General features: G+C 73.6%; 43 protein-coding genes (1 of these 43 cut by a window edge). 16 read left to right on the forward strand and 27 right to left on the reverse strand.

Annotation, left to right across the window (positions count from 1 at the left end; genetic code table 11):
• The first annotated feature begins 153 nt into the window (after window positions 1–153).
• The 7 genes from AC07AW_RS08055 (at window position 154) to AC07AW_RS08085 (ending at window position 7,725) form a co-directional block, all read left to right on the forward strand.
• On the forward strand, window positions 154–2,037 hold the full coding sequence (locus AC07AW_RS08055; RefSeq protein ID WP_478815308.1) for a YfjP family GTPase: 1,884 nt from the start codon (window positions 154–156) through the stop codon (window positions 2,035–2,037).
• A 159-nt stretch (window positions 2,038–2,196) separates the two neighbouring features.
• Window positions 2,197–2,655: a single-stranded DNA-binding protein gene (locus AC07AW_RS08060; RefSeq protein WP_478814630.1), complete on the forward strand. Its 459-nt coding sequence runs from the start codon at window positions 2,197–2,199 to the stop codon at window positions 2,653–2,655.
• 226 nt (window positions 2,656–2,881) lie between these two features.
• Entirely contained in the window at window positions 2,882–4,306 is a 1,425-nt protein-coding gene (locus AC07AW_RS08065; protein WP_478814631.1) for an LAETG motif-containing sortase-dependent surface protein, read from the forward strand.
• A gap of 251 nt (window positions 4,307–4,557) precedes the next feature.
• Window positions 4,558–6,222 (forward strand): energy-dependent translational throttle protein EttA, encoded by a 1,665-nt coding sequence (gene ettA, locus AC07AW_RS08070; protein WP_093876055.1) that lies wholly within the window; start codon window positions 4,558–4,560, stop codon window positions 6,220–6,222.
• A 5-nt stretch (window positions 6,223–6,227) separates the two neighbouring features.
• Window positions 6,228–6,653, forward strand: coding sequence for an acyl-CoA thioesterase (locus AC07AW_RS08075; protein WP_189801763.1), 426 nt, complete (start codon window positions 6,228–6,230; stop codon window positions 6,651–6,653).
• Complete coding sequence (locus AC07AW_RS08080; RefSeq protein ID WP_478814632.1) at window positions 6,650–7,324, forward strand: DUF8010 domain-containing protein; 675 nt, start codon at window positions 6,650–6,652, stop codon at window positions 7,322–7,324. The genes AC07AW_RS08075 and AC07AW_RS08080 overlap by 4 nt, the downstream gene beginning before the upstream one ends.
• Complete coding sequence (locus AC07AW_RS08085; RefSeq protein ID WP_478814633.1) at window positions 7,321–7,725, forward strand: GNAT family N-acetyltransferase; 405 nt, start codon at window positions 7,321–7,323, stop codon at window positions 7,723–7,725. Before AC07AW_RS08080 ends, AC07AW_RS08085 begins: the two co-directional genes overlap by 4 nt.
• Here the strand turns inward: AC07AW_RS08085 and AC07AW_RS08090 are convergent.
• The 5 genes from AC07AW_RS08090 to AC07AW_RS08110 form a co-directional block, all read right to left on the reverse strand.
• A complete protein-coding gene (locus AC07AW_RS08090) occupies window positions 7,703–8,320 on the reverse strand; it encodes a hypothetical protein (RefSeq protein WP_478814634.1) in 618 nt (205 codons plus the stop codon). The two genes, AC07AW_RS08085 and AC07AW_RS08090, sit on opposite strands and share 23 nt — an antisense overlap.
• 16 nt (window positions 8,321–8,336) lie before the next feature.
• Window positions 8,337–9,296, reverse strand: a complete 960-nt coding sequence (locus tag AC07AW_RS08095) for an ABC transporter ATP-binding protein (protein WP_478814635.1) — start codon at window positions 9,294–9,296, stop codon at window positions 8,337–8,339.
• On the reverse strand, window positions 9,293–12,079 hold the full coding sequence (locus tag AC07AW_RS08100) for an FtsX-like permease family protein (RefSeq protein WP_478815309.1): 2,787 nt from the start codon (window positions 12,077–12,079) through the stop codon (window positions 9,293–9,295). Before AC07AW_RS08100 ends, AC07AW_RS08095 begins: the two co-directional genes overlap by 4 nt.
• Before the next feature lie 227 nt (window positions 12,080–12,306).
• Window positions 12,307–15,651: an FtsX-like permease family protein gene (locus AC07AW_RS08105; protein ID WP_478814636.1), complete on the reverse strand. Its 3,345-nt coding sequence runs from the start codon at window positions 15,649–15,651 to the stop codon at window positions 12,307–12,309.
• A 198-nt stretch (window positions 15,652–15,849) separates the two neighbouring features.
• Complete coding sequence (locus AC07AW_RS08110; RefSeq protein ID WP_478814637.1) at window positions 15,850–16,254, reverse strand: globin; 405 nt, start codon at window positions 16,252–16,254, stop codon at window positions 15,850–15,852.
• 96 nt (window positions 16,255–16,350) lie between these two features.
• On the opposite strand from AC07AW_RS08110, the gene AC07AW_RS08115 reads away from it, so the two are divergent.
• On the forward strand, window positions 16,351–17,313 hold the full coding sequence (locus AC07AW_RS08115) for a methyltransferase domain-containing protein (protein ID WP_478814638.1): 963 nt from the start codon (window positions 16,351–16,353) through the stop codon (window positions 17,311–17,313).
• A gap of 27 nt (window positions 17,314–17,340) precedes the next feature.
• On the opposite strand, the gene AC07AW_RS08120 is transcribed toward AC07AW_RS08115, so the two are convergent.
• From AC07AW_RS08120 to AC07AW_RS08185, 14 genes are all read right to left on the reverse strand, one after another.
• A complete protein-coding gene (locus AC07AW_RS08120; RefSeq protein ID WP_478814639.1) occupies window positions 17,341–18,681 on the reverse strand; it encodes an FHA domain-containing protein in 1,341 nt (446 codons plus the stop codon).
• Between the two features lie 41 nt (window positions 18,682–18,722).
• Window positions 18,723–20,048, reverse strand: a complete 1,326-nt coding sequence (locus AC07AW_RS08125) for a vWA domain-containing protein (RefSeq protein ID WP_478814640.1) — start codon at window positions 20,046–20,048, stop codon at window positions 18,723–18,725.
• Window positions 20,049–20,103: 55 nt separating this feature from the next.
• On the reverse strand, window positions 20,104–21,480 hold the full coding sequence (locus AC07AW_RS08130) for a PP2C family protein-serine/threonine phosphatase (RefSeq protein WP_478814641.1): 1,377 nt from the start codon (window positions 21,478–21,480) through the stop codon (window positions 20,104–20,106).
• 2 nt (window positions 21,481–21,482) lie between these two features.
• Window positions 21,483–24,023, reverse strand: coding sequence for a serine/threonine-protein kinase (locus AC07AW_RS08135; RefSeq protein ID WP_478815310.1), 2,541 nt, complete (start codon window positions 24,021–24,023; stop codon window positions 21,483–21,485).
• A 59-nt stretch (window positions 24,024–24,082) separates the two neighbouring features.
• On the reverse strand, window positions 24,083–25,369 hold the full coding sequence (locus tag AC07AW_RS08140) for a coiled-coil domain-containing protein (protein WP_478814642.1): 1,287 nt from the start codon (window positions 25,367–25,369) through the stop codon (window positions 24,083–24,085).
• Between the two features lie 55 nt (window positions 25,370–25,424).
• Complete coding sequence (locus tag AC07AW_RS08145; RefSeq protein WP_478814643.1) at window positions 25,425–26,510, reverse strand: glutamate ABC transporter substrate-binding protein; 1,086 nt, start codon at window positions 26,508–26,510, stop codon at window positions 25,425–25,427.
• Between the two features lie 11 nt (window positions 26,511–26,521).
• Window positions 26,522–27,949 carry a hypothetical protein gene (locus AC07AW_RS08150; RefSeq protein WP_478814644.1) on the reverse strand — a complete coding sequence of 476 codons (1,428 nt, stop codon included), beginning with the start codon at window positions 27,947–27,949 and terminating at the stop codon, window positions 26,522–26,524.
• A 293-nt stretch (window positions 27,950–28,242) separates the two neighbouring features.
• Entirely contained in the window at window positions 28,243–29,217 is a 975-nt protein-coding gene (locus AC07AW_RS08155) for an N-acetylglucosamine kinase (protein WP_478814645.1), read from the reverse strand.
• A complete protein-coding gene (locus tag AC07AW_RS08160) occupies window positions 29,214–30,521 on the reverse strand; it encodes a 6-phospho-beta-glucosidase (RefSeq protein ID WP_478814646.1) in 1,308 nt (435 codons plus the stop codon). The genes AC07AW_RS08155 and AC07AW_RS08160 overlap by 4 nt, the downstream gene beginning before the upstream one ends.
• Window positions 30,522–30,528: 7 nt before the next feature.
• Window positions 30,529–31,413, reverse strand: a complete 885-nt coding sequence (locus AC07AW_RS08165) for a carbohydrate ABC transporter permease (protein ID WP_478814647.1) — start codon at window positions 31,411–31,413, stop codon at window positions 30,529–30,531.
• Window positions 31,414–31,416: 3 nt separating this feature from the next.
• Window positions 31,417–32,415: a carbohydrate ABC transporter permease gene (locus AC07AW_RS08170; RefSeq protein ID WP_478814648.1), complete on the reverse strand. Its 999-nt coding sequence runs from the start codon at window positions 32,413–32,415 to the stop codon at window positions 31,417–31,419.
• A 16-nt stretch (window positions 32,416–32,431) separates the two neighbouring features.
• On the reverse strand, window positions 32,432–33,778 hold the full coding sequence (locus AC07AW_RS08175; protein WP_478814649.1) for an ABC transporter substrate-binding protein: 1,347 nt from the start codon (window positions 33,776–33,778) through the stop codon (window positions 32,432–32,434).
• Window positions 33,779–33,829: 51 nt separating this feature from the next.
• Window positions 33,830–35,044, reverse strand: coding sequence for an ROK family transcriptional regulator (locus AC07AW_RS08180; protein WP_478814650.1), 1,215 nt, complete (start codon window positions 35,042–35,044; stop codon window positions 33,830–33,832).
• 178 nt (window positions 35,045–35,222) lie between these two features.
• On the reverse strand, window positions 35,223–36,302 hold the full coding sequence (locus AC07AW_RS08185; protein WP_478814651.1) for a mechanosensitive ion channel family protein: 1,080 nt from the start codon (window positions 36,300–36,302) through the stop codon (window positions 35,223–35,225).
• A 238-nt stretch (window positions 36,303–36,540) separates the two neighbouring features.
• On the opposite strand from AC07AW_RS08185, the gene AC07AW_RS08190 reads away from it, so the two are divergent.
• Complete coding sequence (locus AC07AW_RS08190) at window positions 36,541–37,104, forward strand: HNH endonuclease (RefSeq protein ID WP_392153889.1); 564 nt, start codon at window positions 36,541–36,543, stop codon at window positions 37,102–37,104.
• Window positions 37,105–37,189: 85 nt separating this feature from the next.
• Here the strand turns inward: AC07AW_RS08190 and AC07AW_RS08195 are convergent, their stop codons facing one another.
• Window positions 37,190–40,285 carry a beta-N-acetylglucosaminidase domain-containing protein gene (locus AC07AW_RS08195; protein WP_478814652.1) on the reverse strand — a complete coding sequence of 1,032 codons (3,096 nt, stop codon included), beginning with the start codon at window positions 40,283–40,285 and terminating at the stop codon, window positions 37,190–37,192.
• A gap of 396 nt (window positions 40,286–40,681) precedes the next feature.
• Here AC07AW_RS08195 and AC07AW_RS08200 point away from each other — a divergent pair, with 396 nt between their 5' ends.
• The 3 genes from AC07AW_RS08200 to AC07AW_RS08210 are packed head-to-tail and all read left to right on the forward strand — an operon-like array spanning window position 40,682 to window position 43,231.
• Window positions 40,682–40,882 (forward strand): hypothetical protein, encoded by a 201-nt coding sequence (locus AC07AW_RS08200; RefSeq protein ID WP_478815345.1) that lies wholly within the window; start codon window positions 40,682–40,684, stop codon window positions 40,880–40,882.
• Between the two features lies 1 nt (window position 40,883).
• On the forward strand, window positions 40,884–42,983 hold the full coding sequence (malQ, locus tag AC07AW_RS08205) for a 4-alpha-glucanotransferase (protein WP_478814653.1): 2,100 nt from the start codon (window positions 40,884–40,886) through the stop codon (window positions 42,981–42,983).
• A 20-nt stretch (window positions 42,984–43,003) separates the two neighbouring features.
• On the forward strand, window positions 43,004–43,231 hold the full coding sequence (locus AC07AW_RS08210; RefSeq protein WP_225799889.1) for a hypothetical protein: 228 nt from the start codon (window positions 43,004–43,006) through the stop codon (window positions 43,229–43,231).
• A gap of 85 nt (window positions 43,232–43,316) precedes the next feature.
• On the opposite strand, the gene AC07AW_RS08215 is transcribed toward AC07AW_RS08210, so the two are convergent.
• Complete coding sequence (locus tag AC07AW_RS08215) at window positions 43,317–43,829, reverse strand: MarR family winged helix-turn-helix transcriptional regulator (RefSeq protein WP_478814654.1); 513 nt, start codon at window positions 43,827–43,829, stop codon at window positions 43,317–43,319.
• A gap of 139 nt (window positions 43,830–43,968) precedes the next feature.
• Between AC07AW_RS08215 and AC07AW_RS08220 the strand changes: the two genes are divergently transcribed.
• Together AC07AW_RS08220 and AC07AW_RS08225 are read left to right on the forward strand one after the other, a co-directional pair.
• On the forward strand, window positions 43,969–44,934 hold the full coding sequence (locus AC07AW_RS08220; RefSeq protein WP_478814655.1) for an EamA family transporter: 966 nt from the start codon (window positions 43,969–43,971) through the stop codon (window positions 44,932–44,934).
• A gap of 5 nt (window positions 44,935–44,939) precedes the next feature.
• Window positions 44,940–45,899, forward strand: coding sequence for a DMT family transporter (locus tag AC07AW_RS08225; RefSeq protein WP_478814656.1), 960 nt, complete (start codon window positions 44,940–44,942; stop codon window positions 45,897–45,899).
• Here AC07AW_RS08225 and AC07AW_RS08230 read toward each other — a convergent pair.
• A complete protein-coding gene (locus AC07AW_RS08230) occupies window positions 45,844–47,853 on the reverse strand; it encodes a caspase family protein (RefSeq protein ID WP_478814657.1) in 2,010 nt (669 codons plus the stop codon). The genes AC07AW_RS08225 and AC07AW_RS08230 overlap by 56 nt on opposite strands.
• Window positions 47,843–48,265: a hypothetical protein gene (locus AC07AW_RS08235; protein ID WP_478814658.1), complete on the reverse strand. Its 423-nt coding sequence runs from the start codon at window positions 48,263–48,265 to the stop codon at window positions 47,843–47,845. Before AC07AW_RS08235 ends, AC07AW_RS08230 begins: the two co-directional genes overlap by 11 nt.
• 49 nt (window positions 48,266–48,314) lie before the next feature.
• Between AC07AW_RS08235 and AC07AW_RS08240 the strand changes: the two genes are divergently transcribed.
• Together AC07AW_RS08240 and alc are read left to right on the forward strand one after the other, a co-directional pair.
• Window positions 48,315–49,241, forward strand: coding sequence for a LysR family transcriptional regulator (locus AC07AW_RS08240; protein ID WP_478814659.1), 927 nt, complete (start codon window positions 48,315–48,317; stop codon window positions 49,239–49,241).
• A gap of 84 nt (window positions 49,242–49,325) precedes the next feature.
• Window positions 49,326–50,450: an allantoicase gene (alc, locus tag AC07AW_RS08245; RefSeq protein ID WP_478814660.1), complete on the forward strand. Its 1,125-nt coding sequence runs from the start codon at window positions 49,326–49,328 to the stop codon at window positions 50,448–50,450.
• 119 nt (window positions 50,451–50,569) lie between these two features.
• On the opposite strand, the gene pepN is transcribed toward alc, so the two are convergent.
• The 4 genes from pepN to AC07AW_RS08265 form a co-directional block, all read right to left on the reverse strand.
• Window positions 50,570–53,149, reverse strand: a complete 2,580-nt coding sequence (gene pepN, locus AC07AW_RS08250) for an aminopeptidase N (RefSeq protein ID WP_478814661.1) — start codon at window positions 53,147–53,149, stop codon at window positions 50,570–50,572.
• A gap of 52 nt (window positions 53,150–53,201) precedes the next feature.
• Window positions 53,202–54,386, reverse strand: coding sequence for a TerD family protein (locus AC07AW_RS08255; protein WP_478814662.1), 1,185 nt, complete (start codon window positions 54,384–54,386; stop codon window positions 53,202–53,204).
• Between the two features lie 86 nt (window positions 54,387–54,472).
• Window positions 54,473–55,489, reverse strand: a complete 1,017-nt coding sequence (locus AC07AW_RS08260; RefSeq protein WP_478814663.1) for an aspartate-semialdehyde dehydrogenase — start codon at window positions 55,487–55,489, stop codon at window positions 54,473–54,475.
• A 156-nt stretch (window positions 55,490–55,645) separates the two neighbouring features.
• Window positions 55,646–57,671: the 3' portion of a S8 family serine peptidase gene (locus AC07AW_RS08265; RefSeq protein ID WP_478814664.1), read on the reverse strand. The gene runs 1,295 nt beyond the window's last position; only the last 2,026 of its 3,321 coding nucleotides appear in the window; the start codon falls outside the window, past its right edge — the gene reads right to left on this strand; the stop codon is at window positions 55,646–55,648.

The raw sequence follows: 57,671 nt of genomic DNA on the forward strand, positions 1-57,671 counted from the left end.
GAACGAGGCCGTGCGCCCGGCTTGGAGGGCGGCTCTGTGCTGGGCCCGGAGCGCGGCCGCGGGCTCGGCCCGGAGGGCAGCCGCGAGAGGGGCCGGGAGCGCGGCCGTGACCGCGCTGGGGAACCGGGCCGTGAGCGCGGCCCGGAGCGCGGCGTGGCGCTCGGCCCGGACCGTGGCCGCGCGCTCGGCCCGGGCCACGGCCCCGGACCCGACCGTGGCCTCGGCCCCGACCGCGAGCTCGGCCCCGACGGCGGGCGGCAGCGTTGGGATGACGGGCTGATCGCTCGGCGGGCGGCCGAGCGGGCCGCCGCCGCCGTTGCCGAGGAGAAGCCGCGGGAGCCGAAGGAGGAGGACTCCCTGCCGCCCCTCGGCGGCAGCTACGGTGGGCCGCTGCGCCACCGCCTCGACGCCCTCCACGAGCTGGTCGGGCTCTCCCGTACCCGCGTCGAGAGCGAGGCCCTCGCCGAGGCCGGACGCGTCCTCGACGAGGCCGCCGCCCGCCAGCGGCTCTCCTCGCGGCACACCGTGATCGCCCTCGCCGGAGCCACCGGAAGCGGCAAGTCCACGCTCTTCAACGCCCTCGCCGGCGTGCCCGTCTCCGAGACCGGACTGCGCCGCCCCACCACCTCCGCGCCCATCGCGCTCAGCTGGTCCGAGGGCGCCGCAGGGCTGCTCGACCGGCTCGCGGTCCCCAGCAGGCTGCGCCGCCGCCCCCTCGCGGGCGGCGCCGGCGACACCGAGCTCCAGGGCCTCGTCCTCGTCGACCTGCCCGACCACGACTCGGCGGTCACCGCGCACCGCGACCAGGTCGACCGGGTCCTCGGCCTCGTCGACGCGGTGATCTGGGTCGTCGACCCCGAGAAGTACGCGGACGCCGCCCTCCACGAGCGCTACCTGCAGCCGCTCGCCGGGCACGCCGAGGTCACCTTCGTCGTCCTCAACCAGATCGACCGGCTCGGCACCGAGGCCGCCGACCTCGTCCTCGACGACCTGCGCCGCCTCCTCGACGAGGACGGCGTGGCGCTCGGCGAACACGGCGAGCCCGGCGCGACCGTCCTCGCCGTCTCCGCGCTGACCGGCGAGGGAGTCCCCGAACTGCGCGAACTCGTCGCCCGGTTCGTGCAGGAGCGGACCGCCCCGGAACGCCGTCTCGCCGCCGACGTCGACGCCGCCGCGGCCCGGCTGCGTCAGGCGTACGTCGCCGACGGGCGGCCCGGCCTCGACGAACGTGCCCGGGACGCCTTCACGGACCGGCTCGCCGTCGCCGTAGGCGCCCATGCCGCGGGCGAGGCCGCCGAACGGGTCTGGCGCCGGGGCGCCATCCGCGCCTGCGGCACCCCCTGGCTGCGGCTCTACCGCTGGTACGAGCGGCTGCGCGCGCACGGCTCCACCGCACCGCACCTCGTGGCCCCCGTCGAGGACGAACTGACGGCACGCCAGCGCGTGGAGCAGGCCGTGCGGATCGTCGCCGACGAGGCCTCGCGTGGCCTCCCGGTGCCCTGGGCGCAGGCGGTGCGCGAGGCGGCGGCGCGCGGGGCCGAGGGGCTGCCGGAGGCCCTGGACGAGCTGACGGTCTCCATGGGGGACCCGGCGGCCCGGCCGCCCCGGCCCGCCTGGTGGCCGGCGGCGGTCCTGGCGCAGGCGGTCATGACGCTCCTGCAGATCTTCGGCGCGCTCTGGCTGGTGGCGCAGATCGTCGGTGTCGTCGAGCCGGGCCTGCTGCCGCCGGTCCTCGTGATGCTCGGCGGGATCATCGGCGGCCCGCTCGTCGAATGGGCCTGCGAGAGCGCGGTGAAGGGCCCGGCGCGCCGGTACGGGCAGGAGGCCGAGCGCCGTCTGCGGGAGGCGACCGCCGCCTGCGGCCGGGCCAGGGTCCTCGACCCGGTGGCGGCGGAGCTGATGCGCTACCGGGAGGTCCGCGAGCAGTACGCGACGGTGGTCGGCTCACGGCCGTCGGCGGCGGCCCGGGTGGTGGGCGGCGGCCGCGGAGGGGGGACGCGGCTGGGAGCGACGAGGACGGGGGTACGGGGAAGGTAGCGAGCTCTCGGCGTACCCGGCTTTCACCCTTCCGGGTGGGGGAGTTGTCCCCAGGCAAGGGCCCTTCCACAGGCCCGAGCGGGGTTGGCCCGTACCGCCCCAGCATGGTTCCCACGGGGTGTCCACGCAGCAGGACACCGGGAGACTGGGGGCGGAACCATGAACGACACGACCGTGACGCTCGTCGGCAACGTGGCGACGGCGGTGGAGTACCGGGAGACGGTGACCGGCGGGGTGGCCCGCTTCCGGTTCGCGGTGACCGCGCGTCGCTGGGACCGGGAGCGGGGTGTCTGGTCCGACGGGAGCACCAGCTTCTACACGGTGTCGGCCTGGCGCTCGCTCGGCGCCAATCTCGCGGCCTCGGTCTCCGTCGGGGAACCGCTCGTGGTGCACGGCCGGTTGAAGGTCCGTGAGGAGGAGCGCGACGGGCAGCGCAAGACCTTCGTGGACGTCGACGCGGTGGCCGTGGGGCACGACCTGAGCCGGGGCACGGCCGCCTTCCGGCGCGCCCCGAAGGCGGAGCGGGCGGAGGTCAAATCGCAGCCGGAGCAGGACCCGTGGGCGGTGGCGGCCGAGGAGGGGACGGCGGTGACTCCGCAGCTGGTAACCGCGTCCTGACCTTGCGTTGTGGCGATTTGTCGACCAACTCGCCTGGAGTGATAACGATTCCGAGTCGGAATGGTTATCTGACCGTACGACAGGGCATCGGGTGGCTTCACGTCCCTAGGATTCCCGGATACTCATGCGGCACGTGAGCCCATTGAGTCTGTGAGTTCTGCTGGCGTGCCCTCCCCCCACGCGAATCGACCAAGTTCGCGGAGCGGCTCGCCCGGAGGGGAATCCAATGTTTTCAGTTCGTGGGCGTGGCGTTGCCCGCCTGGCAGCCACGATCCTGGTCTCCGGCCTCGTCGCGACCGGCGCGATAGCGACCGCCGGTCCGGCGCTGGCCGATGACGGTGCCCCGGGCACCGGCGGTGTCACGGCGAAGTTCGGCGGCATGACCGACGACGCCGGCGCCGTCGAGATCACCGAGAAGGACGGCAAGAAGTGGCCCGTCAACGGTGGTCTGTTCAAGATGGAGGTCGAGGGCGGGGGCACCCTCTTCACCTACTGCATCGACCTCCGCACGGCGGCGCAGCGCGACTTCGACTACAAGGAAGTCGGCTGGGACCAGTCCTCCCTGCACAACAACACCAACGCGGGCAAGATCCTCTGGATCCTTGAGCACGCGTACCCGAAGCTCTCCGCCGAGACCCTCGGTGGCAACGTGGGCGTCGACCTCTCCAAGCAGGAGGCCGCGGCCGGCACCCAGGCCGCGATCTGGACGCTCTCCGACGGCGTCGTCGCGACGCCGAAGGACGAGGACGCCGAGAAGCTGAAGGAGTACCTGCTGGAGAAGGCGGTCGAGCTCGACGAGCCGACGGCCTCCCTGAGCCTCTCCCCGGCCACCGTGGCGGGCAAGGCCGGCGAGAAGCTCGGCCCCATCACCGTCACGACCAACGCCACCGCCAAGCTCGCGGCCGCCCCCGGCGCGCCCGCCGGCGTCCAGATCGTCGACAAGACCGGCAAGCCGGTCACCGAGGCCAAGAACGGCGACGAGGTCTACTTCGACGTCCCGGCCGGCACCGCCGACGGCACCGCCGAGCTGACCGCCGAGGCCACCACCAAGGTCTCCCTCGGCCGCGCCTTCGTCTCCATCGACGGCCCCTCGCAGACCCTGATCCTGGCCGGCTCCAGCGACTCCACGGTCACCGCCAAGGCCTCCGCCACGTGGGCCAAGAAGGGTGCCGTCCCGTCCGTCTCGGTCGCCAAGGACTGCGCCAAGGGCGGACTGGAGGTCATCGCCTCCAACAAGGGCGACGAGGCCTGGACCTTCGACCTGAAGGGCACCTCGTACACGATCGCCGCCGGTGAGACGAAGACCATCGCGGTCCCGCTCGCCGAGGACGAGGCGTACAAGTTCACGATCACCGGCCCGAACGGCTTCGAGGAGACCTTCGAGGGCGTCCTGGACTGCAAGACGGCCACCCCCGGCCCGAAGCCGTCGGACACCCCCTCCACGACCCCCTCCGCCACGCCTTCCACCCCGTCCACCACGGGCGGCACCACCGGTGACACCACGGGCGGCACCACGACCGGCGGCGGCGACCTCGCCGAGACCGGCGGCTCCAGCGCCACCCCGATGATCGCCGGCATCGCCGCGGCGCTCGTCGTGATCGGCGGCGGCGCGGTGTTCTTCCTCCGCAAGAAGAAGACCGCCGGCCAGTAAGCCCACATGGAGTGAGCCGCTGACCCCACGGAGTGATCCGCGTCACGCGCGCCTTACCCCATGACCCCCGCACGACCCCGGACCGCACCCGCGCCCGGGGTCGTCGCACGTCCACGCCCCGAAACGGCCCCATTCCGCCCCCGCCGCCCCCTCCGCGCCCCCGCCCGGCGTCTCACCGGTTTCCGCCTGGGGGTGGCGGTCAGGCAAGATGGGGTGTATCTGCCCACTCACTCCTTGCCGGACGGTTTCTCTTGGCTGAGTACATCTACACGATGCGCAAGACGCGCAAGGCGCACGGCGACAAGGTCATCCTCGATGACGTGACGCTGAGCTTCCTGCCCGGCGCGAAGATCGGTGTGGTCGGCCCGAACGGTGCCGGTAAGTCCACCGTTCTGAAGATCATGGCTGGCCTCGAGCAGCCGTCCAACGGTGACGCGTTCCTGTCGCCCGGCTTCACCGTCGGCATGCTCCTCCAGGAGCCCCCGCTCGACGAGACCAAGACCGTCCTGGAGAACGTCCAGGACGGCGCCGCCGAGGTCATGGCGAAGCTGAAGCGCTTCAACGAGGTCGCCGAGCTCATGGCGACCGACTACTCGGACGCGCTCATGGACGAGATGGGCAAGCTCCAGGAGGACCTGGACCACGCCAACGCCTGGGACCTCGACGCGCAGCTCGAGCAGGCCATGGACGCCCTCGGCTGCCCGCCCAGCGACTGGCCGGTCACCAACCTCTCCGGTGGCGAGAAGCGTCGCGTCGCGCTCTGCAAGCTCCTCATCGAGGCGCCCGACCTGCTCCTCCTCGACGAGCCCACCAACCACCTCGACGCCGAGTCGGTGAACTGGCTGGAGCAGCACCTCGCCAAGTACCCCGGCACCGTCGTCGCCGTCACCCACGACCGGTACTTCCTCGACAACGTCGCCGAGTGGATCCTGGAGCTCGACCGCGGTCGCGCCCACCCCTACGAGGGCAACTACTCCACCTACCTCGACACCAAGGCCACGCGCCTCAAGGTCGAGGGCCAGAAGGACGCCAAGCGCGCCAAGCGGCTCAAGGAAGAGCTCGAGTGGGTGCGGTCGAACGCCAAGGGGCGTCAGGCCAAGTCCAAGGCCCGTCTCGCCCGCTACGAGGAGATGGCGGCCGAGGCCGACAAGATGCGGAAGCTGGACTTCGAGGAGATCCAGATCCCGCCGGGCCCCCGTCTGGGCTCCATCGTCGTCGAGGTCGAGAACCTGTCGAAGGCCTTCGGTGACAAGGTCCTGATCGACGACCTCAGCTTCACGCTGCCGCGTAACGGCATCGTCGGCGTCATCGGCCCGAACGGTGCCGGCAAGACCACGCTCTTCAAGATGCTCCAGGGTCTGGAGACCCCGGACTCCGGCTCCGTCAAGGTCGGCGAGACCGTCAAGATCTCGTACGTCGACCAGAGCCGCGCCAACATCGACCCGAAGAAGACGCTGTGGGCCGTCGTCTCCGACGAGCTCGACTACATCAACGTCGGCCACGTCGAGATGCCCTCCCGCGCCTACGTCTCCGCGTTCGGCTTCAAGGGCCCGGACCAGCAGAAGCCGGCCGGTGTGCTCTCCGGCGGTGAGCGCAACCGTCTGAACCTCGCGCTCACCCTCAAGCAGGGCGGCAACCTGCTGCTCCTCGACGAGCCCACCAACGACCTGGACGTCGAGACGCTGTCCTCGCTGGAGAACGCGCTTCTGGAGTTCCCCGGCGCGGCCGTGGTCATCTCCCACGACCGCTGGTTCCTCGACCGAGTCGCCACGCACATCCTGGCCTACGAGGGCGACTCGAAGTGGTTCTGGTTCGAGGGCAACTTCGAGTCCTACGAGAAGAACAAGATCGAGCGCCTCGGCCCGGACGCCGCCCGTCCGCACCGCGCCACCTACAAGAAGCTGACCCGAGGCTGAGGTCAGTGACCAGGCACATCTACAGCTGTCCTCTGCGCTGGTCGGACATGGACGCCTTCGGGCACGTCAACAACGTCGTCTTCCTGCGGTACCTGGAAGAGGCGCGGATCGACTTCATGTTCCGGCTGGCGCCGGGGGACGGTTCCCCCTCGTTCTCCGGCGGGTCCGTCGTGGCCCGGCACGAGATCGACTACAAGCGACCGCTGGTCCACCGGCACGAGCCGGTGACCATCGAGTCGTGGGTCACGAAGATAGGCGCGGCGTCTCTGACGATCGCCTACGAGGTCAAGGACGCCGACGTCGTGTACGTCCGCGCGTCCACGGTCGTCGTGCCCTTCGACCTGGAGGCGCAGCGTCCGCGGCGGATCACCGCCGAGGAGCGCGAGTTCCTCCAGGAGTACGTCGACGACGGGATGTCGTCCGCCGCATGACCGTGCTCGCTCCGCTGCACTTCGCCGACCCGAGGGAGGCGGCGGCACTCGCCGCCTTCCTGGGCCGGCTGGTGCACTACGACCGCGCCGCCGCCGTCCGCCTCCAGGCCGCCGGCGGGGCGCTGGCCGTCTTCGGACGGCCGCCGTCGTTCGAGGTGCTCGCGATCCGCACGGCCCGCCTCGTCGACGCCGTCGCACTCGACGTCACCGTCTCCGCCGGTGAACTCCTCGACGGCATCGAGGAGTCGGCGGGCAAGGCGGTCGTCCCGGACTCCGTGACCGGCCCGCCGTGGGCCGGGGTCCTCCCGCCGCGCGGCGGCTGGGAGCCGGTCCCCGGCCTCCCCGACGTCGCCGGGATGCGGGGCGCCGTCGCGGCCGCCGTCCGTGAGTTCCGCGCGCGCGACGAGGAGCTGCCGGAGGAGCGGCGCACCCGGGCCGAGCGCGATGTCATCGGCCGCGAGATCTGGTCCCGGACCCTCGGCACCACCGGGCTCCCGCTGCGCGCCGTACATGCCGCCCAGTCCCTCGGCTTCCTCCCGCCGGAAGAGGCGCAGGGGCAGGCGCCGGTCGCACTGTTCGCCTCCGGGCCGTGGCTGCGACTGCGTACCCCGTACGGCTCGATCGCGCTGCGTACCGGATCCTCGATCTCGCTGGGCGTGGCCCCCCGATGAGCGGTGCCGACATCGACATCCAGGTCGACGCGCCGCTCTCCGGCGACGAGCTCAACACCCTCTTCCGCGCCGCCTGGCCCGGGCACCAGGACACCGACTTCGGGCCCGTCCTCGCCCGCAGTCTCCTCCGCGTCACCGCCCGCCGCGGCGGGCGCCTCCTCGGGTACGTGAACGTCGTCGGCGACGGCGGCGTCCACGCCTTCCTCCTCGACACCACCGTCCACCCCGACGAGCGCCGCGGGGGTCTCGGCGTCACTCTCGTACGGGCCGCCGCCGAGGCCGCCCGCGGGCGCGGCGCGCACTGGCTGCACGTGGACTACGAGCCGCACCTCACCGCCTTCCACGAGCGGTGCGGGTTCCGGCCCACGGCGGCCGGGCTCATGGACCTGACCGCTTCCTGAGCTCCTGGCGCCCCTGGCGCCCCTCCCTGGCGATCGCAGCCGTCGAGAGCGCCGCCGAGAGCGCGAGCAGGGACGTCGGGACCACGGGGGAGCCGTGGGCCCTGTTGTCGCGTTCGAGGACCGGATCCATGCGGTGGGCGGGGTCGTACGCGATCCGGACCGCCCCGCCCGGCTCGGCGATCCGCTCCTCGGCCGAGAACTCGGTGGGGTAGCCGCCGACGCAGTCCAGGGTGTGGTGGTACAGGGTCTTGGCGCGCGGCGCGCCCTCGCCGAAGGTCGGATGGTGGGTCACCCGGACCTTCCCCACCACGACGCAGTCGGCGACCGCGCCGCGGACCGCGGAGTCCCGCGCCTCCACCCAGACCGCCGTCAGGCCCGCCAGGATCAGGACGGCCGCGGCGATGCTGCCGCCCTCGCGGAAGAGCGCGTTGTGCGCCAGGAGCGCGGCCGCGGTCAGCGCGAGGCCGCCGCCCACCGCGAGCACGGTGGGGAGGCCGTACGGGCCCCGCAGGCTCCAGTCCGCCCACAGCCACAGGAGCGCTCCGGCGACGGCGGGCACGAGCAGCGCCCCGGCGTACGGCACGGCCTTCCCCATGAGAACCCCCCCGGCCTCAGCCCTCCGCGTCGTCCGGCCACACCCCGATGTGGTCCTGCTCCAGCTCCAGGGCCACCCGGTGCTCCATGCCCAGCGCCTGCGTGTACTCCGCCGGGAGCTGGAGTCGGCCCGCGCGGTCGAGCATCGCGTACTCCCGGGCCACCAGGGACTCCTGGCCCTGCTCGTCGACCTCCGTGCGGCGCAGCACCTCCGAGGAGGTGCGGCCGTCGCGGATGGCGACCGTGCGGCGCACCTCGGAGGCGACCGCCTGGTCGTGGGTGACGATCACGATCGTCGTGCCGAGCTCCTCGTTGGCCCGGCGGAAGGCCGCGAAGACCTGCTCGCCGGTGGCCGAGTCCAGCTCGCCGGTGGGCTCGTCGGCGAGGAGCACGGCCGGGTTGTTGGCGAGGGCGACCGCGATGGCCACCCGCTGCTGCTGGCCGCCGGAGAGCTGGTGCGGGCGCCGGTCCCGGATCTCCGGGATGCCCAGCATGGCGAGGAGCTCCTCGGCCCGCTCCGCCTTCTGCTTCGAGCGGCCCCGCAACTGCATGGGCAGCGCCACGTTCTGGGCGGCCGTCAGGTACGGCAGGAGGTTGCGGGCGGTCTGCTGCCAGACGAAGCCGACGACCTCGCGGCGGTAGCGCAGCCGCGCCTTGCCGTCCATGCCGAGCAGGTCGCAGCCGGCGACCCGGGCCGCGCCGGCGGTCGGCACGTCCAGGCCGGCCAGGATGTTCATCAGCGTCGACTTGCCGGAACCCGAGGCGCCGACCAGGGCCATCAACTCGCCCTCCTTCACGAGGAGATCGAGGCCCTGGAGCGCCTGCACCTCCACCCCGTCCGTGGTGAAGATGCGGACGAGGCGGTCGCAGGCGATGAGCGCGTCATGACCGTACGAGGGCCGGTCGCGGTGCGCCGTGGCCCGCCGCTCCAGCTCTTCCAGGGTCGTGTCGGACAAGGCCGTGTCGGTCTTCGTCATCGTGCGTCTCCTGCCCTGAGTTCCTTGATCGAGCCCCTGCGCCCCGCCCACCACGCCTGTCCGACCGCCGCGAGCCCCGTCAGGACGACGACGGCGAGCGCGGGCAGCACGAGCGACCACGGGTCCGCCCGCAGCGGGGCGCTGTCCAGCGGGGCGAAGCCCGGTGCCGCCGCGAGCGCCAGCCGGAACAGGTCGATGCCCGGGGCGAGCAGCGGCACCGTCGCCCAGCCGACCAGGATGCCGCCGAGCGCGGCGAGCACCGCCTGCGGCAGCGCCTCCAGGGCGAGGAGCCGGCGTCCCTGCCTCCGGGTGAGGCCCATGGTCCGCAGCCGTGCGAGGAGCGTGTTCCGCTCGGGCGCGCTCTGCATGAGGGAGAGCAGCACCGCCACCACGGCGAAGGCGGCGCCCGCGCCGATCGCGCCCAGGTAGATCCGCTCGGCACCGGACTGGAGCGGCGAGTCCACGTAGGTGGCCCGCTCTTCCGTCCGCAGTGCCACCAGGAGGGAGTCCGACTTCGCCTTCACGGCGGCGCGCAGCGCGGTGCCGTCCACGGCCCCCGTGACGAGCAGCGAGGTGTCCGTCCGGTGGGTGAGGTCGGCGCCGTTGACGAGGAGGAAGTCGGCGTCGTCGAGGGCCGGGGTGGTGGAGCGGACCGCGACCACCTTCACCCGGAAGACCCCGGCCGCCGAGATGATCTCCTGCGGGGCGCGGCCGAGCCGTTCGGCGACCTTCGGCGAGGCGATCGCGGGCAGTACCCGCTGGGTGTCCGCCACGGCGTCCTCGCCGCCCTTCCCCGTCGAGGCGAGCAGACCCGCGGGGAAGGGGCCGAAGCCGGTCCGGTCCGCGAGCCGGGTGTACGAGGCGGGCTCGACGCCCACGATCGGCGCGCTCATCGGCTGCGCGGAGGTCCCCTCGTGGGACGGCAGGTCGACCCCGTACTCGATCTGCACGGGCGCCACGTCCCGTACGCCCTTCACACCGCGCACCGACTCGGTGAGTCCGGCGGGCAGCGGGGCCCAGTCGGTCGGGCTGCCGATCCGGGCGTCCGCGCCGGTCGCCAGGAGCGCCGCGCGGTCGCGGGCGTCGGCGACGCCCGCGAGGACGGAGCCGCCGAAGGCCGCCGTGGTCAGCGCGAGGACGAGGGCGAGCAGCGGAAGGGTGCCGGAGGAGGAGGCGCGGCCGGCGCGGGCGAGGGCCAGCGGTCCGACGGCCCCGCGCAGCCGGCGGGCCGGGCGGCCCAGCCAGCGCAGCGGCAGCGGGTAGATCCGTACGAGGACGGAGGCGGCGATCAGGCCGACGAGCACGGGCGCGGCGCTGACCAGATGGTCGCCGGAGTCGCCGGTGCCGCGCAGTCGCAGCGAGGCGACGGCGCCCACGGCGAGGACGAGCAGGGTGAGTTCGAGGACCGTGCGGCGCCGGGAGGGGCGCGCGGTGAGCAGGTCGTCGCGGCCGCCGTGCAGGCGCGGGCGCCGGTGCAGGACGACCGCCCGCACGGGCAGGACGAGGATCGAGATCAGGGCGACGAGCGCGGTGGCGAGGACGGAGGGGCCGAGGGGGATCCCGTCGGACCCTCCGTCGGGCGGCCGGACGGTCGCCACGGCGAGGCCGAGGGCGAGCGCGGCGGCCGGTACGGCGACGGCCGAGGTCTCGCCGAGCAGCCGCAGGGCGATGCCGGTGAGGGAGGCGCCGCGGGAGCGGAGCAGCGAGAGTTCGCTGTCGCGGCGGGCGACGAAGAGGCCGCCGGTCATCGCGAGGACGACCGCGGCGACCGCGCCGATCCCGAAGACGGCGACGGCCACGACCGGGTCGATGGCCTCGCGCATCGAGCGGTACGAGTCGACGATCTCGTCGAGCTGGGTGGTGAGGGTGGCGTTGGCCTTGACGGTCCTGTGCATCTTGACCAGGTCGGGGCCGCCGGTCGCCGAGTTGAGGGCGGCGTCGAGCCGGTCCGTGTCCCGCCCGGTGAGGTGTCCGGCCGACGGCATGTACCGGAAGAAGACCTCCGGCTCGCTCGGGGTGGATAGCACGGCGGGCGCGGACGTGGGGGAGAGCAGCAGCGCCCCCTGCCAGTAGTACTTCACCTCGTCGCCGACCATCGCGGCGAGGGCCGGGGTGCGCAGCAGCTGTTCGACCGCCCAGTACGGGGACTCGGGGGCGCGGGGCTCGATGATCCCGGTGACCGTCACGGCGATCGGTTCCGGGCTGAGCTTGCTCGGCAGGTGCACGACGGAGCCGGGCTTCAGGTGCAGGGACTTGGCCGTCTCCGCGGTGACGACGGCTTCGGGGGCGTCGGCCGTCCCCGCGGCCGGCCGGCCCTTCCGCAGCGTCGCGTGCTCGGCGAGAGCGGACGGGGAGGCGAGCGCGAACTCGGGCGGAAGCCCGTCGGGCTGGGGCAGCCAGGGGTCGGTTCCGGTGACCCGCTTGACGGTGCGGATGCCGTGGACGGTCTGCTTCGGGTCGGTCAGGATCGGCGCGGGGAACAGGGCCCGCACCTCGTCGCGCTGTCTCTGGAGGACGCCGGAGGCCAGTCCGGGGCCGCGCTCGGACACGGGGATCGGGTAGGTCAGTTCGAGGACGGAGCTGCGGGGTGCGGCGTTCCGGATGTCGTGCCGCAGGCCCTCCGTCTCGTACCGGTCGACGGCACGCGGCAGCGCCGCCGCGAGGTACGCGGTGACCAGGACGAGCAGGGCGAGGGCGGCGGCGGCCCAGGGCGCGGTCCGCAGCCGGGTCCGCACCCAGGGCGCCACCGCGCGGGCGGGCTTGTCGGACCGGGACCGGGGCATGTCGGGGGCCTTCCTGCGTACGGCGGGCATGTCGGAGGCCTGGTCGGGGGCCTGGCCCTGGCCGGGCGTGTCGGTGCCCTCGTGGGGGGCTTGGCCTGTGCCGGGTGTGTCGGTGCTCTCGTGGGGGGCTTGGCCCGTGCCGGGCGTGTCGATGCCCTCGTGGGGGCCTTGGCCCGCGCCGGGCGTGGCGGTGCTCTCCCTGTCCTCGTCAGGGGCCGTCGGCGGCATCAGTTGTCCCCCTGGTGGCGCAGGGTCACGGCCGGGTCGGCGCGGCGCAGGGCGATCGCGGCGACGATGGCGAGCGGCAGGGCGGCCACGCCGGCGAGCAGCAGCGCCACCTGGCCGAGGGGCAGTTCGACGAGGACCGGCGGGACGGGCCGGGCGGCCTGGCCGGTGAGGACGACGAGCGGGACGACGGCCCGGGCCAGGACGGTGCCGAGGCCGATGCCGACGAGCAGGCCGATGCCGATGAGCAGCCCCTGTTCTGCGGCGACGAGCCGGGCGAGCTTGCGGCGCGGCGCGCCGAGCGCCCGCAGCACGCCGAACTCGGCGGACCGTTCCCGCATCGCGCCGGCCGAGCCGACCGCGAAGCCGACGGCGGCGAGCGCGGCGGCGGCCGCGGCGACCGCCATCAGGGCGGCGTTGGGCCCGGCGCCGAGCGGGTCGCCGAGGAGTTCGGCGGCGACCTCGTCCCGTACGAGGACCTGGGCCGGGTCGGTGTCGGCGCGGGCGCGCAGGGCCGCGGCGACCTCGTCCGCGTGCCCGGGGGCGGTGGTCAGCCACCACTCGCTGGGCGGCAGGGTCGCGAGCCCGTCGGAGTCGGCCGCCAGGAACCGGTTGACCGAGGCCAGGTCGAGGAGGATCGCGCCGCCGTCCTCGGGGGTGGCGACCGCGGAGGCGGTCGTCGCGCCGGGTCCGGTGGTCGGCAGCTCCTTGACCACCTGGTCGACGGTGACGTCGATCTGCCGGCCGGCGATGCCGAGCCGGATCAGGTCGCCGGCCTTGGCGCCGGCCGCCGTCATGAAGGTCTTGGTGGCCACGGCCGTGAGCCGCTCGGGGGCTTTCGGGGCGGGGGAGTTCATCCGCAGGGTGAACTCCGGAATCTCCGCGAAGGCGCCGATCTTCGCGCCGATGACGGGGAAGGAGAAGGAGTACGGGGCCGGGCGGCCGCCGGTCCCGGCGGCCCCGGCGCGGGCGGTCGCGTTGCCGTCGGTCGTGCCGCCCCCGGGCATGGTCTGCTCGAACGCGGAGGCCCAGCGGCCGAGGACCTCCGCGGGGGAGTGCGTCTTGGTGCCGCTCGTTCCGGCGGTCGTGAAGGCCTCGACGTGGAGGGTCTGCGTGCCCTTCGCGCCGTCGACGACCGAGCCGGTGAGCTCCAGGCCGGTGAGGGTGAGGAGACCGCCGGTGCCGGCGCCCTCGGCGCCGGGCACGGTGGCCTCGGCGCCCAGGTCGAGGCTCAGCCGGTGCGTGCGGCCGTCGGAGGGCAGCCGTCCCAGGTCCCGGCGGTACGGGACGCCGTCCGGGTCCTCCAGGACGGCGCCGACCCGGGTCTCGGGCGTGCCGGGGGGCGTGGAGGTCCGCAGGTCGACCGTGAGCGTGCGGGTCCCGGCGGGCAGCGGGAGACCCGGGCGGGCGAGGCCCTTGGGGGTCAGCGGGGCGAGCAGGGCCGGGGCCGGGACGTCGGCGAGGTCGGAGCGGAGGAACAGTCCGCCCGCGGTGCTGGTGTCCATCGCGAGGACGGTGGCGTTCTTCCCGGCCACGTCCAGGGAGGTGCGGTGCACCGGGGTCACGGTCCTGACGCCCGGCACGGCGGCGAGGCGCTGGGTCTGCGTCGGCTCGCCGGGGCCCGCGCCGAGGACACGGACGTCCGTGCCGACCCGGAAGTCGGCCTGGTCGCGCTGCGAGCGCTCCCACGAGCCGCTCTGCCCGATGGCCAGCATGCCCATCGCCACGGCGAGGACGAGGAGGAGGACGGGGCCCGCGCCGCGCAGCGGCCGGCGGCTGAACTGCCAGCCCGCGAGGGCGGCGGAGAGCCCGCGTCCGCCGGCCGCGCGCCGCTCGGCCAGCTTGGCGGCGGGCGGCAGCAGACGCAGCGTCAGGACGGTGCCGGCGAGCAGGGCGAGGGCCGGCGCGGCGACGAGCACCGGGTCGACGGAGCCGCCGCCGGCCTCGTCCGTGCCGAGGGTGCCGCCCGCGGCGGCCGGCCGCTGCAGCTGCCAGTACGCGACGGCCGCGATGGCGAGGAGGCCGAGGTCGGCCCCGGCCCGTACCGGAGCGGGCAGCGCCGCCGAGCGGGCCTTGCGCAGCGAGACGACGGAGCCGTCCCCGGCGGCGAGCGCGGGGGCCACGACGGCCGCCGCGCAGCACAGCGCGACCAGGGCGGCGACCAGCCACACCTGTGGCGAGGGCGAGGTGTCGAGGTGCACCCCGAGCTCGGAGAGCGCGGACCGCTCGGCGAAGAGCCGGGTCAGCGGGCCGGAGAGCAGCGGGGCGGCGAGCGCGGCGGGCAGGGCGAGCAGCAGGGCCTCGGCGGCGGCGAGCCCCGCGATCCGGCGCCGCGAACCGCCGCGGGCCCGCAGCAGGGCCGTCTCGCCGGACCGCTCGGTGCTGAGCAGCCGGGCGACGAGCAGCAGGGCGTACGCGGCGAGCAGCACCAGCTGGACGGCGACGATCAGCAGGGTGGAGCGGGAGACGAGCAGGGCCCGCTCGGTCTGCTCCAGGACGGTGGGGAGCGCGGTGGCCACGGAGATCGTCGTCCCGAAGGCGTCCGTGGACGCGGCCAGCTTCTTCGGGCCCTCGGTCGCCGTGGTGTGCAGGGCGTCCATCCGGTCCGTGGTGAAGCCGGTGAAGTCGGCGGAGCCGAGCCAGGAGACGTCGCCGGTGCTCAGCGCCCCGGAGGTGAGGACGGCCTGGTCGACGAGCAGCGGCCCGTACGTCGTGAACGCGACGGTCCGCACGCCGCGCCCGCCCGCCGGGTCCAGCTGCCAGTACAGGTCGGCGGTGTCGACGGGCTTGTACACGCCGGTGATCCGGGCTTTCACCTTGCGGTTCTCGAGCCGGTCGGTGAGGTCGAGCAGGGTGCCGGGGCCGACCTTGAGCCGCCGGGCGGCCTCCTCGGGCAGCGCCGTCTCGACCACGCCCCCGGCCCGGGCGGGCGAGGGCCAGGAGCCCTTGACGAGCATGAGCCGCGAGCGGTCGAGCGCGGCGAACTGTGTCAGGTCGGGGTCGCCCTTGCGGGCGGCGGGCGGCTGGAGGCTCCGGGGCAGCGCGTACGGCCCCGAGCGTTCGAGTCGTCGTACGGTCACCGGCAGCCCGTCGAAGGTCCTCCGCATGCCGTCCGCGACGGCGGCCTCGGCACTGGCCCGCTTGTCGACCGGTACCTGGCCGCTCACGAGCAGCGAGGCGGCGGCCGCGGACCGGCCCCTCAGCCCTGCCTGGAGCGCGGCGTCGCCGATCGCGCTCGAGAAGGCGGAGAGGGTGGCGAGCACCGAGGTCGTCAGGAGCACGGCGAGGAGCGCCGCGGCGAGCAGCAGCCGGTGTGCCCTGACGCGCAGGAATACGAACCCCGTCACCCATCCCCCTGGATCCGCTGAAGTTTCCTCGGATGCTTTCAGAGGGCACGCGTCGCTGGTAACCGCTTCCACACGGACCTTGATGCGATCGTGACCGTTATTCGGCGTTCCGTGTCCGGAACGTTTCAGTCCGTGGAACTGGGCGGCGGCCTGCCGGTGTGCGCGGTTCTGGTGCGGGCTGTTCTGACTGCCGCTGCTCTAACCGGCGCTGTTCACCATCGACGCCGCCGCGTACGTCAGATAGCGCCACAGCTCCTTCTCGTGCTCCTGGGCGAGGCCGAGGGAGTCGAGGGCGTCGCGCATGTGACGGAGCCAGGCGTCGTGGGCCGCCTGGTCCACGGTGAACGGGGCGTGGCGCATCCGGAGGCGGGGGTGGCCGCGGTGGTCGCTGTAGGTGCGGGGGCCGCCCCAGTACTGCATCAGGAAGAGGGCGAGGCGCTCCTCGGCCGGGCCGAGGTCCTCCTCGGGGTACATCGGGCGCAGCAGCGGGTCCGCCGCGACGCCCTCGTAGAAGCGGTGGACCAGGCGGCGGAACGTCTCCTCGCCGCCGACCTGCTCGTAGAAGGTCTGCTCCTGCACTGTTTCCCCGGGAATCTCGTTCACCGTTCCATCGTCTCAGATGCCCGGCGGAGGACCGGAGGCTTAGGACCACCTGTACGGGCGGTCGCCCGGGGCCCGGCGGGGCGGGAGAGTGGGGGCATGGGTGCGCTGCGGGACGAGTTCGCCGAGGCCGGGGCGTGGGAGCGGCACGCGCTCGTGCGCGAGCTGGAGGCGGACGGTCTGCTGACCGACCCCGCCTGGCGGGCCGCCTTCGCCGAGGTGCCGCGCCATCTCTTCGTCCCGTACTACTACGTCTCCGCGCCCGGCGGCTACGAGCGGCTCTGGGCCGGCGACCCCGAGCCGGAGCGGCGGGACCGCTGGCTGCACGGGGCGTACGCCGACACGGCGATCGCCACCCGGGTACGGGACGGGGACCTGGTCTCCTCCGCCAGCCAGCCCTCCCTGATGGCGCTGATGCTCGACGCCCTGGACGTACGCGACGGGGACGACGTCCTGGAGATCGGCGCCGGGAGCGGCTACCACGCGGCCCTGCTCTGCCACCGGCTCGGCGAGGAGCACGTCACCACCGTCGACCTGGACGAGGAGATCGCCGAGTCCGCCCGCACCCATCTCGCCACCGCCGGGTACCGGCCCGCGGTGCTCGCCGCCGACGGCGCCCGGGGCTGCCCCGACCACGCCCCGTACGACCGGATCGTGGCGACCTGCGAGGTGCCCGCCGTCCCCTATCCCTGGCTCGCCCAGTGCCGGCCCGGCGCGCTCGTCCTCGCCCCGCTCTCCACCGGGCTGATCCTGCTGCGGGTGCGCGACGCCACGCACGCCGAGGGACGCTTCCTCACGACCTCCGCCTACTTCGTGGCGCTGCGGGGCGTCGCCGCCGAGGCCGCGGCGCCGACCGTCCCGCGCCACGGACCCGCCGGGGACGAGCGCTTCCTCTTCCTCTGGGGTCTGGTCGGCGGGATGCTCGACAGACGCGAAGCGCTCTCGCTCTGGCTGCGCGAGCGGCGGCCGGAGCGGGAGCGCTTCGGGGTGACGGTCAGCGGCGACCGGCAGTGGGCCTGGCTGGACGACCCGGCGGGGCCGTACGCCTGGCCCCTGCGCTGAGGCCTCCGGTCGGACGCGGGGCGGAGGTCAGACGCAGCGGATGGTGATCGTGGTCCAGGCGCCGACGTGCACCCGGTCGCCGTCCTGGAGCTGGACGGGGACGTAGGGCTGGATCGGCTCCTCGCCGCCGTTGACCGTGGTGCCGTTGGTGGAGTTCTGGTCCACCACCGCCCACGAGCCGTCCGGCTGCTGCACCAGCACGGCGTGCTGGTGCGAGACGCCCGGGTCCTCCGGCGGCACCGACAGGTCGATGTCGGGGGACTCCCCGGTGGAGTGCCGGCGGCGGCCGATGGACACCTGGTTGCCCTGGAGCGGCAGGTGCTTGTCCGGCGAGTACGCGGGCAGGTTCAGGCCCGTGGCCTCCGGGCCGCTGCGCTGCATCATCGCCATGAAGTACTCGCGGTCGGGACCGATGACCGCGGTCCAGACGAGCGGCTGCTGAGGCTGCCGCGGCGGCTGGAACTGCTGCGGAGGCTGCGGCGCCTGATGCGGCGGCGGGGCCTGGTGCTGCTGCGGGGGCGCGTGGTGGGGCGGTCCCTGCGGTGCCTGGTGCTGCGGCGGGGCCGGCGGTCCCTGCGGCGGCTGGTGCTGCGGCGGGGCCTGCGGCGGCTGGTGCTGCGACGGCGGCGACAGGACCCAGTCGTCGTCCGCGCGCGGCTGCGGCGGCGCCGGCGGGGCCGGAGCCTGGGCCGGGGCCTGGAGGTACGCGGGCGGCGCCGGCTGCTGCTGCACCGGCGGGCGCTGCGGCGGGGCCTGGTGGTGCGTGGGCTCGGCGCCCAGCGGTTCGGCGGGCCGGTTCACCTGCGAGGGCCGCGAGCCCTGGTAGCCGAACGGGTCCGGCTGCTGCGGGGGCTGCTGCTGCGGCGGCGCGGGCGGCGGGGACTGGAAGCCCGGCGGCAGGTTGAGGCCGGGCGGCGGCCCGGGCTGCTGCGGCGGGGCGCTCGGCGGGGCGTTGTGCGGGGCCAGCGGCGTGTACGAGGTCGCCGTGTTCGTGAGGAAGTTCCAGCGGCACTCCTCGCAGAACGGCGCCATGTGCTCGCGCGGCGTCCGGCACTGCGGGCACAGCTCCGCCTGGGCCGTCGCGTTCGGGTCGCCGCCGGGGCCGAAGCCGCCGGGAGCGGCGGGGGCACCGGGCCCGCCCGGGCCGAAGCCGCCCGGAGCACCGTGCGGAGCACCCGGGCCGCCGGGGGCGCCCGGCGGCGGGCCCATCGGGGCCTGGCCGGGGCCGGGGTATCCGTACGCGGGGGGCGGCGGCGGGGGAGGCGGCGGTACGGCACCCGTCGGCGCACCCGCCCCGGCCATGCGATGGCCGCAGACCTCGCACCAGTCGTCGGAGACCGACTGGTGTCCGTTCGGGCAGGTCGGCATGTCGGTGCTTCCCCCTCTCGTCGTCCGGCCCGGTGGCCGGGCTACCTCTTGACGCGAACGGTCTTGGTGGAGCGGGTCTCGAGTGTCATCTCGTCCGCTTCCGCGACCTTCGCCTTCAAACGCACAGTACCCGTCGCCGCGTCGACGACGTCGACCACCTTCGAAAGCAGTTTCGCGGTATCCGCGTTGCCGGAGGCCGCCGCGAGCTGCACGGCACGGCCCAGTTTGGCCGTCGCGCCGTCGTGATCGCCCGATTTGCGGGCATCGAGACCCTGCTGGATGGCGTCCGCGAGCTCTGCCTGGCCCGTGTAGTGCGCGACCTGGGGGTTGATCGACGTCGACATCGCGAGGTCGTCCGTCCACACCGCCCGTACCAGTCCTTGAGACAGCGGGCGCGGATCGCCGCCCGCCGGGTCCGGGGCGAGCAGGGAGACCCGGGCGGCGAGCATCTCCTGGCCGACCGCCGCCCGGGGGACCCGCACGCTCACGTGGTAGTCGCGGGACTCGTCGCCCCACGAGCCCGTCGGGTAGTCGCCGGCGCGCGGCCCGGCCTCGGTGCGCCGCCCGGTCAGGTCCTCGACCGCGGGCGCCACCTGCTTCACGAACATGATCTCGACCCCGACCGGCGTCCACAGGCGCAGGGCGACGTCCGCGACGCCCTTGCCCATCGCGTGCTCCATCATCGCCGTGAAGTCGGCGGCGAGCCCGGCCGGGTCGGCGACGATGTCGGCGGTGCCGAGGAGCGCCGAGGCGATCCCGGTGACCTCCTTGACCTCCCAGTCCGTGCCGACGCCGCGCGCGTCGCAGGTGAACCGGCCCGCGCAGGCGTCGAGCGCGGCCCGCAGCTCCTCCGGCGACTCGTGCTCGTTGCGGCCGTCGGTGAGCAGGATGCCGTGCCGGATGGTGAGCTCGGCGGAGGAGAGCAGCCGGTCCGCGAGGCGCAGCCAGGTGCCGATCGCCGTGCCGCCGCCCGCGGAGAGCCGGCGCAGCGCCTCCTTGGCCTCGGCGCGGGTCCGGGCGTCGGCGACGGCGAGGCCGCCGTTCGCCGGGTAGACCTCCTTGGCCACGTGCGTCCCGGCGACGAGCGCGAAGTGCGTGCCGTCGCGCAGGGTGTCGACGGCGGCGGCGGTCGCCTCGCGGGCGCCGCGCATCTTGGTGGCGGGGTAGTCCATCGAGCCGGAGCAGTCGACCATGATCACGACACCGGCCGCGGCCGGGTCGCCGCCGCTCGCGAACCCGCTGGTGCCGCCGCCGGTCGAGGTGACGGTGACGATCGCGCTGACGTCCCGGCCGCCCTCCGGCAGGAACTCGTTCTGGTAGACGTCCACCGAGAACTGGGGCGCGGTCGGCTTGGAGAAGTTCGCCATCTGTTTCGGCTCCTCGGGCAACAACGGTGAAGGGGACGGGAATCGGCGACCGCTCTCAGGCGGAACCTGCCCCTTGTGGCGTGACGGTGAACGGGACGAGCGCGACCGTGATGTTGTCGTGGCCTCCGCCGTCCAGGGCGTGGCCGACCAGGACCTGGGCGCCGTGCAGCAGCCGGTCCGCCGCGTCCGCGGGGACGACCCGGGCCATGTCCTCCGCGGCCTCCGCGTAGTTCCACAGGCCGTCCGTGCAGACCACCACCACGCCGGAACGATCCGGCTTGAACGCGGCCGTGTGCGGGTCGAGTTCGTACGAGTCGGCGCCGAGCCAGCCGGTGATCGCGTGGGCGCGCTCGTCCGCGTACGCCTCGGCCTCGTTCATCAGGCCCGCCGCGACCATCTGCGCGGCCCACGAGTCGTCCTCGGTGAGCCGGGCGGGCGGGGCGCTGCGGTCGTCCGGCACCCAGTAGGCACGGCTGTCGCCGACCCAGCCCACGACGAGCAGGCCCGCGGCGACGACCGAGCCGACGATGGTGCAGGCCGGGGCGTTGCGATGGCGGTGCGGATCGTGCTCCGAGCCGCCCTGACCGGGCTCCTCCGCAAGGGAGTTGACGGCCTCGGCGGCGGCCACGATCGCCTCGTGCATCGCCTGCTGCGGGTGCGTGCCCCGGGGGAGCGCGGCGAGCAGCGAGGCGCCGGCCGCCTCCGCGGCGGCGGCGGAGGCCTCGTCGGGGCGGGTCGCGGAGGAGACGCCGTCGCAGACGATCGCGAGGGTGGCGGGGGAGCCGTCGGGCAGAGTGGTCGCCGAGACGGCGAACGCGTCCTCGTTGCGGTGGTGGCGCAGCCCGCGGTCGCTGACGGCGGCGACGCCGGCGAGCTCCCGCTCCATGTGGTCGCGCTCGCGCGGCTGGGCGTGCCCGCAGTTCTCGCAGTACCCGTCGGTGTCCACCCGCCCGGCCCGGCAGGCCACGCAGAGCGCGGCGGCGGGGGCGGCCGCGGTCGCCGGGTCCAGTTGTACGGCCGTACGGGGATCGGGCGCGGCCAGCTCGAAGTCACCGTCGGACGTGGGGGATCCGACGGTGCGGGACGCGGACTCCGAGGTCCCGCCGTGCGCCACCGCGCCGCTCTCCGCCGGCACCGGCCCGTCCGTGCGGACCTCCATCGTCGGGAGGTCGCGGCCGCCGGAGTCGGTGCCCGGGAGGTCGCCCGGGTGCTGGGTCACGGTCGAGAGCGAACCGGGTTCGCGGGGCGGGGCGTCCGGCCAGGTCACGGGGGTGCCGATCGCCACGGTCGGGCGGTCCGGCTCGGCCTCGGCGGCCGGCGCGGCCGACAGGTCGTAGCCGCACGCCCCGCAGAACCGGTCACCCGAGTCCAGCGGCTCCGCGCAGCCCGGGCAGGCGGCGAGTCCGTGCGACGGCTTCGGCTTCTGGGACATCTTCACACCCACGTCCGGGGGCGGAAGCGGTTGGCCCGCTCCACCAGTTCGATCCTCTCCTCGCCCCGCTGGGCGAGCCGGGCCAGCACCCGGTACGAGCGTTCGAGGCCGAAGCGCAGTCCGCGCTCGTCCAGTTCACTGCCGAGCAGCAGCGCGCCGCCGCCCGGTGCCGCACCGGGACTCCCGGAGAGTACCCAGTCGAGGGCCGTCCCGAGGACCTCCGTCGACAGGCGCTCGCGGCGCACCGCGTCCAGACCGAAGCCCTGGAGCGCGGAGACCTGCGCCGCGGCCGCCGTCAGATCGGCGCCGAGCGGCTCGTGCGCCGGGCGCCGCCGCAGCCGCGCCCGCACGGCCGCGACCCGCGCCGCCGTGTAGTGGATGGACGCCTCCGGTACGGACTCCAGGGTCTGTACGGCTCCGGTGCGGTCGCCCGCCGCGAGCCGCACCCGGGCGAGCCCGAAGGCCGCGCTGACGAAGCTCGGGTCCGTGACCCACACCAGGCGGTAGTACTCGGCGGCGTTGTCCAGCTGGCCGAGGACCTCGGCGCAGATCCCCAGGGCCAGCTTCGGCGCGGGCTCGCCGGGGAAGGCGTCGTACACCGCGTCGAAGGCCAGCGTCGCGTGCTCGTGGTCACCGGTCACCAGGGAGGCCACGCCCCGGTACCAGACGACCCGCCAGTCGTCCGGGTCCCGCTCCTCCAGGCCGGCGAGGGTCCGCGCGGCGGCGGGCAGGTCGGCCAGCTCCAGCTGGGCCCGCAGGGTCCGCAGCCGCAGCTCGGCGGAGGGCGCGGGCGCGCCCTGGAGCGCCCCGAGGAGCTCGCCGGGGGCGGCGGCCGCGAGACCGGCGAGGAAACCGGCGTTGGGGTCGCTCGTGTCGACGCGCGGCACGGGCAGTGCGAGCGCGGTGGCGGGCGCGTCGAGCGGCGCGAGCAGCCCGGCGAGCCCGGGGCCGCCGAGCGCAGGCCCGCCGGCGGGCGGCGCCTGCCCCGGAACCGGAACCGGAGCCGCACCGGGGCCGGCGGGCGGTGTCTGACCCGGAACCGCCCCGGGCGGCACCGTGCCCGCGGCGGGCGTCCCTCGCTGCTTGCGGCCCCGGCGGGCCCCGAGCAGCGACACGTCCTCCGTGAGCTCGGCGAACAGCGCCGTGTCCGTGACCCGGACCTCCGTGCCGAACAGCGTCGAGAGCGCCGGCCGCGGCCGCCCCGACTGGAGCGCCACGACCTCGCGCAGCACGCCCGTCAGCTGCTCCGCCATCTCCTGCGCGGAGGCGAACCGGCGGGCCGGGTCCGGGTCCGTGGCGCGGACCAGGAGGCGGTAGTACGACTCGTACGTCCGGAAGACCTCGATGTGCTCCGGGTCGGGCAGCGAGTCCACGAAGACGTTCGTGTAGCCCTGGAAGTCGAAGGTCATCACGGCGAGCGTGCGCGCCACCGTGTACAGGTCGCTGGCCACCGAGGGGCCGACCTCGGCCACCTCCGGCGCCTGGTAGCCGACCGTGCCGTAGATCGCGGACTCGTCGTCGTCCATCCGCCGGACCGCGCCCATGTCGATGAGCTTCAGCTGGTCCTCGGTCTGTATGGCGTTGTCGACCTTGAAGTCGCAGTACAGCAGGTTGCGGCTGTGCAGGTGCCCGAGCGCCTCCAGCGCCTCGATGCCGTACGCGCAGGCCTGCTCCACCGGCAGCGGGTCGCGCCGGCCGTCGGGGGTGCGCCGGTCGTTGGCGATCTCCTTGAGCGACTTGCCGCCGACGTACTCCATGACGATGTAGCCGTCCATGGAGCCGGTGCGCGGGTCGAGGTGCTCGACGAAGTTGTAGATGCGGACGATGTTGGAGTGCTCGATCTCGGCGAGGAAGCGGCGCTCGGAGATCGCTGCGGCCATGGCGTCCTGGTCGCCGGTGTCGAGGAGGCCCTTGAGGACCACCCACCGGTCGGAGACGGCCCGGTCGACGGCGAGGTAGATCCAGCCGAGCCCGCCGTGCGCGAGGCAGCCCGCGACCTCGTACTGGCCGTGGACGATGTCCCCGGCGCGCAGCTTCGGCACGAAGGAGTACGGGTGCCCGCACTTGGTGCAGAAGCCCTCGGTGCGGCCCGGCCGGTCGCCGCGCGCGCGGCCCACCGGAGCCCCGCAGTCCGAACGGGAGCAGAAACGCTTCCGCTCCGGAACCTCGGCGTTCTCCATCACCGCGGCCCGCGGGTCCGGGCGCGGCACCTCGGGGATCGTCACCAGCCCCGCGCCCAGCCGGTTCCGGGCGGACTGCCCGGCCGACGAGCCCGAGCTGCGCACCGACACCGAGCGGCCCGTCGAGGCGCCGGAGGCCCCGGAGAGCGAGCGGGAGAGGCGGCCGGAGACCGAGCGGCGCGAGGTCGAGGAGCGGGACGAGGCGCGCGAACTGCTCCGGGAGGAGCTCGAATCCCGCCCGCCGACCCCGCTCGTCCCCTTCCCCGGCACGGCCATACCGGTCGGCGTCGACCCGATCAGACCCCCGGGCGCGACGACCGGCGCGAGTCCGCAGGTGTCGCAGTACAGCTCGCCGCCCCCCATGTCCTCGTACGAACCCTCGCACGAAGGACGCTGACAGCTCCCCACGCCCGTCTCCCCGCTCACCACTGTCGTCCTCCCGCGTCCCTCGTGTCGCGCGGACCGGACAGCACGTCCGCCACCGCCTGCTGATAGCGCAGCACCGCCTGCTCCGCGACCCGGAGATCGCAGGGCGCGCTCCACAGCATCCGGCGCGCCGCGTCGTACCGCTCGATCAGCAGCGGATCCTCCGCCCCGCCGAGCCGCGCCACCTTCGCCTTGTACGCGTCGAGGCGGCCGCGCAGCTCGGCCCGGACCGCCAGCGGCGCCGTGACCGCCGTCAACGACTCGCGGGCCCGCAGCAGTTCGTCCTCCGCCTCCCGCTCCAGGGACTCCAGGAGCGGGGAGAGCCGGTGCCACTGGGCATGCCGGCGGTACTCGGCGGCCGCCGCGAGCCGCTCCTGCAGCACGATCGGCGGCCCGCTGACCGCCGGCACCTCGGAGGCGGCGATCTTCGCGAGGACCTCGCCGCGCGCCGACCGCGCCTCGGCGAGCGTCCGGTCCGCCCGCGAGAGCACGTCCCGCAGCCGCAGCAGCCGGTCCTCGGAGTCCTGCCGGACCGCGAGGACCGCCTCGATCTCCCGCCGGATGTCCTCCAGGGCCAGGGCCGCCCGGTCGTACCGCTCGGTGTCGGGACGTCCGCCGCCGGGCGCCGAACTCCCCGCCGCCGGCCGCCAGAACGCCAGCGGGTCCGTCACCACCTGGGAGCGCAGCGCGGTCAGCTCGGCCGTGATCGCCTCCAGCTCGTCCCCCGCCGGGTGCTCCCCGGGCCGCACGCCGACCGAGTGCGCCAGCGAACGCGTCCGGCCCAGCTCGGCCGCGAGCAGGTCTATCCGGGCGGGCAGCGCCGACCAGACCGCGTCGGCGGTGACCACCAGGTCCAGCGAGGAGGCGTACAGCTCGTTCATCCGCCGGACCAGGCCCTCCAGGCTGAACCGCTCGGTGAGCAGGGCGCCCTCGGCGGCCCCGCCCGGGACGAGCACGCTGTCGCCGCGCAGCCGGTCGGTCAGCTCCACGAGCTCCTCCCGGCCGGGCCAGCGGCGCCGCGCCCGCAGCTCACGGGCCTCCCGCAGGGCGCCCGTGTATACGTCGAAGCAGGTCCAGAGCAGGGTGATGGTCCGCTCGGCGGTGCCCCACCGCTCCCGGGTCGTGCCGGTCAGCTCGGCCCCTTCGAGCAGCCTGCGGCCCGCGTGGTCCTGGAGCGCGAGGAGCGAGTCCTCGACCGCCTTGTGCTCGGCGCCGAGCCGCGCCAGCGCACGGTCCACCTCGTCCCGGTCCATCACCGGCCCGGGGGGTCCCGTGACGCCCATCGGTCACCTCTTCCGCTTCGTGTACAGGGTTACTCCTTCGGGGGCGCGCACCGGGCTACTTGTACAAGGGGGCGGGCGGCCCCGATATCCCGGGCAGGTCCTTCGCCAGCCACTCCTGGTACGCCTTCTGCCAGGGGCCCTGCCGGTAGCCCACCAGGACCTGGTTGACCCGGCGCACCAGGTCGTCGTTGCCCAGCTTGGCCGCCACCCCGTAGTACTCCTCGGTGAACGGCCGGCCCTTGAGCTCGACCGCCGGGTCCTGCGCGGCCTGGCCGGCCGCCAGGGCGTTGTCCGTGACGACGGCGTCGACCTCGCCCATCTGGAGCCGGGCCAGGCAGTCCAGCTGGTTGGGGACGGTCAGCAGGTCCTTGTCGTCCTTGGTGCCGTCGGCCTCGTCCTTGAAGACCGCGCCGAAGGAGTTCTCCTCCAGGGCGTCGTAGGCCGTGGAGCCCTCGGCGGTGCAGACCCGCTTGCCGCGCAGCGAGGAGTCGTAGCCGGTGATGCCCTTGTCGAGCTTGGGCGCCAGGACCTGCTGTCCGGCCTGGAAGTAGGCGGTGGAGAAGGCGACCTGCCCGATCCGCTTGCAGTTGATCGTCATGGTGCGCACGACGAGGTCGACCTTGCCGCTGTTCAGCGCGGCGATCCGCTGGTTGGTCGGGATCGTCCGGAAGATGATCGCCTGCGGGTCGCCGAGGACGTCCTTGGCGATGGCCCGGGCCAGGTCGATGTCGAAGCCCTCCAGGACGCCCTTCTCCGGGTTCCGGTAGCCCCAGCGGTAGCTGGACTGGTCGACGCCGACGATCAGCTTCCCGCGCTCCTTGATCGCCCGGATCGACGGACCGTCCGCCGAGGAGGGCGTGAGGGAGGCCTCGGGGTGCTCGCAGGTGTCGGCCTTGACCTGGACGCCGGTGCCCACGCCGGGGCCCGTCGTCCGGGGCGCGGCCGCCGCGCCGCTCCCGTCCTGCGCCGCCGGCAGCAGGGTGAGGAGGGAGCCGGTGAGCCCGCAGGCCACGGCCATGGCGGCCACCCCGCCCCAGCCGCGCAGCCGCCCGGCCGCCCGCCGCACGAGCGGGTCCGCGCCGTTCCCCGTCCGCCGCACGAGCGGGTCCCGCCGCACCAGCGGGTCCGTGCCGTTCGGCATCCCGCCCCCTCTCACCGGTACTCCGACAGTCTGCGGTTGATGCCGAGCACGGCGCCCGCCGCACCCAGGATCCCGAGGGCCGCCGCGCCGAGGGGAAGCGCCGTCAGCGCGTCCCTGGCGTCCCCGGCGGAGCGGGTGAACTCGGTCTGCTCGTGGGCGAGGGCCCGCTCCAGGGCAGCGTCGACCTGGTCGAAGGACTGGCCCGTGGACCCCTTGGCGCCGACGACCCGGGAGAGTGCGCCCTCGTAGTCGCCGGCCTCGTCCTTGGCGCGGGCCTCCTTGTGGCGCTCGCGCCACTCGGCCGCGCGGTCGGCGGAATCGGCGACCGGGTCGCGCCCGGCGTCGTCGTCGGCGAGCTCCCGCGCCTCGGCGAGCGCCGTCGTCAGGGCGCTCATGCTCGCCGTGTAGTCCGCCTCGTACTTGTCGTTCTTGCCGTCCTCGGTGAGGACGGCGCCCCGGGCGACCAGGGTCAGGTTCTCGTTGGCGCGGGCCGTGAGCGAGCTGATCCGGGCCGAGTTGAGGACCTGGAGGGACTCCTGCCCGTGCGCCCGCGCGCTGTTCAGCTCGGTCCGGGTCACGGTGTGCGCGGCGAGCAGCCAGAGCAGGACGGCCACGGTGGCGGCGGTGGCGGCGAGCAGCCCGTGGTTGAAGACCCGGTTGGTGCGGGCGTAGTTGCGGCGCTGGGCCCAGAGGAGGACGCCGAGGGCGAGCAGGCCGAGCGCGAGCGACAGGTAGGGCCAGGCGCGGGCCGCGTCGTCGTCCCCGTGCAGCCGCTCGGTCTCCGCCGCGTACAGCCGCTCGGCGGCCGGGAGCAGCGCGCTGGACATCTGCTGGTTGGCGTACCGCAGATAGGCGCCGCCGAGCGGCAGGCCCTGCCGGTTGGCGGCCCGGGCGCGCTCTATGAGGCCCGTGTAGCGCGGGAGCTGTTCGTTGAGGGTGGCGATCTCGCGGGCCGAGGCCGACGAACCGTCCGTGTTCGCCGCGGCCTTGACGAGCAGTCGGGAGGCGGTGGTGATGTCCCGGGTGTACCGCGCGCGGGACTCCGCCGGCTCCAGGGTGCCCGCCAGGAATCCGCTGGCGGCGGTGGTGTCGGCGTCCGCGAGGGAGCGGTAGATGGCGGCCGCGTCGGCGCTCAGCGGCTGGCTGCGGCTGACGACGTCGTCGGCGGCGGAGGACCGGTCGGTGACCTCCAGGGCGGTGACGGCCCCGAACGCGACGACGAGCAGCGCCAGTACGGCCCCGAGGATCTGGAGCCGGCCGGGCTCGGTGGTCGCGGCCTCCCGCAGCCGCTCCCGGCCCACGGCCCAGGCGCCGCGCCCCGCGGGCGGACCGGCGGCGGGCACGGGCGACGGCTGCGCGGGTACGGTGCCCGGGCGTGCGGGCGCCTGAGCCGTGCCTCGCGCCGCCGAGGCGGCGGGCGCGTTCGGCGGGTGTGTCACTTGACCTCCCCCTCGGTCGCTGACGTCGGCCCGTCCGGCCGGGTTCCGGTGGGACCGGTTCCGGTGGAGGACCACCCGGCCAGCAGTATGGCCTCAGGGGGCCGTCCGCACACCGGGATTGACTGGATCTTGTGCCTATCGTGCCCCATGCCTCCCACGCATCAGCGGGCGAACCCCTCACTCTGAATACGTCGCCCGGCGGAAATCGGTTCCGTATCAGCCATCGCTCGAACAGGTGAACATGCGTGCGGGGCGTCTCGTCGTCACGACGAGACGCCCCACATCCCTCACCCTCAGGCCTCGTACCGCTCCCGCAGCCGGGCCGCGGCCTCCGGACCCGCGGCCACCGCGTCCAGCGCGAGCAGCCCCGCCCCGAGGACCGGCGGCGCGGTCACGAAGCCGATCGCGGCCTTCGGCGCCCGCGCCGCCAGGAGTTCACGGATCCGCGCCTCAAGCCGAGGATGGCGGGCGGCGAGCACGCTGCCGCCCAGCAGCACCGGGGCCTCCTCGCGGTGGAGGCCGAGGCGCCGGAGCGCGACCGCCGCCATGGCGACGACCTCGTCGGCGAGCCGGTCCACGATCGACTCCGCCATCGGATCGCCCTGGGCCGCGACGCGGAAGAGCACCGGTGTCAGTTCGAGCCGCCGCCCCATCGGGATCCGGCCCAGGTGCAGCGCCTCGATCAGCGCGGACATCGCGTCCAGGCCGAAGTGCGCGGGCAGGGCGTCGGCGAGGGCGGTGGGCAGGCCCCGCCCGTCCTCGGCGCGCGCCGCGAACCACAGCGCCTCGTCGGCGAGTCCGCCGCCCCCGCCCCAGTCCCCGGAGATCTTCCCGATCGCCGGGAAGCGCGCGGTCCGCCCGTCCGGGGTCATCCCGACGCAGTTGATCCCCGCCCCGCACACCACGGCCACGCCCCGCGGCTCGTCGACCCCGGCCCGCAGGATCGCGAAGGTGTCGTTGTGGACCCGTACGGACGTGCTCCAGCCCCGGCCGAGCAGCTCGGCCTGCAGAGCCTCCTCCTCCACCGGCAGGTCGGCATTGGCGAGACAGGCCGTGACATGCGCGAACTCCAACGGGACACCGGCCTCGGCGCACGCCCGCCCCGCGATCTCCGCGAGCCCGTCGACCGCCGTCTCCACCCCCACCACCGGCGGCTGGAACCCGCCGCCGCGCGCCGACCCCAGGACGGTTCCGTCCGGGGAGAGCACCGCGACGTCGGTCTTGCTGTTCCCCGCGTCGATCGCGAGAAGCCCCCCACTCAGCCTCATGCCCACGCGAGGTGCTCCCGGTTGTGCGCGATCAGCCGGTCGGTGAGCCCGTCGGCGTACGCGTACTGCCCGACCAGCGGGTGGGCGAGCAGCGCCTTGAACACCCGGTCGCGGCCGCCGCGCAGCGCCGCCTCCAGGGCCAGGTCCTCGTAGGCCGTGACGTTCGCGATCAGTCCGGCGTACAGCGGGTCCACCGGCGCGACCGGCAGCGGCGTGGCCCCGTGCGAGCCGACCGCCGCCTGCGTCTCGATGACGGCGTCGTCCGGCAGGAACGGCAGCGTGCCGTTGTTGTACGTGTTCACCACCTGGTACGGCGACCCGCCGCCGCCCAGCAGGGAGGCCGCCAGGTCCACGGCCGCCTCCGAGTAGAAGGCGCCGCCGCGCCTGGCGAGCAGGGCCGGCTTCTCGTCGAGCGCCGGGTCCCCGTACATCTGGAGGAGCTCCCGCTCCATCGCCGCGACCTCGGCGGCCCGCGAGGGCTTCGTGCCGAGCTCCCGCACCACCTCGTCGTGCGCGTAGAAGTACCGCAGGTAGTACGAGGGGACGACGCCGAGCCGGTCCAGGACCGGGCGCGGCAGGCGGAGGTCGCCGGCGATCGCGTCGCCGTGCTCGGCGAGCAGCCGGGGCAGCACGTCCTCGCCCTCGGGGCCCCCGACGCGTACGGCCCGCTCCCAGGTCAGGTGGTTGAGGCCGACGTGGTCGAGGTGGACCTCGGACGGGGTCACGTCGAGGAGCTTCGCGAACTTCCGCTGGAAGCCGATGGCGACGTTGCACAGGCCGACGGCCTTGTGCCCGGCCTGGAGCAGCGCGCGCGTGACGATGCCGACGGGGTTGGTGAAGTCGATGATCCAGGCGTCCGGGTTGGTGCGCCGGACCCGCTCGGCGATGTCCAGGACGACCGGGACCGTGCGCAGCGCCTTGGCGAGGCCGCCGGCGCCGGTGGTCTCCTGGCCGACGCAGCCGCACTCCAGCGGCCAGGTCTCGTCCTGCTCGCGGGCGGCCTGCCCGCCGACCCGCAGCTGGAGCAGGACGGCGTCGGCGCCCTCGACCCCGGCGTCGAGGTCGGTGGTGGTGACGACCTTCCCGTCGTGGTCCTGCTTGGCGAAGATCCGCCGGGCCAGACCGCCGACGAGCTCCAGGCGGTCGGCGGCCGGGTCGACGAGGACGAGTTCGGTGAGGGGCAGGGTGTCGCGCAGCCGCGCGAATCCGTCGATCAGTTCGGGGGTGTAGGTGGACCCGCCCCCCACGACAGCAATCTTTTTCGCCCGGGGGTTCGGGGGTTGTCCCCCGATGGATTGCAGCATTGGTGACTCAGCCCTTCACTCCGGTCAGTGTGACTCCCTCGACGAACGCCTTCTGCGCGAAGAAGAACACGAGGATCACGGGGGCCATGACCAGCACGGTCGCGGCCATGGTCAGATTCCAGTCGGTGTGGTGCGCGCCCTTGAAGGACTCCAGTCCGTAACTGAGCGTCCAGGCGGCCGGGTTCTCGGAGGCGTAGATCTGCGGCCCGAAGTAGTCGTTCCAGCAGTAGAAGAACTGGAAGAGGGCCACGGCGGCGATGCCCGGCTTCGCCATCGGGAGCACGACCCTTATCAGGGTGCGGAATTCGCCGCAGCCGTCGATCCGCGCGGCCTCGACGTACTCGTTGGGGATGGTCAGCAGGAACTGGCGCAGCAGGAAGACGGCGAAGGCGTCGCCGAACGCCATCGGGATGATCAGCGGCCACAGCGAGCCGGAGAGGTCCATCTGCTTCGCCCAGAACAGGTACATCGGGATGATCACGACCTGCGGCGGCAGCATCATCATCGAGATGACGAGCAGCAGCGACAGATGCCGGCCGCGGAAGCGGAACTTCGCGAGCGCGTACGCCACGGGGATCGAGGACACCACGACGAGGACGGTGCCGAGCCCCGCGTACAGCAGGGAGTTCTTCCACCAGGTGAGGAAGCCGTCCGTCTGCAGGACCTTGAGGTAGTTGTCCCAGTGCCAGGAGTTCGGCGTCAGGTCCCGGGTGAGCGCCTGCTCGTCGCTCATCAGGGAGGTGAGGAAGACGAAGGCGAACGGGAGGACGAAGAACAGGGCGGCGGCGACGCCGAGCGAGTGCACGGCGATCCAGTGCAGCAGCGCCTTGCGGCGGGCCCGCCTCGCGGCGGGGCTCGCCACGGTCCGGGCGGGGGCGGTTGCGGTCGTCATGTGTCAGTCACCCGAGCCGATCAGGCCGCCGCGCCTGCGCATGAGCAGGGCGGTGAAGGCCATGGAGAGTGCGAAGAGCACCAGCGCCACGACACAGGCGGCGCCGTAGTTGAACTGGCTGAAGCCGAGGCTGTAGACGAGCTGCGGCAGGGTGAGCGTGGAGTCGTCCGGGTAGCCGGGGACGAAGGTGACACCGGAGCCGCCCATCACGCCCGAGGCGACCTTGGAGGCCACGATCGGCTGCGTGTAGTACTGCATCGCGCCGATGATCCCGGTGACGACCGCGAAGAGCACGATCGGCGAGATGTTCGGCAGGGTGATGTAGCGGAAGCGCTGCCACGGGGACGCGCCGTCGAGTTCGGCGGCCTCGTACTGCTCCTTCGGTACGTCGAGCAGGGCGGCCATGAAGATGACCATGAGGTCGCCGACGCCCCACACGGCGAGGACCGTCAGGGCCGGCTTGGACCAGTCCGCGTCGTTGAACCAGGAGGGGCCGGGGATGCCGACCGCCTCCAGGAGCGAGTTGACCGGCCCGGTGCCGGGGTTGAGCAGGAAGACGAAGGCGAGCGTGGCCGCCACCGGCGGGGCCAGGTACGGCAGGTAGAAGAGGGTGCGGAAGATGCCGGCACCCGTCTTGATCCTGGTGATGAGCAGACCGATGCCGAGGCCGAAGAGTACCCGGCAGGAGACCATCACGACGGCCAGCCAGAGGGTGTTCTGCAGGGCCGGCCAGAACTGCGGGAACTCCGAGAAGACGTACGACCAGTTGTCCAGGCCCCGCCAGGTCGGCGGGTTGAGGCCGTCGTACCGCATGAAGGAGAAGTACAGGGTGGAGACCAGCGGGTAGGCGAAGAAGACGCCGAAGCCGATCAGCCAGGGCGACATGAAGGCCAGGGTGCGCAGCGCGTTGCGCCTGCGCTTGTGCCGCAGGGTGTTGCGTCCTCCGGGAGAGGAGGCGGCCGGGGCGGCCGCCTCCTTCGCGGGCAGGGTGTCCGTGCTCATGGGCGGGTGCCGGCCGTCACTTCGCCGCGGCGATGTCGCGGTCGATCTGGGCCGCGGTGTCCGCGAGGCCCTTCTTCAGGTCGGTGACCTGGCCCTTCTCGTACTGCTGCGCGAACTTCTGGAGGGTGTCCTGGTAGGCGGAGCCGTTGACCGCGCCGTCCGAGGTGGTGGAGGCGGGGTGGCGGGCGATGTCCAGGAAGGTCTTGAAGCGGTCGTCGAACTTCAGGTTCGGGGACTTCAGGGCCTCGAAGGTGGACGGGACGTTCCCGATGGCGTTCGCGAAGTTCACCACGGCCTCGGTGTCCGTGGTCATGTACTTGACCAGCTCCCAGGCCGCGTTCTGCTTCTTGCTCTGCGGGGCGATGCCCATGATCGTGCCGGAGAGGTAGCCCTTGCCGTACTCGGCGATCTCGTCGTCGGCGACGGGCAGCGGCGCGACGCCGACCTCGAAACCGACCTTGGCGTCCTTGATGAAGTTCAGCCGCCACTCGCCGTCCAGCTGCATGGCGACCTGACCGGTCTGGAAGGGGTGCTTGGCGCCCCACTCGTCACCGAAGGTGGTGCGGTACTTGTCGAGCTTCTCGAAGCCGCCGAGGGCGTCCACCAGGGACTTCTGGTACGTCATCATCTCGGCGAACGCCGGGTCCTTCGCGACCGTCGACTTCCCGTCCGCGCCGAAGTACCCGCCGTGCTTCCACTGCGACATGTAGTGGGAGACGACGGTCTCGTAGCCGAGGTAGTTCGGCATGAAGCCGACCCGCTCGTACGAGTCGCCCTTGGCCTTCGTCAGCTTCTTGGCGGCCTCGGTGAACTGGGACCAGGTCTTCGGCGGGGCCTCGGGGTCGAGGCCGGCCTTCTTGAACGCGTCCTTGTTGTAGTAGAGCCCGTACGCGTCGGAGAGCAGCGGCAGGGAGCAGCGCCTGCCCTCGAACTGGGTGTACTCCTGGAGGACCTTCGGGAAGATCTTGTCCAGGTCCAGCTTGTCCTTCTCGACGAAGGGCTTGAGGTCGGCGAGCGCGCCCGAGGCGCAGAACTTGCCGACGTTGGCCGTCGTGAACGAGGAGACGACGTCGGGGCCGTTCGACCCGCCCGCGCGCAGCGCCTGGCCCAGCTTGTCGTCGTTGATGTTGCCGACGACCTTCACCTTGATGTTCGGGTGGGCCTTCTCGAAGCGGGCGACGTTGTCCTCGATCGCCTTGACCTCGGCGGGCGCCGACCAGCCGTGCCAGAACGTGATGGTGGTCTCGGCCTTGGGGTCGTCGGTGGCCGTGTTGTTCGCGGAGCCGGTACAGGCGGAGGCGAAGAGGGCTATCGAGGCGGTGGCGGCGAGCGCGGCGGCGGTTCTGCGCGGACGTACGGGCATGGCGGGGTCTCCCTGGGGCGGGTTCGGGGGCTTGGCGACGGGTGGGGACGGTCAGCGCGAGGTGTCGAAGACCTCGTCGCGCGTGGTGGCGAGGGCGCTTTCGAGGGCCCCGCGCAGGACGGGGCTGCGGCGCACGGCGGAGAGGACGAGCCGCGGCCGGGAGGGGGCGAGGTCGGCGAGTTCGGACTGCACGCGCGCGCGGAGGGGTTCGCCGCCGGTGACGAGGGCGTCTCCGGAGAGCACGATCAGTTCGGGGTCGAGGACGGTCACGAGGGAGGCGAGTCCGACGGCGAGGCGCTCGGCGTAGCGGTCGAGCAGCTCCGCGTACCGGGGGTCCTCGGTGTGTGCCTCGGCGGCGTGCGCGAGGAGGCCGGTCACCACCGGGACGTACGGGTGGTCGGGGGTCTCGATCCCGGCCTCGCGGGCGATCCGGGGCACGGCCTGGATGCCCGCGAGCTCCTGGAAGCCGCCGGAGTTGGCCTTGGTGACCTGCCGGACGAGCGGGGTGCCGGGCACCGGCAGGAAGCCGAGCTCGCCGGCGCCGCCGGTGAAGCCGCGGTGCAGCCGCCCGCCGAGGACGAGGGCGGCGCCGAGGCCCCCCTCGTTCCACAGCACGGCGAAGTCGGAGTGGCCCCGCGCGGCGCCCAGGCGCTGTTCGGCGACGGCGACGAGGTTGACGTCGTTCTCGTACTCGAACGGCATGGGCAGGGCGGCGGCCAGCTCCTCCAGGAGGGTGGGGGAGTGCCAGCCGGGCAGGTGGGAGGCGTACCGCAGGCGCCCGGTGGCCGGGTCGAAGGCGCCGGGGGTGCCGATGACCAGGCGCCGTACGTCCTCACGGGTGATCCCGGCCGCCTTGACGGCCCCGTCGAGGGCGTCGGTGACCTGGCGGACGACGCCGGAGGCGGAGCGGCCGGGGGTGCGGAGCTCGAACTCCCCGATGATCTCGCCCGTGATGTCGGCGACGGCGGCGTGGATGCGGTGCTGGTCGACGTCGAGTCCGGCGGCGTACGCGGCCCGGGCGTTGACCGCGTACAGCTGGGCGTTGGGTCCGGGCAGGCCTTCGGTGGTGCCGGTGGCGACGACGAGCCCGGCCGCTTCGAGGCGGGCGAGCAGCTGGGAGGCGGTCGGCTTGGACAGGCCGGTGAGCTTGCCGATCCGGGTCCGCGAGAGCGGGCCGTGCTCCAGGAGCAGGTCCAGGGCGGCGCGGTCGTTCATGGCCCGCAGGACACGCGGGGTGCCGGGGGTTCCCGGAGTCGTACCGACCATGGGACTCGCACCTGCCCTCGTACGGTGGCTGCAGTACCGAGCGGCACTGTTAGGAAAGTTTCCTATTGGGTTGGGAGGAAGGTAAGGCGGCCGTCACGGGGGCGTCAATACCCGGGAACGCGACACGCCCCCGAAGGCAACCAAAGAGTTACCTGCGGGGGCGTGCGGACGGGCAGAGCTACTTGGAGAGGTCCGGCTTCGGCAGCGGGGTCGTCGCCGCCGACTGCGGCGAGGTCGTCGAGGCGAACGCCGACGGGGCCGCCATGCCGGCCGTCGGGTCGGCCGCCGACTCCTCCGCCTGCGGCGGAACCCCGCCCACGATCCGGATCCCGGCCTGGTCCAGACCCCGCTTGATGCGCCAGCGCAGCTCGCGCTCCACGCCCAGCTTCTTGCCCGGCATCGTCTTCACCGAGACCCGGACCGTCATCGAGTCCAGCAGCACCTCGCTCAGACCGAGCACCTCCACCGGCCCCCAGAGGCGCTCGTTCCAGGGCTCCTCCTTCGCCATGGCGTCGCCCGCCTCGGCGATCACGGCCCGCACCTTCTCCAGGTCCTCCGTCGGCCGGACGGTGACGTCCACCCCGGCCGTCGCCCAGCCCTGGCTGAGGTTCCCTATCCGCTTGATCTCGCCGTTGCGCACGTACCAGATCTCGCCGTCCACCCCGCGCAGCTTGGTCACCCGCAGGCCCACCTCGACGACCTCGCCGGAGGCCACGCCCGCGTCGACCGTGTCACCCACGCCGTACTGGTCCTCCAGGATCATGAAGACCCCGGAGAGGAAGTCCGTCACCAGGTTCCGCGCGCCGAAACCGATCGCCACACCGGCCACACCGGCGGAGGCGAGCAGCGGAGCCAGGTCGATCTTGAAGGCGCCGAGGATCATCAGCGCGGCCGTGCCCAGGATCAGGAAGGACGCCACCGAGCGGAGCACCGACCCGATCGCCTCCGAGCGCTGCCGCCGCCGCTCGGTGTTCACCAGGAGACCGCCGAGCGTCGTCCCCTCCACCGCCTGCGCCGAGCGGTTCATCCGCTCGATCAGCTTCGTCAGGGCCCGCCGCACGGCCATCCGGAGCAGCAGCGCGACGACCAGGATCAGCAGGATCCGCAGCCCGGTGTTGAGCCAGGTGGACCAGTTCTCCTCCACCCAGCTCGCCGCGTTCGTGGCCTTCTCCGCGGCCTCGTCCAGAGTCACCGGCATCGGTTCGGGTTCGGTGGCAGCCGCAAGGGCGGACCAGGACACGGGACAACCTCCAGGCATCGCGTACGCAGACCATCCACACTAACGGGGCGTCGGACATGCTCCCGCAGCCCTGTTCGAGGGAGAGACGGACCTCACCTGGGCACATACCGGGGAGAGATGCCGATGTGGTCGAGAACACCCCGGGGCCGTCACCCCGATCCCGATACGTGGTGGCGCCGCGACCAGGCATAAGGAGAGACTGAGAGCAGTTCGTCCCGGCGCGAGCCACGCGCCGCCGGCGTCATAGGAGGCATCCGTGCCGCATGTCCTGGTCCTCAACGCGTCGTACGAGCCGCTCGGCGTCGTACCGCTCCGCCGCGCACTCGTCCTCGTACTGGAGAACAAGGCTCTCTGCCTCGAGGAGTCCGGCGCCTTCCTGCACAGCGAGACCCAAGTCCTCCCCGCTCCCAGTGTGGTGCGACTGAAGCGCTTCGTGCGGGTCCCCTACCGGGGGCCCGTTCCCTTGACCCGCAGAGCGCTCTTCGCGCGCGACGGCGGGCGCTGCGCGTACTGCGGGGCCGTCGCGACCAGCGTCGACCACGTCATCCCGCGCAGCCGAGGGGGCACCCACGCCTGGGAGAACGTGGTGGCGGCCTGCCGCCGCTGCAACCACGTCAAGGCCGACCGGCACCTGCGCGAGCTGGGCTGGCGGCTGCGGCACCAACCCGCCCCGCCGACCGGCCTGGCCTGGCGGATCATCGGGACCGGACATCGGGACCCCCGCTGGCTGCCGTACTTGGAGCCGTACGGCGCCGAGGACGCCATGGCCCGGATCGACTCCGTCGCAGACACCCCCGTGAGGGCGCTGACGACGGGTTGAGCCGGGCCTTTCGCGTACGCGGAGGCTTCCGGCACGGAGCGGTTCAGCCCTGGGGCCTGTCTGACGATTCCCGTCGGATCAGGCCCTAGGGGGCGGGCCGCTCCGTCGGCGTGCCCTCGGGGGCCTCCACCGGATCCTGCGCCACCGCATAGGTCTCCACCGACCAGAGCGAGTAGCCGAAGCGGGTCGCCCGCGTCTCCCCCTGGACCCGCAGGAAACGGGTGTCCGCCGCGTCCATGCGGACCGACTCCCGGCCGCCCCTGCCGTCCGCGACGGTCGCCGCCGTCCGCCAGACCCGCCCGTCGGCGGAGACCTGCACCCGGTAACGGGAGGCGTACGCGTCCTGCCAGTGCAGCACCACCTGCCCTATCCGGGCCGGCTCGGACAGCTCCATCTGCCACCAGGCGCCGTCCTCCGCCGGGGAGGACCAGCGGGTCGCCGGATCGCCGTCCACCGCCGAGGCGGCCGGGAAGTCCGGCGTCTCGTCGCCCGAGGAGGAGGCCGTCGCCGCCCGCGCCAGGTCCGGGCCCGCCGTCCGGGGGAAGGCCCGCACCGTCAGGACCCGCTCCTCGCCCGCGAAGGACACCGGCACCCGGTACGAACCGGCCGGCACGCCCGCCGCCACCGACACCTCGAGGGGGACGCGGGTGCGCGCACCGCGCTCCACCACGGCCTGCTCCGGCAGCCGCACCGCGATGCCCTTCGGGGCCTTCGCCGTCAGCGTCCCGCGCACCTCGCCCGCGCGCCGGCCCGTCAACTCCACGTCCATCCGCTGCGCCGGGCCGCCGATCTCCGCGTCCGTCTCGGTCCGGGCGAGGGCGAGACCGGCGCGCGGCCCGTCCGCGAACCACGGCACGAGCGAACGCACCTCGGGCGCCGGACCGTCGCCGCTCCACACGACCCGCAGCGCCTCGGCCCGCAGCCCCTTCAGCTCGGTCTGCGTCCACCCGGACGCCGACAGCGGGCCGAGCGGCCGCCAGCCCTCGCCGGGGACGTACGCCTCCACGCGCGCGCGGGGGTCCTGCGCGCCCGGCTCGGCGAGCACCGTCAGCGCCTCCACGGACCGCGCCCGGTCGAGCCGCACGGTGTACGAGCCGGGGGCACGGTCCGCCCGCGCCGCGGGGGTCCGGTCGGCGCCCGTCCAGGCCGCCGACTCCGTCACCGCGCGCGTGAGGAACGGATCGAGGACCCCCGAGCCGACCGTCACCCGGCTCGCCTTCAGGGTCTGCCGCTGCCGTTCCAGGTCCAGCTGCGCCCGCCAGGCCGCCGCGCCGTCGCCGCGCGCCTGGGCGAGCAGCATGTCGACCGCCGTCTCGCCCGCCCGCCCGTACCGGGAGAGCTGGTCGAGCCAGGGCCCCGTCTCGTCGTCGAAGGCGCCGTCGGCGGTGGCCGTGAGCCGCTCGGGGGCGTGGCGCATCACGGTGAACGCGGCCCGCAGCTCGCGCGCCGCCTTCTCCCGCGCCGCCGTTCCCGCCGTGCCGGTGCGCGTGCGGGACGACCAGAACGCCGTCAGGAGCGGCTTCAGATAGGCCGATTCGGCCGCCGGGTCCAGGATCGACGAGGAGCCGTTCCCGGCGAGCGCGCGCAGCGCCTCGCGGGCGGCGGGGTCCGGGCCCGCGAGGTCGTCCACGGCCGCCCGCCAGGACTCGCGGGGCCGGTAGCCCCTCGGGTTCCAGGCGTAGTCGGCGGTGGTGAAGAGCGGGACGCGGGAGGCCGCGGGCTGCTCCATGGCGTGCGCGAGGAAGGCGGCGGAACCGGCGGCCACGGCCGGCTCCCGGCCGGTGGCGGGGCCGAGGAACAGCCGGTCCTGCGCGTAGTCGTTGACCGGGTAGTTGTCCATGGTGACCAGCGGGTGGCCGCCCAGCGCCCTGCGCGTCCCCGCCAGTTCGCCGCCGGTGATCGTGCGCGGCACGACGCCGACGCCCGTCCACGCCACCCGCACGTCCGTGTCGAGCTCCGCGGCGAGCTTCGTGCGGTACGCGGTCGCGCCGTCCTGGTAGTACTCCGTCGGCATCACCGTCAGCGGCTCGGCGTCCGGGTGCCGCTCGGCGAGGTGCTCGGCGACGGCGTTCGCCACGCGCGCGTGGGCGGTGGCCGCGGCCTCCGGTCCGCGCCCGAAGGTGTCGGCGTCCTTCTCGCAGTGCCACTCGTCGTAGGACGAGTCCTGGAACTGCAGCTGGAAGGAGCGCACCCCCAGCTCCCACATCGCGTCCAGCTTCCGCGTCAGCGCCGTCACGTCGCCGGCCGAGGCCAGGCACATGGACTGGGCGGGCGCCACGGCCCAGCCGAGCGTCACATGGTTGGCGCGGGCCCGCGCGGCGAGCGCCCGGAACTCGCCCTGCTGCGCGGCCGGGTAGGGCTCGCGCCACTGCGCCTGGCGGTACGGGTCGTCCCCGGGCGCGTACAGATAGCGGTTCTGCTTGGTCCGGCCCAGGAAGTCCAGCTGGGCGAGCCGCTGCTCCAGAGTCCAGGGGCGGCCGTAGAACCCCTCGGTGATGCCGCGCTCGGCCGTGCCGGGCCAGTCACGGACGACGACGCCGGGGATCTCCCGGCCGGCGCCGAGGAGCTGACGCAGCGTCTGGACCGCGTGGAACAGGCCGTCCTCGCCGACCCCGTCCAGGACGACGGTGTCCCGCCCCTGGAAGCGGCCCGTCGCGAGCCGGTAGCCGCCGCGCGGCAGATCGAGGCGCTCGGGGACGCGCAGGGCGGTCAGCGCCGCCTCCGCGCCGGAGCCGTCGCCGCCGGAGGGCCCCGCGACCCGCAGGACCGGGCCCCGACCCGGCAGGCCGGTGCGGACCGTCCGTACCCCGGCGGCCCGCAGCAGCTCGCGCAGGGCGGCGAGGGCGTACGGATCGGCGTCGGCGTCCGCGAGCAGGGTCACCTCGTCCCCGAGGCGCACGGCGGACCCGGTGGCGGCCAGCGACTGGGGCCGGGGCCAGACGGCGGGCACGCGCGCGGTGGAGGCCTTCGCGGTGTCCGTCGAAGGCGTGGCGGGGGCCGTGGGGGAGGGGGAGAGCGGGGTCGCCGGTGTGGCGGGAGCCGTCGGGATCGCGGGGGCCGCCGGGGTCGCCGGAGCCTTCGGGGTCGCCTGTGCCGAGCCCGGCACCGCGCCGCCGAGGAGGCCGCCGATGACGGCGGCGGCGACGGCCGTCGCGGTGCGCTTCCTGCGCCCGAGGTGCACGCGGGTCTCCCTTCGGCGGGCTGAGGGCCTGTCTTTCGGATCATGCCGGGCTCGCGGGGCCTGGCACGCACGCTCGCCGCGTTGTCGTCGGTCGCCAACGCTCCGCGTTGACTCCCTCCTCCGCCTTGCGATCGCACGCACCAGGCCCCGCTCCCTGATCCGGCCTGATCCGAAAGACAGGCCCTCCGCGGCTCTGCCGGTTGGTCACGAGTGGGTCACGAGCCCACCACCCGTCGCACTGGGGTGTCAATGCGCGTGGCCGATGTGTCGGCTTTGCCCGGCGAGCCGTCGGCGAGGTGACGTCACTTCGCCACGATCCGCCGGTAAAACGAGGTGCGCTGGGTAGGGCTCTGTCGTTGCCCAGGTCCACCTGTCGAGACGAATCGGGAGACCCCCGTGACCACGACCGCCCGCCACCTCGGACGGATACGGATTCCACAGCAGTCGGCGCCGGCCGGCGAACCGCTGACCAGCGAGCCGCCCCTGCCCGACGCGTCACCCCTCACCAGCGAGCCGCCGCTGGCCGCGGCGGCCCCCCTGACCAGCGAACCCACCGCCCCCGGCAGCGCGGGCGGCCCGGAGTCCCCCGGAGTGTGAAGTGACCCTGGCCCGTCTCGCCGCCCGTCACGGCGTCGCCACCGCCCACAGCCCCTCGGAAGGCGTCACCGTGCCCGTGCCGGACGCCACCGTGGTGGCCGTCCTCGCCGCCCTGGGGGTCGACGCGGCCACCCCGGAGGCGGTCGCCGCCGCCCTCGACGCGGCCGAACGGGCCGACCGGGAGCGCCTGCTGCCCCCGACCCTGGTCCACCACCACGGCGACGAACCGGCCCGCCCGCCGGAGGGCCTCCCGCCCGGCACCCGCCTGCGGGTCACCACCGAGGACGGCGCCGTCGTCACCGGCCGGGACTGGTCCGGGCTTCCGCTCGGCGTCCACACGGTCGAGGCGCACGCCCCCGACGGGCGCGCGGCCACCGGCACCCTGATCGTGAGCCCCGCGCGCGTGCCCGGCCCCGGGCGGCGCGCCCACGGACTCCTCGTCCAGCTGTACTCGCTGCTCTCCACCCGCTCCTGGGGCATGGGCGACCTCGGCGACCTGCGGGAACTCGCCGCCTGGGCCGGCCGCACGCACGGCGCCGGGTTCGTCCAGGTCAACCCGCTCCACGCGGGCGTGCCCGGGGCGCCCAGCGACCCCTCCCCGTACCGCCCGTCCTCACGCCGCTTCCCGGACCCCGTCCATCTGCGGATCGAGGAGATCCCCGAGTACGCCCTGGTGGGCCCCGAGCGCCGCGAGGAGCTCGACCGGATCCTCGCCGACGCCGCCGAACTGCGCGAACGGGTCCTCGGCAAGGGCGCCCTGATCGACCGGGACGCCGTCTGGGAGCTCAAGCGGCGGGCCCTGGAGCTGGTGCTCGGCTCGGTGGAGCCCGGACCGGGCCGCCGCGCCGACTTCCACGACTTCCTCGCCGAGCGGGGCCGGGCCCTGGAGGACCACGCCACCTACCAGGCCCTCGCCGAGCGCCACGGCCACCACTGGCGGAGCTGGCCCGAGGAGCTGCGCACCCCGCGCGCGGCGGAGACCGCCGTGCGCGCAGATCCCGCCCTGGCCGCCCGGGTCGACTTCCACTGCCGGCTCGCCTGGCTGACGGACCGGCAGCTCGCCGGCGCCGCCGCGGCCGCCCGCGAGGCCGGCATGGAGATCGGGATCGTCCACGACCTGGCGGTGGGCGTCCACCCCGAGGGCTCGGACACCTGGGCCCAGCAGGAGGCCTTCGCGGCCGGCATGTCGGTCGGCGCCCCGCCCGACGCCTTCAACTCCCGGGGCCAGGACTGGGGTCTGCCGCCCTGGCGGCCCGACGCCCTCGCCGCCGCCGGCTACGCCCCGTACCGCGGACTCCTGCGCGAACTCCTCCGCCACGCGGGCGCGCTGCGCATCGACCATGTGATGGGCCTGTTCCGGCTGTGGTGGGTGCCGGAGGGCCGCGAGCCCACCGAGGGCACGTACGTCCGGTACGACGCCGAGGCGATGCTCGCGGTCCTCGTCCTGGAGGCCCACCGCGCGGGTGCTCTCGTCATCGGCGAGGACCTCGGCACGGTCGAGCCGGGCGTACGGGAGGAGCTGGCCCGGCGCGGGGTGTTCGGCACCTCCGTGCTCTGGTTCGAGCGGGACTGGTCGGGCACCGGCCGCCCGCTGCCGGCGGGGGAGTGGCGCGCGGAGTGCGTCGCCACCGCCACCACCCACGACCTGCCCTCCACCGCCGCCCGGCTCTCCGGCGAGCACGTCGGCCTGCGGCACCGGCTCGGGCTGCTCGCCGGCGACCTGGAGCGCGAGCGGGCGGCGGACGCGGCGGCGACCGCCGAATGGCTGGACGTGTTCGAGCGGACGGGGCTGCTCCCGGAGGGGCCCGGCGACGAGGAGGCCGAGATCAGGGCCGTCCACCGGTTCCTGCTCGCCACCCCGGCCCGGATGGTGGGCGTGTGGCTGCCGGACACGGTGGGGGACCGCAGACCGCAGAACCTGCCGGGCACCTGGGACGAGTACCCGAACTGGCGGCTGCCGCTCGCGGGTCCTGACGGCCGGCCGCTCACCCTGGAGGAGCTCGCCACCTCGCCCCGGGCGCACGCCCTGCTGCGCGAGCTGCACGCCCGTACGGAAGGGGGGAACGCCCGTACGGCACCCCCGGGCGCGCGGCCCGTTTAGGTGTTCGCTACTTTGGGGCTGTGGACAAGAAGAACGCTCTGCGCGCCGGCTCGCTCGCGGCCGGTACGACGCTGATGATGCTGCTCATGTCGTCACCCGCGCTCGCGAACACCCGCGACGACGGCGACGACCCGGCCCCCAAGCTGAGTGTCGTCGAGACCCTCGGCCTGTACGTGGCGGCGCCGCTGGTGCTGTTCCTGGTGATCGCCGGCCTGGTGATGGTGCTCGACAAGTCCAAGAAGGCGTAACCGCCTCAGAGGTCTTCACCGAGGGCGCCGCACGGTACGAGGTACCGCGCGGCGCCCTCGCGTGCGTCGAGGGCCCGGCCGCCCCCTAGACCGTGGTCGCGAGCAGCTTCCTGAGCAGCCCGGCCAGCTGGTCCGCCTCCTCCGCGGTGAGCGCGGAGTGCAGGGCGGCCCGCTGCTCCCCGAGACCGGCCCCGACGGCCTGGTCCACCAGTTCCTTGCCGCGCTCGCTGAGGGTGACCCGCAGGCCGCGCCGGTCGTGCGGGTCGGGGCTGCGGGTGAGCAGCCCGGCCTTCTCCAGCTTGTCCAGCCGGCCGGTCATGCCGCCGGTGGTGATCATCAGCGTGGCGGTCAGCTCGCGCGGCGAGAGCGTGTACGGCGCTCCGGACCTGCGCAGCGTCGCGAGCACGTCGAACTCCCCGAGCGCCATGCCGTAGGGCGCGTACGCCTTGTCCACCTTGCCCCGCATGGCGTTGGCCAGCCGGTAGATGCGGCCGAAGACGGCCATCGGCACCGTGTCCAGGTCGGGGCGGACGGCCGCCCACTGGTCGGTGATGGCGTCGACGGCGTCGTGGGCGGGGCCGGGGTTCTTCGTCTCCATGGCGCCAGTCTCCTCTTCCTCATGACTCGATCGCAAGAAAGCCTCTTGCGAGTAAGTAACTTAGTGGTAAGTTAATTACCGCCAAGCCAATCCGGGGCTCTCCAAGGGAGTCCGGGAACTCACCGCAGGGGGAACCGTCATGTCCCGCAAGGCCGCCGTCGTCGCACTGACCGCCCTCGCCCCGATCTCCTGGGGCTCCACCTACTTCGTCACCACCGAGTTCCTGCCGCCCGACCGGCCGCTCCTCACCGGCCTCCTGCGGGCCCTGCCCGCCGGCCTCCTGCTCCTCGCGATCACCCGCAAGCTCCCGCAGGGCGCCTGGTGGTGGAAGTCCGCGGTCCTCGGAGCGCTCAACATCGGCGCCTTCTTCCCGCTGCTCTTCCTCGCCGCCTACCGGCTGCCCGGCGGAGTCGCCGCGGTCGTCGGCTCCGTCGGCCCGCTCTTCGTTGTTGGCCTCGCCGCCCTCTTCCTCGGCGAGAAGCCCACGGTGAAGACCCTGCTCACCGCCGTCGCCGCCGCCTTCGGCGTCAGCCTCGTGGTCCTCAAGGCCGGAGCCGCGTTCGACCTGATCGGCGTGGGCGCCGGACTGCTCTCCTCGCTCTCGATGTCCGCCGGCATCGTCTTCACCAAGCGCTGGGGCCGCCCCGAGGGTGTCGGCGCCCTCGCGCTCACCGGCTGGCAGCTCACCGCGGGCGGTCTGGTCATCGCGCCCATCGCCTTCCTGGTCGAGGGCGCCCCGCCGGCCCTGACCGGCGCCAACCTGGCCGGCTACGCCTACCTCGCCTTCGGCAACACCGCCGTCTCGTACTTCCTCTGGTTCCGCGGCATCGAGCGGCTGAGCGCCTCCTCGGCCACCCTCCTCGGCCCGCTCTCGCCGATCACCGCCGCCGTCATCGGCTGGGTGGCGCTCGGTCAGGCCCTCGGCCCGGTGCAGGTGCTCGGCATGCTGATCGCCTTCGGCGCCACCCTGGCCGGCCAGCTGAGCCCCCGTACCAAGAAGGCCGCGAAGACCCCCGAGGTCGCTGAGGTCGAATCATTCAGTGCAACTGAAAAGAACGGTCAGGAAGTTTCGATGGACCTGGAGGTTTCGGGGGTGCGACGGTAAGGCGCATGAGCCTGAGCCTGAGCACCGCACGCAACCCGACCGCCACCACCGACACCGCCACCACCGAGAGGCCGACGCCCGCCAAGGGCGCCGGCCTCGGCGTGCTTCTCGCCCTCCTCGCCACCGTCGTCTGGTCCGGCAGCTTCGTCGTCGCCCGCGCCCTCCACGACACCGTCCCCCCGGTGCAGGCCGCCTTCTGGCGCTGGATCGTCGCCCTCGTCGCCGTCGCCCCGCTCGCCGCCCGCGAGACCTGGCGGCAGCGGCACCTGATCCGCCGCCACCTCCGCTTCCTCGCCCTCGCCTCACTGCTCGGCATCACCGTCTACAACACCCTGGTCAACCAGGCCGGCACCGCCACCTCCGCCGGCAACATGGGCATGATCATGGCCGCCTCCCCGGTCCTCATGGCCGTCTTCGCCCGGCTCGGCGGCAACCGCCTCGGCCCGCGCCGCACCACCGGCATGCTCATCGCCTGCGCCGGCGTCCTCCTCCTCGTCAGCAAGGGCTCGCTCACCCCGGACTTCGCCACCGGCGACCTCTGGGTCATGGCCGCCGCCGTCTGCTTCGCCTCCTACAGCGCCCTGCTCAAGCGCCGCCCCGCCGAACTCGGCGGCCTCGCCTTCCTCTTCACCACCTTCGCCCTCGGCGCCCTCATGCTCCTCCCGGCGTACGGGATCAGCCTCGCCGTCCAGGGCGGCTTCGAGCCCGGCACCGGCACCGTCGGCCCCCTCGTCTACGTCGGCGTGCTCTCCTCCGCCGTCGCCTTCTTCGCCTGGAACAAGGCCGTCACCCTGATCGGCGCCGCCCGCTCCGGGATCGTCTACTACCTCCAGCCCGTCTGCGTCGCCCTCCTCTCGTACGCCCTCCTCGGCGAGGAGCCCGGCGTGCTCGGGGTCGCGTGCATGGTGCTCATCCTGGGAGGGGTGGCGCTGGCGTCGCGGACCGCCTCCGGCGCCAGAGAGTGACGCAGCACCAGAGTTCGACGACCCCGGCGAGAGTGAGCGCCACCGTGCCGACGCCGAGCGAGACCGTGATGTCCACGGCCAGCGCGGTCTCACCGGTACTGAGGATGACGACGCCCGAGTCCTCGTGGTAGACGCCGAGCACGCTGTAGACGTACCCCGTCGCCGCCATGGTCGCCGCCGTCACGCAGCCCAGCCAGACGAGGGCCGGCAGCCGGAACGGGAGCACGGAGCCGCGCTGGGCGAGCACCGCGAGCGTGCCGGTCGTGGCGAGGCCCGCCCAGAGCGCGATCACGACGAGCCAGGTGAGCCCCTTCACGTCGGTGTGCGCGAAGTACGTGGTGTACGGGCCGCCGTTCGCCGTCACCAATGGCGTGACGAGCGCGAGCAGGTTGAGGGCGAACGCGGACCACAGGAGAGCGACTCCCAGCCGTCCGGCCATCTGCCGCCGCCGGCCGGCCTCGGCCTTCGGCGGGGCCTGCGGCTCGGCCTTCCTCCGCTCCGGCCCCGTGGGCTCAGGTTTCCTCGGCTCCTTCGGCTCCTGCGGTTCCTTCGACTCCTCCGACTCCTTCGCCGCCGGTGCGGGCGGGGGCGCGGGCGTGGGTGCGGGCGGCGGTTCCGGAGCCGCCACCGAGGCCTCCCGCACCGGCGTTCGGGCCCACCGTTTCCGGCGGCGGTCCGGAACCGCGTCGACGCCCACGTGGACGGGGAGTTCGCCCGTCGCCGTGCGCAGGAGCACATCGCCCTCGTAGTGCCCCGGTTCGGCCACGTCCACGCTCACCTGGACCCCGTCCGGGAGGCACGTCGCCCGCAGCCAGGGCGCCCCCGCGTCCGCCTCCACGGTGGCGCGGACGATCGGCGGGCCGTCCAGGGTGAGCAGGGTCCGGGGGCCGGGCGTGCCGGCGGTGACCGTACCCAGGTCGAGGGAGTCCGGCGCGACGCTGGGGAGCGCCGTGCGCAGGGCGCGTTCGGCGCCCGCGGAGACCCGGCGGCTGTCGTCGCGGGCCAGTTCGGCGAGGGCCGCGCGGGCTGACAGGGCGAGCCCCACGTCGTCGCCGCACAACAGGGCGCCGAGGTCCTCCACCGCCCACAGCCGTTCCTCGCGGCCCTTCGCGTGCACCGCGCTGTCCAGCCGGGCGGGCAGCGCGACGGCGGCCGGGGCCCTGCGCCGGGTACGGGCGATGGTGACGTCGCCGCCGTGGGCGCCGAACAGCCACAGCTGCGGTGTCTGGTGCGGCGTCAGCTCGGACAGCCGGTCCGAGACGTAGTCGGCCAGCTCGGACATGCCGACCTCGCCGTCGCAGTCCCGGTCGGCGTCGCCCGAGCGCAGGCCCTCCACCAGCGAGCCGGTGAACAGGGACGGCCTGCGGCCCTCGGTCAGACCCGCTCCGGCCACCGGGCGGTCCTCCTCGAAGGCGTACTCGACGGCGCTCGACGCGGTGAACACGGCGCGGCCCCGCCGTCCGCCCGTGCGCTCCAGGTCCTGGAAGCTCTCCTGCACATGGGCGTCCGTGCCGGCGCGGGCGAACATGCCGCGCTCGAAGGCGCCCGCGTAACAGCAGTCGAGCAGGACGACCGCCCGCTGGGCGCGGCTCGTCAGCATCAGGCCGCTCACGTACTCGGCCGGCACCGCGGTGGAGGCGAGCCGGCTGCGCCGCGTGTCGGTGGTCGCGAGGAACAGCTTGCCGGCCGCGTTCTTCACCCCGTGGCACGAGAAGTGCAGCAGCAGCGTGTGGTGCGGCGAGCGGTCCGCGAAGAAGTCCTCGACCTTCAGGCGCAGCCGCTGGGAGTCCGGGTCGGTGAGCACCTCCACCTCGAAGCCGCCGATGTCCGGGTCGCCGAGGACCTCCGCCAGCGCCTCCGCGTCGTCGGTCGGCGCCCGCAGCGCGCCGAGCCCGGGATCGTCGTACGCGCTGGTCACCACGATGAGCGCCTGCCGCGCCCGGTCAGCCGCCATCGTCCGCCCCCCTCTGCCCGGCGGGGGTGAGGGAGTCGAGCCAGAGGGCCGCCATGCGGCGCTGGTCCTCGGGGGAGCCGCCGCGGAGCACGAGCTGCTCGCCGCCGAACCGCATCGTCACCTCGGGCGCCGGGCCGGGGACCGCCGCGTGCCCGCGCCACTTCTCGACGACGGTGACGATCTGGTGGAGCAACGTGGGGACGGCCGTGAGCGTCACGAGCAGGGCGTTGACCTGTTCCAGCGCGCTCGACCGGCTGCCCGGGGGAGCGGGTCCCGCGGCGGGCCGTCCGACGTCCTCCACGTCCAGCTGGAGGAGGTCCTCCCGCAGACCGTCCAGGTCCCGGAGCAGTGACTCGACGTCCCCGTCGGCCCGCTCCACGTCCCGGACTTCGATGCGCAGCTGATCGACCACGGCTCTTCGCCTCCCTCTCAGTCTGGCACCGCCCGGTAGGTTGCGCCCCATGACCGAGTGGGACATCAAGAAGCTGCAGATCCTCCGCACCCTCCGCGACCGCGGCACCGTCACCGCGACCGCGGAGGCGCTGCTCATGACCCCCTCGGCCGTGTCCCAGCAGCTCACCAACCTCGCGAAACAGCTCGGCGTGCGGCTTCTGGAGGCCCAGGGGCGCCGGGTCCGCCTCACCGACGCCGCCCATCTCGTCCTGCGCCACGCGGAGGCGGTCTTCGCCCAGCTGGAGCGTGCCGACGCCGAACTCGACGGGTATCTGCGGGGCGAGGCCGGCCAGGTGCGGGTCGCGGCCTTCTCGACGTCCGTGCCCGCGCTCCTCGTGCCCGCCGTACGGCAGTTGCGGGCCGCCCACCCCGGGCTCGACGTCCGGATCCGGGAGGCGGAGGCGGCGGAGGCGTACGAGCTGCTCACGGCCGGCGAGGTCGACCTCGCCCTCTCGCTCGCCGCCCACGCGCCGTCCGCGCGCGACCCCAAGTACAGCAGGGTGCCGCTGCTCGCCGACCCGCTCGACGTCGCCCTGCCCGCCGGCCACCGGCTCGCCGGGGCGCCCGGCCTGCGCCTCGCCGACCTCGCCGCCGAGCCCTGGATCTTCGGCGGCTCGGGACCCTGGTCCGAGATCACCACCGCCGCCTGCGAGGCCGCCGGCTTCGTGCCCGAGCAGGCCCACAGCGCCTCCGGCTGGACCGCGATCCTCGCCATGGTCGAGGCCGGTCTCGGGATCGCGCTGGTCCCCCGGATGGCCTCGGCGGACCGCCGGGGCGGCACCGGGGTCGTCATGCGGGTCCTCTCCGCCGACCCGCCGCGCCGCCATGTCGTCGCGGCGGTACGGAGCGGGGCGGAGGAGGGCCCGGCCGTGGCCCGGGTGCTCGCCGCGCTCCGGCAGGCGGCGGCGGCCCGCGAGACCGTTCAGCAGGGCTGACCACGCAATCGTTCAGTAAAGCTGAACAGCATCGTCGAAAACATTCGATGGACCGGGGTGCTCGGGCGGAGAGAAGCTCATCCCATGAGCAGCCTCGACGCGAACCAGGACCCGCACGCCAACGACGCCGCCCCCTACGCCGGCGGTGACCCCTACGCCGACTACCGCACCGGTGACTTCCCCTTCACCGAGCTCGTCGACCTCGCCGACCGCCGCCTCGGCGCCGGCGTCGTCGCCGCCAACGACGAGTTCTTCGCGGAGCGGGAGAACCTCCTGGTCCGCGAGCGCGCCGTCTTCGACCCGGAGCACTTCGGCCACAAGGGCAAGATCATGGACGGCTGGGAGACCCGCCGCCGCCGCGGCGCCGACGCCGAGAACGTCTTCCCCGCCCCCGAGGACCACGACTGGGCGATCGTCCGCCTCGGCGCCCCCGGCGTGATCCGCGGCATCATCGTCGACACCGCCCACTTCCGCGGCAACTACCCGCAGAAGGTCAGCATCCAGGCCACCGCCGTCGAAGGCTCGCCCAGCCCCGCCGAGCTGCTCGAAGCCAAGTGGGAGGAGCTCGTCCCGCCGACCCCGGTCCGCGGCCACGCCGCCAACGGCTTCGAGATCACTGCCGAGCGCCGCTTCACCCACGTACGGCTCTGCCAGCACCCCGACGGCGGCGTCGCCCGGCTCCGGGTCCACGGCGAGGTCGTGCCCGACCCCGAGTGGCTGGAGCTCCTCGGCACCCTCGACCTGATCGCCGTGCTCAACGGCGGCTCGTACGAGGACGCCTCGGACAAGTTCTACTCCTCGCCGACGCAGATCATCCTGCCCGGCACCTCCCGCAAGATGGACGACGGCTGGGAGAACCGCCGCCGCCGGGTCCGCGACACCAACGACTGGGTCCGCTTCCGGCTCGTCGCCCAGGGCGCCGTCCGCGCCGTCGAGATCGACACCGCTTACCTCAAGGGCAACTCGGCCGGCTGGATCGCGCTCCAGGGCCGCAACGGCGACAGCGGCGAATGGTTCGAGATCATCCCGCGCACCCGTCTCCAGCCCGACACCCTGCACCGCTTCAAGCTCCCCGCGCAGGCCGTCGTCACCCACGTCCGGCTCGACGCCTTCCCCGACGGCGGCGTCGCCCGCATGCGGCTCCACGGCACGCTGACGGAGCAGGGCGCGGCCGACCTGCGCGCCCGGTACGCCCGCCTCGGCGGCTAGGCGAAACGCTTCCGCCCGGCGGCGCGGCCGCGCGCCGACGCCCGCCCGCCGGGCGGACTCCAGAACACGGAAAAGGGGCGCCCCCACGGGGGAGGGCGCCCCTTTTCCGTACTGCGGGACTACTTCGACGAAGCCGCCGCGTCCGCCGCCTGCGCCTTCAGCGCACGCTCCACGCCCGCACGGGACTCCGTGACCATGCGCCGCAGCGCCGGGACCGGGTGGTGCTCGGCGATCCACGCGTCCGTCGCGTCCAGCGTCTCCTGCGAGACCTGGTATGTCGGGTACAGACCGACCACGATCTGCTGGACGATCTCGTGGCTGCGGGTCTCCGAGATGCCCTTGATCGACGCGAAGTACTTCGCGGTGTACGGGGCGAGCAGCTCGCGCTGGTCGGACTGGACGAAGCCGCCGATGACGGCCGCCTGCACGGCGTTCGTCAGCTTGTCGTCCTCGACGACCGAGGCCCAGGCCTCCGCCTTCGCCGGCTCCGTCGGACGCGCCGCGCGCGCCGTGGCCGCGTGCCGCTCGCCCGCCGCCGTGCGGTCGCGCTCCAGCTCGGCGGCGATCTCCGCCTCCTCGATGCGGCCGGTGGCCGCGAGGCGCTGCACGAACGCCCAGCGCAGCTCGGTGTCGACGGCCAGGCCCTCGACGACCTCGGAGCCGTCGAGCAGCGCGGCGAGCACGTCGAGCTCGGCGTCCTCGCGGGCGGTCGCCGCGAAGGCCCGCGCCCACGCCAGCTGGTGGTCGCTGCCGCCCTCGGCCGCGCGCAGCTGCTCCTGGGTGAAGGCCCCCCAGCGCGCCAGGCCCGTCGCGCGCCACTCCGGCGCCGCGTACAGGTCGAGGGCCGCCTTCACCTGGCCCTGGAGCGACTGCACCACACCGATGTCGGACTCCTTGGCGATGCCCGAGAGCACCAGGTCCAGGTAGTCGCGGGTGGGCAGCTCGCCGTCGCGGGTCATGTCCCAGGCCGAGGCCCAGCACAGGGCGCGCGGCAGGGAGTCGGCGAAGTCGCCGAGGTGCGCGGTGACGTTCTTCAGGGACACCTCGTCGAGGCGGACCTTCGCGTACGACAGGTCGTCGTCGTTGAGGAGGACGACCGTCGGGCGGGCCTTGCCGGCGAGCGCCGGGACCGGGGTCAGCTCGGCCGCCGCGATGTCCAGCTCCAGGCGCTCGGTGCGGACCAGCTTGCCGTTCTCGTCCAGGTCGTAGAAGCCGATCGCGATGCGGTGCGGGCGCAGCACGGCCTCGCCCTTGGCGCCGGCGGGCAGCGCCGGGGCTTCCTGGCGGACGGCGAAGGCGGTGATGGCGCCGTTCTCGTCGGTCTCGATCTCCGGGCGGAGGATGTTGATGCCGGCGGTCTCCAGCCACGCCTTCGACCAGGTCTTCAGGTCACGTCCCGAGGTCTCCTCGAGGGCGCCGAGGAGGTCGGACAGACGGGTGTTCCCGAAGGCGTGCGCCTGGAAGTACGCCTGCACGCCCTTGAAGAACTCCTCCTGGCCGACGTACGCCACGAGCTGCTTCAGGACCGAGGCGCCCTTGGCGTACGTGATGCCGTCGAAGTTGACGAGCACGTCCTCCAGGTCGTTGATCTCCGCCATGATCGGGTGCGTCGACGGCAGCTGGTCCTGGCGGTAGGCCCAGGTCTTCTCCGCGTTGGCGAAGGTGGTCCAGGCGTTCGGCCAGCGGGTGCCGGGCACGGAGGCCTGGCAGGCGACCGAGGTGAAGGTGGCGAACGACTCGTTCAGCCACAGGTCGTTCCACCACTCCATGGTGACGAGGTCGCCGAACCACATGTGGGCGAGCTCGTGCAGGATGGTCTCGGCCCGGCGCTCGTACGCCGCGTCCGTCACCTTCGAGCGGAAGACGTACTGGTCGCGGATGGTGACCGCGCCCGCGTTCTCCATCGCGCCCGCGTTGAACTCCGGCACGAACAGCTGGTCGTACTTGCCGAAGGGGTAGTCGTACGCGAACTTCTCCTGGAACCAGTCGAAGCCCTGGCGGGTCACGTCGAAGATGTGGTCCGCGTCGAGGAACTCGGCCAGCGACGGACGGCAGTAGATGCCCAGCGGGACGACCTGCCCGTCCTTCTCGTACGTCGAGTGCACCGAGTGGTACGGGCCGACGATGAGGGCCGTGATGTACGTGGAGATCCGCGGGGTCGGCTCGAAGACCCACACGTCGTTCTCGGGCTTCGGCGTCGGCGAGTTCGAGATCACCGACCAGCCGCTCGGCGCCTTCACGGTGAACTGGAAGGTCGCCTTCAGGTCGGGCTGCTCGAACGAGGCGAAGACCCGCCGCGCGTCCGGCACCTCGAACTGCGTGTACAGATAGGCCTGGTCGTCGACCGGGTCGACGAAGCGGTGCAGACCCTCACCGGTGTTGGTGTACGCGCAGTCGGCGACGACCTTCAGCTCGTTGCGGCCCGCGGCCAGGCCGGCCAGCGCGATCCGCGAGTCGCGGAAGACGGCGGCGACATCGAGTGCGCGGCCGTTCAGCACGACCTCGTGGACGGCGGGGGCGACGAGATCGATGAAGGTCTCGGCGCCGGCCTCGGCGGAATCGAAGCGGACGGTGGTGACGGACCGGTAGGTGCCGCCCTCCTGCGCACCGGTGAGGTCGAGGTCGACCTCGTACGCGTCCACGGTCAGCAGCGCCGCCCGCTGCTGAGCCTCTTCACGGGTCAGGTTTGTCCCAGGCACCCGGTCAACTCCTCGGTTTCGTGACGTTTGGGCCATCCTTCCACGGGCCGGCTCAGCGACGCACCGAACATTTCCACGGCCCGTCACCACTGATCCGCAGCAGTCCCGGCCCCGGCACCGGGGCGCTCACCCGGACCTCCCCGATCTCGTTGACCAGCAGGTCCTGCTCCTCGTCGTCGTAGAGCGGATCCAGCGGCGGGGTGTGCTGGTGGACCGTGAAGTTGGACTCGCCGAGGTGCGCGAAGTCGAGTACGCCGGCCGGCCCCTCGTAGATCACCAGATCGTGCGCGATCCCCTCGACGTGGCTGTCGAAACGGCGCGCGTGGGACAGCGGAAGCACCCGCAGCGTCCACGGGGTGTCGGCCTCCACCCGCAGGGTCAGCGGGCGGGCGCGCGGGACGAGGGCGACGGTACGCGCGCGTACGTCGTCCTCGTACGCCGTGAGGAGGAAGTCCTCGGCCCGCCCGTACGCGTCGCAGGACTCGATCGTCGTGGACAGCGAGTGGTAGGACTCGATCTCCAGGAGCACCCAGTGCCCCGCCGGCAGCCCCGGGTCGCAGTGCACGGTCTCCTTGCCGCGCCCCTGGTACACACAGGGCCGGAACGCCCCGCCGTACGGATCGGCCACCGGCACGGGCGGGGCGGCGGGCGCCGGGGGCGGCGGCGGGGGGACGTAGCCGGGTCCCGGGATCGGCGGCGGCGGGGACTCCACCACGATGCCGAAGTCCGTCGCGAGCCCGGCGAGCCCCGAGGCGTACCCCTGGCCGACGGCGCGGAACCGCCAGCCGCCGTCCCGCCGGTAGAACTCCCCGAAGACGAAGGCCGTCTCCGTCGTCGCGTCCCCGATCGCGCAGTACGCCACCGCGTTCCCGGCCCCGTCCGTGACCCGCACGTCGAGCCCCGGCACCTGCCCGAAGGCGCCCCCGTCGGCGGAGGCGGCGATCACCAGACGCCCGACATCGGGCTCCACGCGCGCGAGGTCCAGCCACAGCCAGTCCGCGGCCGGACTGCCGGGCGCGCCCGGGGCCGACTTCCCCAGGTGCCGGACGGCCCCCGAGGGATGCTCGGCATGGTTGTAGAAGACCAGATCGGCGTCGCCCCGCACCCGCTCCCCGGCCCCGAGGAGCAGGGCGGAGACGTCCACGTCGGGCACCCCGTGCCCGGTGCGCCAGCTGACCGCGACATGAAGGGCCTGCGGGGGCACCGCGACGTTGGCCCCCTTGGGTATCTGGGTCATGGGGGAACTCTGGCACGGGCGGGCACGCCGGAGGGGCGGCTCCCCGCAACGGGAAGCCGCCCCTCCGGTAAAGGCCCTGAGCGGGATCAGCCCTTGAGCTCGGCCGCGACGAGCTCCGCGATCTGCACGGCGTTCAGCGCCGCGCCCTTGCGCAGGTTGTCGTTGGAGAGGAACAGCGCGAGGCCGTTCTCGACGGTCTCGTCCACGCGGATGCGGCCCACGTACGAGGCGTCCTTGCCGGCGGCCTGGAGCGGGGTCGGGATCTCGGAGAGCTCGACGCCCTCGGCGTCCTTGAGGAGCTCGTAGGCGCGCTCGACGCTGATCGGACGCTCGAAGCGGGCGTTGACCTGGAGGGAGTGGCCGGAGAAGACCGGGACGCGCACGCAGGTGCCGGAGACCTTGAGCTCGGGGATCTCCAGGATCTTGCGGGACTCGTTGCGGAGCTTCTGCTCCTCGTCGGTCTCGTGCGTGCCGTCGTCGACGAGGTTGCCGGCGAGCGGGATGACATTGAAGGCGATGTTGCGCCGGTAGACGCCGGGCTCCGGGAAGGCCACGGCCTCGCCGTCGTGGGTCAGCTCGGTGGCGCGGTCGGCGACGGCCTTGACCTGGCCGTCCAGCTCGGCGACGCCGGCCACGCCCGAGCCGGAGACGGCCTGGTAGGTGGTGGCGATCAGCGCGGTGAGGCCGGACTCCTGGTGGAGCGGCTTGAGGACCGGCATGGCGGCCATCGTGGTGCAGTTCGGGTTGGCGATGATGCCCTTGGGGCGGTCCTTGATCGCGTGCGGGTTGACCTCGGAGACCACCAGCGGGACCTCGGGGTCGCGGCGCCAGGCGGAGGAGTTGTCGATCACGACGGCGCCCTGCGAGGCGACCTTCTCGGCGAGGGCCTTGGAGGTGGCGCCACCGGCGGAGAAGAGCACGATGTCCAGGCCGGTGTAGTCGGCGGTGGAGGCGTCCTCGACCGTGATGCCGTCGACGACGGTGCCGGCGGAGCGGGCGGAGGCGAAGAGCCGCAGCTCGTCGACCGGGAAGTTCCGCTCGGCCAGGATCTTCCGCATGACTGTGCCGACCTGACCGGTGGCTCCGACGATTCCGACCTTCACGGGGACTCCTCCGTACGCGTGTGCAGGGTGCTGCCGCTCCATGATGCGTATGACCTGGGGCGCCTTGTCCAATCCATTGTCCAAGGGGCGGACGAGTGTCGGGACGCGAAAGGGGCGGGCACCGGTTCCGGTGCCCGCCCCCTCACGCGCAGGGTGTTACGGGGTGACCGCGCCGATCAGGACGCTGCCGGTGCCCGCGACGGTGCCGCGGGCGTTGAGGAGCTGGACCTCGCCGAAGAACTGGCGTCCCTCGGGGGCCGCGCCGGAGACCAGGACCTCGGCCGCCACCGGGGCGGTGGCGCCGTTGGCCAGGGTGACCGGCTTCGACTCGTCGACGTTCACGGTGCCGAGCGCGGACGAGTAGTACACGTCCTTGTAGTCGTACGTGGTGCCGCCCGCGGCCTGGACCGAGTAGCCGTCGATGACGACGGTGTACGTGCCCGCGGCCGGCTTCACGAGGGAGACGGACTCCTCCGAGTCGCCGTCCGCCGACTGGCCGACGGTCTCGCCGTTCAGCGTGACCGTGAGGTCGAGGTCGGCTGCCTTGTCGGAGGTGTTGCCGATGGCGATGTCGAGCCGCTCGACGCCCTCACCGATGGTGACGGTCCTCGTCTGCTTCTCGTGGTGCTGGATGGTCGGCGTCTCGCTCTTCTGCGAGCCGAGCGAGCCGCCCTTGAGGGTGCCCGCGATGCCCGCGAAGCGGTTGGTGACCTGCCACTGGACGGCGGCCGGGGTGCCGATCTTCGCCTCGGCGACCGTCTGGACGGCCGGGTCGAAGTCGGCGCCGAGCGCGGTGACGTTCAGGGTGTACGGGTTGTCCAGGTCCGGCGACGTGCGGCGGGACTCGACCTCGATCTCCCAGACGCCGGGCGTCGGGTTCGCGTAGGAGCGCAGGTCCGGGCGGCAGGTGTTGGCCGGGTTGTAGTGCGGGTAGCACTGCGTGGTGGCGCTGTCCTCGACGCCGACGCCGTACGGGTGGATCGAGATGAACCGGGTCTGGCTCTTCTCCTTCAGACCACCGAGCGCGACCTCCAGCGTCTTGGCGCCCTCGGGCACGGTGACGAAGTAGGACTTGCTGCTGTTGCGCTGCACCGAGCCGGTGGCGGAGAAGCCGTAGCCCGGGGCGACCAGGTCGTTCGAGACGATCGAGGTGGCGAGGATCTGCTTGTCGACGCCCTCGGTGAACAGGTCGTCGGCCTCCAGGATGACGCTGTGCGCACCGGCGGTGGCGGCGCGGGCCTGGAGCTTGACGGTGACCGGCTTGTTGAGCGGCAGCGCGACGAAGTCCTCGCCGAGGATCCGGAAGGTCCCGTCGTTGTACTTCAGGCTCAGCTCGTGCCAGACCGGGCGGTCCGGGCCGCTGGTGCGCGTGATGGTGACGTCGTAGACGCGCTTCTGGCCGACCTTGAGGCCGCCCTCGCGGTCGTACACGCCGGTGCCGGTGTGCGGGGCCGGGAAGATGACGGTGTCGACCGGCGCCTGGACCTTGTAGTCGTGGGCGGTGGCGCCGTCCTTGATCGACTCCCAGGCCTCCTCGATGTCCATGAGGCCCGAGCCCTGCTCGTGCGCGGCGACACCGGGGATGCGCTTCGCGGTGGAGGTCAGCGCGGTCCGCAGGGTGAGCGGGGAGAGCGCGATGCCCTTCTGCTTCGCGGCCGAGATCAGCAGCGCGCTCGCGCCCGCCGCCTGCGGCGAGGACATCGAGGTGCCGTTGAGCATGCCGTAGCCGGCGGGCAGGGTGTAGCCCGCCTCGGCGACGCCGGCGCCCGGCAGCCAGGTCGGGATGGAGTTCACGGCCGAGCCGGGGGCGGTGATGGTCGGGGTGAAGCCGCCGTCCTCACGCGGGCCGCGCGAGGAGAAGGGGAACATGGCGTACTTCTTCTCGACGGCCGAGCCGTAGTTGGCCGCCCAGGTCGACTGGGAGACGGCCGCGCCGACCGAGAGGACCTTGTCGGCCAGGCCGGGGTCGCCGATCGTGTTGATGCCGGGGCCCTCGTTGCCGGCCGAGATGACCAGCTGGACGCCGTACTGGTCGATCAGGCGGGTGTAGAGGCGCGAGCGGACGTTGTCGCCGTCGTTCTGCTGCGGCAGGCCGCCGATCGACATGTTGACGATGTCGACGCCGCGGTTGACGACGAGGTCCGTCATGCCCTCGGTGAGGGCGGTGTTGGTGCAGCCGCCG

The organism is Streptomyces sp. NPDC044003 (assembly GCF_056435185.1).

Coding starts and splice junctions, on each gene's coding strand:
- AC07AW_RS08215 (WP_478814654.1), bottom strand. CDS start 43,829: ATGGAGACGAAGAACCCCGGCCCCGCCCACGACGCCGTCGACGCCATC.
- AC07AW_RS08160 (WP_478814646.1), bottom strand. CDS start 30,521: ATGCTGCAATCCATCGGGGGACAACCCCCGAACCCCCGGGCGAAAAAG.
- AC07AW_RS08220 (WP_478814655.1), top strand. CDS start 43,969: ATGTCCCGCAAGGCCGCCGTCGTCGCACTGACCGCCCTCGCCCCGATC.
- AC07AW_RS08225 (WP_478814656.1), top strand. CDS start 44,940: ATGAGCCTGAGCCTGAGCACCGCACGCAACCCGACCGCCACCACCGAC.
- AC07AW_RS08080 (WP_478814632.1), top strand. CDS start 6,650: ATGACCGTGCTCGCTCCGCTGCACTTCGCCGACCCGAGGGAGGCGGCG.
- AC07AW_RS08165 (WP_478814647.1), bottom strand. CDS start 31,413: ATGACGACCGCAACCGCCCCCGCCCGGACCGTGGCGAGCCCCGCCGCG.
- AC07AW_RS08095 (WP_478814635.1), bottom strand. CDS start 9,296: ATGACGAAGACCGACACGGCCTTGTCCGACACGACCCTGGAAGAGCTG.
- AC07AW_RS08100 (WP_478815309.1), bottom strand. CDS start 12,079: ATGCCCCGGTCCCGGTCCGACAAGCCCGCCCGCGCGGTGGCGCCCTGG.
- AC07AW_RS08115 (WP_478814638.1), top strand. CDS start 16,351: ATGGGTGCGCTGCGGGACGAGTTCGCCGAGGCCGGGGCGTGGGAGCGG.
- AC07AW_RS08185 (WP_478814651.1), bottom strand. CDS start 36,302: ATGCCTGGAGGTTGTCCCGTGTCCTGGTCCGCCCTTGCGGCTGCCACC.
- AC07AW_RS08140 (WP_478814642.1), bottom strand. CDS start 25,369: ATGGGCGTCACGGGACCCCCCGGGCCGGTGATGGACCGGGACGAGGTG.
- AC07AW_RS08240 (WP_478814659.1), top strand. CDS start 48,315: ATGACCGAGTGGGACATCAAGAAGCTGCAGATCCTCCGCACCCTCCGC.
- AC07AW_RS08065 (WP_478814631.1), top strand. CDS start 2,882: ATGTTTTCAGTTCGTGGGCGTGGCGTTGCCCGCCTGGCAGCCACGATC.
- AC07AW_RS08125 (WP_478814640.1), bottom strand. CDS start 20,048: ATGGCGAACTTCTCCAAGCCGACCGCGCCCCAGTTCTCGGTGGACGTC.
- AC07AW_RS08180 (WP_478814650.1), bottom strand. CDS start 35,044: ATGGTCGGTACGACTCCGGGAACCCCCGGCACCCCGCGTGTCCTGCGG.
- AC07AW_RS08135 (WP_478815310.1), bottom strand. CDS start 24,023: ATGGGGGGCGGCGAGCTGTACTGCGACACCTGCGGACTCGCGCCGGTC.
- AC07AW_RS08085 (WP_478814633.1), top strand. CDS start 7,321: ATGAGCGGTGCCGACATCGACATCCAGGTCGACGCGCCGCTCTCCGGC.
- AC07AW_RS08255 (WP_478814662.1), bottom strand. CDS start 54,386: ATGACCCAGATACCCAAGGGGGCCAACGTCGCGGTGCCCCCGCAGGCC.
- AC07AW_RS08145 (WP_478814643.1), bottom strand. CDS start 26,510: ATGCCGAACGGCACGGACCCGCTGGTGCGGCGGGACCCGCTCGTGCGG.
- AC07AW_RS08090 (WP_478814634.1), bottom strand. CDS start 8,320: ATGGGGAAGGCCGTGCCGTACGCCGGGGCGCTGCTCGTGCCCGCCGTC.
- alc (WP_478814660.1), top strand. CDS start 49,326: ATGAGCAGCCTCGACGCGAACCAGGACCCGCACGCCAACGACGCCGCC.
- AC07AW_RS08060 (WP_478814630.1), top strand. CDS start 2,197: ATGAACGACACGACCGTGACGCTCGTCGGCAACGTGGCGACGGCGGTG.
- AC07AW_RS08230 (WP_478814657.1), bottom strand. CDS start 47,853: ATGGCGGCTGACCGGGCGCGGCAGGCGCTCATCGTGGTGACCAGCGCG.
- AC07AW_RS08120 (WP_478814639.1), bottom strand. CDS start 18,681: ATGCCGACCTGCCCGAACGGACACCAGTCGGTCTCCGACGACTGGTGC.
- AC07AW_RS08175 (WP_478814649.1), bottom strand. CDS start 33,778: ATGCCCGTACGTCCGCGCAGAACCGCCGCCGCGCTCGCCGCCACCGCC.
- AC07AW_RS08170 (WP_478814648.1), bottom strand. CDS start 32,415: ATGAGCACGGACACCCTGCCCGCGAAGGAGGCGGCCGCCCCGGCCGCC.
- AC07AW_RS08130 (WP_478814641.1), bottom strand. CDS start 21,480: ATGTCCCAGAAGCCGAAGCCGTCGCACGGACTCGCCGCCTGCCCGGGC.
- AC07AW_RS08155 (WP_478814645.1), bottom strand. CDS start 29,217: ATGAGGCTGAGTGGGGGGCTTCTCGCGATCGACGCGGGGAACAGCAAG.